This is a genomic window from Mycolicibacterium austroafricanum, assembly GCF_000612725.1.
GTDB lineage: Bacteria > Actinomycetota > Actinomycetes > Mycobacteriales > Mycobacteriaceae > Mycobacterium > Mycobacterium austroafricanum.
On the sequence record NZ_HG964461.1, the window covers coordinates 1 to 55,913 of the forward strand.

At 69.2% G+C, this 55,913-nt stretch carries 58 protein-coding genes (1 of these 58 running past the window's edge); 32 read left to right on the top strand and 26 right to left on the bottom strand.

Translation table 11 applies throughout. The annotated features are described in order from the left end of the window. Positions 1 to 223: 223 nt before the first annotated feature. Both BN976_RS29775 and BN976_RS29780 read right to left on the bottom strand, forming a co-directional pair. Positions 224 to 577, bottom strand: a complete 354-nt coding sequence (locus tag BN976_RS29775) for a hypothetical protein (protein WP_011782880.1) — start codon at positions 575 to 577, stop codon at positions 224 to 226. Then, entirely contained in the window at positions 559 to 2,028 is a 1,470-nt protein-coding gene (locus BN976_RS29780) for a hypothetical protein (protein WP_011782881.1), read from the bottom strand. Before BN976_RS29780 ends, BN976_RS29775 begins: the two co-directional genes overlap by 19 nt. Before the next feature lie 93 nt (positions 2,029 to 2,121). Between BN976_RS29780 and BN976_RS29785 the strand changes: the two genes are divergently transcribed. Further along, the gene (locus BN976_RS29785; RefSeq protein WP_011782882.1) at positions 2,122 to 3,783 is read left to right on the top strand and encodes a helix-turn-helix domain-containing protein; all 1,662 of its coding nucleotides are present in this window, start codon (positions 2,122 to 2,124) and stop codon (positions 3,781 to 3,783) included. A 36-nt stretch (positions 3,784 to 3,819) separates the two neighbouring features. Here the strand turns inward: BN976_RS29785 and hrpA are convergent, their stop codons facing one another. Further along, the gene (gene hrpA / locus BN976_RS29790; RefSeq protein WP_011782883.1) at positions 3,820 to 7,752 is read right to left on the bottom strand and encodes an ATP-dependent RNA helicase HrpA; all 3,933 of its coding nucleotides are present in this window, start codon (positions 7,750 to 7,752) and stop codon (positions 3,820 to 3,822) included. 25 nt (positions 7,753 to 7,777) lie between these two features. Then, complete coding sequence (locus BN976_RS29795; protein ID WP_235622176.1) at positions 7,778 to 8,077, bottom strand: hypothetical protein; 300 nt, start codon at positions 8,075 to 8,077, stop codon at positions 7,778 to 7,780. Positions 8,078 to 8,293: 216 nt separating this feature from the next. Here BN976_RS29795 and BN976_RS29800 point away from each other — a divergent pair, with 216 nt between their 5' ends. Next, positions 8,294 to 8,944, top strand: a complete 651-nt coding sequence (locus BN976_RS29800) for an MspA family porin (RefSeq protein WP_011782885.1) — start codon at positions 8,294 to 8,296, stop codon at positions 8,942 to 8,944. A gap of 15 nt (positions 8,945 to 8,959) precedes the next feature. Further along, the gene (locus tag BN976_RS32265; protein WP_011782886.1) at positions 8,960 to 9,529 is read left to right on the top strand and encodes a hypothetical protein; all 570 of its coding nucleotides are present in this window, start codon (positions 8,960 to 8,962) and stop codon (positions 9,527 to 9,529) included. 6 nt (positions 9,530 to 9,535) lie between these two features. Here the strand turns inward: BN976_RS32265 and BN976_RS29810 are convergent, their stop codons facing one another. Further along, on the bottom strand, positions 9,536 to 10,429 hold the full coding sequence (locus tag BN976_RS29810) for a mycobacterial-type methylenetetrahydrofolate reductase (protein WP_036377213.1): 894 nt from the start codon (positions 10,427 to 10,429) through the stop codon (positions 9,536 to 9,538). A gap of 195 nt (positions 10,430 to 10,624) precedes the next feature. Between BN976_RS29810 and BN976_RS29815 the strand changes: the two genes are divergently transcribed. The 3 genes from BN976_RS29815 to BN976_RS29825 are packed head-to-tail and all read left to right on the top strand — an operon-like array spanning position 10,625 to position 14,653. Next, positions 10,625 to 11,737 carry a hypothetical protein gene (locus BN976_RS29815; protein ID WP_235622177.1) on the top strand — a complete coding sequence of 371 codons (1,113 nt, stop codon included), beginning with the start codon at positions 10,625 to 10,627 and terminating at the stop codon, positions 11,735 to 11,737. Between the two features lie 9 nt (positions 11,738 to 11,746). Continuing rightward, on the top strand, positions 11,747 to 13,204 hold the full coding sequence (locus BN976_RS29820) for a protein adenylyltransferase SelO (RefSeq protein ID WP_036376949.1): 1,458 nt from the start codon (positions 11,747 to 11,749) through the stop codon (positions 13,202 to 13,204). Between the two features lie 24 nt (positions 13,205 to 13,228). Beyond that, positions 13,229 to 14,653, top strand: coding sequence for a WS/DGAT/MGAT family O-acyltransferase (locus tag BN976_RS29825; protein ID WP_036376951.1), 1,425 nt, complete (start codon positions 13,229 to 13,231; stop codon positions 14,651 to 14,653). Here BN976_RS29825 and BN976_RS29830 read toward each other — a convergent pair. After that, positions 14,650 to 16,380, bottom strand: coding sequence for an HNH endonuclease signature motif containing protein (locus BN976_RS29830; RefSeq protein ID WP_036377219.1), 1,731 nt, complete (start codon positions 16,378 to 16,380; stop codon positions 14,650 to 14,652). The two genes, BN976_RS29825 and BN976_RS29830, sit on opposite strands and share 4 nt — an antisense overlap. 80 nt (positions 16,381 to 16,460) lie before the next feature. On the opposite strand from BN976_RS29830, the gene BN976_RS29835 reads away from it, so the two are divergent. Continuing rightward, the gene (locus BN976_RS29835) at positions 16,461 to 17,858 is read left to right on the top strand and encodes an aspartate aminotransferase family protein (RefSeq protein ID WP_036377222.1); all 1,398 of its coding nucleotides are present in this window, start codon (positions 16,461 to 16,463) and stop codon (positions 17,856 to 17,858) included. A gap of 4 nt (positions 17,859 to 17,862) precedes the next feature. Here the strand turns inward: BN976_RS29835 and BN976_RS29840 are convergent, their stop codons facing one another. Continuing rightward, a complete protein-coding gene (locus tag BN976_RS29840) occupies positions 17,863 to 18,495 on the bottom strand; it encodes a P-II family nitrogen regulator (RefSeq protein WP_036376954.1) in 633 nt (210 codons plus the stop codon). A gap of 101 nt (positions 18,496 to 18,596) precedes the next feature. Between BN976_RS29840 and BN976_RS29845 the strand changes: the two genes are divergently transcribed. The 3 genes from BN976_RS29845 to BN976_RS29855 all read left to right on the top strand — a co-directional run bounded on the left by BN976_RS29845 (position 18,597) and on the right by BN976_RS29855 (position 20,950). Further along, the gene (locus BN976_RS29845) at positions 18,597 to 19,025 is read left to right on the top strand and encodes a hypothetical protein (RefSeq protein ID WP_199559033.1); all 429 of its coding nucleotides are present in this window, start codon (positions 18,597 to 18,599) and stop codon (positions 19,023 to 19,025) included. Between the two features lie 91 nt (positions 19,026 to 19,116). Continuing rightward, positions 19,117 to 19,887 (top strand): SDR family NAD(P)-dependent oxidoreductase, encoded by a 771-nt coding sequence (locus BN976_RS29850; protein ID WP_036376957.1) that lies wholly within the window; start codon positions 19,117 to 19,119, stop codon positions 19,885 to 19,887. A gap of 28 nt (positions 19,888 to 19,915) precedes the next feature. Next, positions 19,916 to 20,950: a CobW family GTP-binding protein gene (locus BN976_RS29855; RefSeq protein WP_036376961.1), complete on the top strand. Its 1,035-nt coding sequence runs from the start codon at positions 19,916 to 19,918 to the stop codon at positions 20,948 to 20,950. Between the two features lies 1 nt (position 20,951). Here BN976_RS29855 and BN976_RS29860 read toward each other — a convergent pair whose 3' ends face one another. Continuing rightward, on the bottom strand, positions 20,952 to 21,503 hold the full coding sequence (locus tag BN976_RS29860) for a DUF1697 domain-containing protein (RefSeq protein ID WP_011782896.1): 552 nt from the start codon (positions 21,501 to 21,503) through the stop codon (positions 20,952 to 20,954). 29 nt (positions 21,504 to 21,532) lie between these two features. Here BN976_RS29860 and BN976_RS29865 point away from each other — a divergent pair, with 29 nt between their 5' ends. The 5 genes from BN976_RS29865 (at position 21,533) to BN976_RS29885 (ending at position 25,378) form a co-directional block, all read left to right on the top strand. Then, the gene (locus tag BN976_RS29865; RefSeq protein WP_011782897.1) at positions 21,533 to 21,919 is read left to right on the top strand and encodes a DUF2237 family protein; all 387 of its coding nucleotides are present in this window, start codon (positions 21,533 to 21,535) and stop codon (positions 21,917 to 21,919) included. Positions 21,920 to 21,958: 39 nt separating this feature from the next. Continuing rightward, entirely contained in the window at positions 21,959 to 22,501 is a 543-nt protein-coding gene (locus BN976_RS29870; protein WP_051558659.1) for a DUF4333 domain-containing protein, read from the top strand. A 31-nt stretch (positions 22,502 to 22,532) separates the two neighbouring features. Further along, positions 22,533 to 23,180 (top strand): MOSC domain-containing protein, encoded by a 648-nt coding sequence (locus BN976_RS29875; RefSeq protein ID WP_036376964.1) that lies wholly within the window; start codon positions 22,533 to 22,535, stop codon positions 23,178 to 23,180. 87 nt (positions 23,181 to 23,267) lie between these two features. Next, positions 23,268 to 24,452: a mechanosensitive ion channel domain-containing protein gene (locus BN976_RS29880; RefSeq protein WP_036376967.1), complete on the top strand. Its 1,185-nt coding sequence runs from the start codon at positions 23,268 to 23,270 to the stop codon at positions 24,450 to 24,452. Positions 24,453 to 24,457: 5 nt separating this feature from the next. Next, a complete protein-coding gene (locus tag BN976_RS29885) occupies positions 24,458 to 25,378 on the top strand; it encodes an aminoglycoside phosphotransferase family protein (protein WP_036376970.1) in 921 nt (306 codons plus the stop codon). A 4-nt stretch (positions 25,379 to 25,382) separates the two neighbouring features. Here the strand turns inward: BN976_RS29885 and BN976_RS29890 are convergent, their stop codons facing one another. From BN976_RS29890 to BN976_RS29900, 3 genes are all read right to left on the bottom strand, one after another. Beyond that, on the bottom strand, positions 25,383 to 25,844 hold the full coding sequence (locus tag BN976_RS29890) for a hypothetical protein (RefSeq protein ID WP_235622178.1): 462 nt from the start codon (positions 25,842 to 25,844) through the stop codon (positions 25,383 to 25,385). A gap of 113 nt (positions 25,845 to 25,957) precedes the next feature. Next, the gene (locus BN976_RS29895; protein WP_011782903.1) at positions 25,958 to 26,674 is read right to left on the bottom strand and encodes an NUDIX hydrolase; all 717 of its coding nucleotides are present in this window, start codon (positions 26,672 to 26,674) and stop codon (positions 25,958 to 25,960) included. 65 nt (positions 26,675 to 26,739) lie between these two features. Next, positions 26,740 to 27,729, bottom strand: a complete 990-nt coding sequence (locus BN976_RS29900; RefSeq protein ID WP_011782904.1) for a hypothetical protein — start codon at positions 27,727 to 27,729, stop codon at positions 26,740 to 26,742. Between the two features lie 231 nt (positions 27,730 to 27,960). Here BN976_RS29900 and BN976_RS29905 point away from each other — a divergent pair, with 231 nt between their 5' ends. Then, entirely contained in the window at positions 27,961 to 28,971 is a 1,011-nt protein-coding gene (locus BN976_RS29905; protein WP_011782905.1) for an iron-containing redox enzyme family protein, read from the top strand. A gap of 22 nt (positions 28,972 to 28,993) precedes the next feature. Here the strand turns inward: BN976_RS29905 and BN976_RS29910 are convergent, their stop codons facing one another. Together BN976_RS29910 and BN976_RS29915 are read right to left on the bottom strand one after the other, a co-directional pair. Continuing rightward, on the bottom strand, positions 28,994 to 29,203 hold the full coding sequence (locus BN976_RS29910) for a CDGSH iron-sulfur domain-containing protein (RefSeq protein ID WP_011782906.1): 210 nt from the start codon (positions 29,201 to 29,203) through the stop codon (positions 28,994 to 28,996). Beyond that, positions 29,200 to 29,889, bottom strand: a complete 690-nt coding sequence (locus BN976_RS29915; RefSeq protein WP_036376974.1) for a HemK2/MTQ2 family protein methyltransferase — start codon at positions 29,887 to 29,889, stop codon at positions 29,200 to 29,202. The genes BN976_RS29910 and BN976_RS29915 overlap by 4 nt, the downstream gene beginning before the upstream one ends. A 69-nt stretch (positions 29,890 to 29,958) precedes the next feature. On the opposite strand from BN976_RS29915, the gene BN976_RS29920 reads away from it, so the two are divergent. Further along, positions 29,959 to 30,213, top strand: coding sequence for a metallothionein (locus BN976_RS29920; RefSeq protein ID WP_036376977.1), 255 nt, complete (start codon positions 29,959 to 29,961; stop codon positions 30,211 to 30,213). 4 nt (positions 30,214 to 30,217) lie between these two features. Here BN976_RS29920 and BN976_RS29925 read toward each other — a convergent pair whose 3' ends face one another. The 3 genes from BN976_RS29925 to BN976_RS29935 form a co-directional block, all read right to left on the bottom strand. Further along, on the bottom strand, positions 30,218 to 30,919 hold the full coding sequence (locus tag BN976_RS29925; RefSeq protein ID WP_036376980.1) for a cutinase family protein: 702 nt from the start codon (positions 30,917 to 30,919) through the stop codon (positions 30,218 to 30,220). Positions 30,920 to 31,002: 83 nt separating this feature from the next. Beyond that, positions 31,003 to 31,362, bottom strand: a complete 360-nt coding sequence (locus BN976_RS29930; RefSeq protein WP_011782910.1) for a hypothetical protein — start codon at positions 31,360 to 31,362, stop codon at positions 31,003 to 31,005. A 15-nt stretch (positions 31,363 to 31,377) separates the two neighbouring features. After that, positions 31,378 to 31,656, bottom strand: coding sequence for a hypothetical protein (locus tag BN976_RS29935; protein WP_036376985.1), 279 nt, complete (start codon positions 31,654 to 31,656; stop codon positions 31,378 to 31,380). 84 nt (positions 31,657 to 31,740) lie between these two features. On the opposite strand from BN976_RS29935, the gene BN976_RS29940 reads away from it, so the two are divergent. The 5 genes from BN976_RS29940 (at position 31,741) to BN976_RS29960 (ending at position 35,535) form a co-directional block, all read left to right on the top strand. Then, positions 31,741 to 32,298 (top strand): type 1 glutamine amidotransferase domain-containing protein, encoded by a 558-nt coding sequence (locus tag BN976_RS29940; RefSeq protein ID WP_011782912.1) that lies wholly within the window; start codon positions 31,741 to 31,743, stop codon positions 32,296 to 32,298. After that, positions 32,267 to 32,767 (top strand): DUF6328 family protein, encoded by a 501-nt coding sequence (locus tag BN976_RS29945; RefSeq protein ID WP_220096310.1) that lies wholly within the window; start codon positions 32,267 to 32,269, stop codon positions 32,765 to 32,767. Before BN976_RS29940 ends, BN976_RS29945 begins: the two co-directional genes overlap by 32 nt. A 79-nt stretch (positions 32,768 to 32,846) precedes the next feature. Next, positions 32,847 to 33,239, top strand: a complete 393-nt coding sequence (locus BN976_RS29950; protein WP_036376990.1) for a hypothetical protein — start codon at positions 32,847 to 32,849, stop codon at positions 33,237 to 33,239. Positions 33,240 to 33,283: 44 nt separating this feature from the next. Next, a complete protein-coding gene (locus BN976_RS29955) occupies positions 33,284 to 34,198 on the top strand; it encodes a ribonuclease Z (protein WP_036376993.1) in 915 nt (304 codons plus the stop codon). Positions 34,199 to 34,287: 89 nt separating this feature from the next. After that, a complete protein-coding gene (locus BN976_RS29960; protein WP_036376996.1) occupies positions 34,288 to 35,535 on the top strand; it encodes an MFS transporter in 1,248 nt (415 codons plus the stop codon). Here the strand turns inward: BN976_RS29960 and BN976_RS29965 are convergent. The 3 genes from BN976_RS29965 to BN976_RS29975 form a co-directional block, all read right to left on the bottom strand. After that, positions 35,532 to 36,665, bottom strand: a complete 1,134-nt coding sequence (locus BN976_RS29965) for a glycoside hydrolase 5 family protein (RefSeq protein ID WP_036377230.1) — start codon at positions 36,663 to 36,665, stop codon at positions 35,532 to 35,534. The genes BN976_RS29960 and BN976_RS29965 overlap by 4 nt on opposite strands. Positions 36,666 to 36,918: 253 nt before the next feature. Continuing rightward, the gene (locus BN976_RS29970) at positions 36,919 to 38,367 is read right to left on the bottom strand and encodes a phospholipase D-like domain-containing protein (RefSeq protein WP_036376999.1); all 1,449 of its coding nucleotides are present in this window, start codon (positions 38,365 to 38,367) and stop codon (positions 36,919 to 36,921) included. Next, entirely contained in the window at positions 38,364 to 39,665 is a 1,302-nt protein-coding gene (locus BN976_RS29975; RefSeq protein WP_036377002.1) for an aspartate aminotransferase family protein, read from the bottom strand. Before BN976_RS29975 ends, BN976_RS29970 begins: the two co-directional genes overlap by 4 nt. 108 nt (positions 39,666 to 39,773) lie before the next feature. On the opposite strand from BN976_RS29975, the gene BN976_RS29980 reads away from it, so the two are divergent. The 5 genes from BN976_RS29980 to BN976_RS30000 all read left to right on the top strand — a co-directional run bounded on the left by BN976_RS29980 (position 39,774) and on the right by BN976_RS30000 (position 44,733). Beyond that, positions 39,774 to 40,502 (top strand): cutinase family protein, encoded by a 729-nt coding sequence (locus BN976_RS29980; protein WP_036377233.1) that lies wholly within the window; start codon positions 39,774 to 39,776, stop codon positions 40,500 to 40,502. A gap of 153 nt (positions 40,503 to 40,655) precedes the next feature. Next, entirely contained in the window at positions 40,656 to 42,281 is a 1,626-nt protein-coding gene (locus BN976_RS29985; protein ID WP_036377005.1) for a PP2C family protein-serine/threonine phosphatase, read from the top strand. Further along, positions 42,278 to 43,342: a cobalamin B12-binding domain-containing protein gene (locus tag BN976_RS29990; protein WP_036377008.1), complete on the top strand. Its 1,065-nt coding sequence runs from the start codon at positions 42,278 to 42,280 to the stop codon at positions 43,340 to 43,342. Before BN976_RS29985 ends, BN976_RS29990 begins: the two co-directional genes overlap by 4 nt. Beyond that, the gene (locus BN976_RS29995) at positions 43,339 to 43,689 is read left to right on the top strand and encodes an STAS domain-containing protein (RefSeq protein ID WP_011782923.1); all 351 of its coding nucleotides are present in this window, start codon (positions 43,339 to 43,341) and stop codon (positions 43,687 to 43,689) included. Before BN976_RS29990 ends, BN976_RS29995 begins: the two co-directional genes overlap by 4 nt. 51 nt (positions 43,690 to 43,740) lie before the next feature. Continuing rightward, on the top strand, positions 43,741 to 44,733 hold the full coding sequence (locus BN976_RS30000) for an NAD-dependent epimerase/dehydratase family protein (protein ID WP_036377011.1): 993 nt from the start codon (positions 43,741 to 43,743) through the stop codon (positions 44,731 to 44,733). A gap of 26 nt (positions 44,734 to 44,759) precedes the next feature. Here the strand turns inward: BN976_RS30000 and BN976_RS30005 are convergent, their stop codons facing one another. Genes BN976_RS30005 through BN976_RS30020 form a run of 4 tightly spaced genes read right to left on the bottom strand, consistent with a single transcriptional unit; the run spans position 44,760 to position 47,788 of the window. Continuing rightward, the gene (locus BN976_RS30005) at positions 44,760 to 45,128 is read right to left on the bottom strand and encodes a hypothetical protein (RefSeq protein ID WP_011782925.1); all 369 of its coding nucleotides are present in this window, start codon (positions 45,126 to 45,128) and stop codon (positions 44,760 to 44,762) included. Positions 45,129 to 45,156: 28 nt separating this feature from the next. Continuing rightward, a complete protein-coding gene (locus BN976_RS30010; protein ID WP_011782926.1) occupies positions 45,157 to 45,588 on the bottom strand; it encodes an acyl-CoA thioesterase in 432 nt (143 codons plus the stop codon). Positions 45,589 to 45,599: 11 nt separating this feature from the next. Beyond that, positions 45,600 to 46,901, bottom strand: a complete 1,302-nt coding sequence (locus tag BN976_RS30015; protein ID WP_011782927.1) for a hydroxyacid-oxoacid transhydrogenase — start codon at positions 46,899 to 46,901, stop codon at positions 45,600 to 45,602. 44 nt (positions 46,902 to 46,945) lie between these two features. Next, on the bottom strand, positions 46,946 to 47,788 hold the full coding sequence (locus BN976_RS30020) for an SDR family oxidoreductase (protein WP_011782928.1): 843 nt from the start codon (positions 47,786 to 47,788) through the stop codon (positions 46,946 to 46,948). Between the two features lie 71 nt (positions 47,789 to 47,859). Here BN976_RS30020 and BN976_RS30025 point away from each other — a divergent pair, with 71 nt between their 5' ends. The 3 genes from BN976_RS30025 to BN976_RS30035 all read left to right on the top strand — a co-directional run bounded on the left by BN976_RS30025 (position 47,860) and on the right by BN976_RS30035 (position 50,935). After that, positions 47,860 to 49,092: a metallophosphoesterase gene (locus tag BN976_RS30025; RefSeq protein ID WP_011782929.1), complete on the top strand. Its 1,233-nt coding sequence runs from the start codon at positions 47,860 to 47,862 to the stop codon at positions 49,090 to 49,092. A 156-nt stretch (positions 49,093 to 49,248) separates the two neighbouring features. Further along, positions 49,249 to 50,076, top strand: a complete 828-nt coding sequence (locus BN976_RS30030) for an acyl-CoA thioesterase (RefSeq protein ID WP_036377017.1) — start codon at positions 49,249 to 49,251, stop codon at positions 50,074 to 50,076. A 94-nt stretch (positions 50,077 to 50,170) separates the two neighbouring features. Then, the gene (locus BN976_RS30035) at positions 50,171 to 50,935 is read left to right on the top strand and encodes a phosphotransferase (protein WP_036377020.1); all 765 of its coding nucleotides are present in this window, start codon (positions 50,171 to 50,173) and stop codon (positions 50,933 to 50,935) included. Positions 50,936 to 50,944: 9 nt separating this feature from the next. Here the strand turns inward: BN976_RS30035 and BN976_RS30040 are convergent, their stop codons facing one another. Both BN976_RS30040 and BN976_RS30045 read right to left on the bottom strand, forming a co-directional pair. Further along, positions 50,945 to 51,379, bottom strand: a complete 435-nt coding sequence (locus BN976_RS30040; RefSeq protein ID WP_011782932.1) for an SRPBCC family protein — start codon at positions 51,377 to 51,379, stop codon at positions 50,945 to 50,947. A gap of 13 nt (positions 51,380 to 51,392) precedes the next feature. Continuing rightward, on the bottom strand, positions 51,393 to 52,238 hold the full coding sequence (locus BN976_RS30045; RefSeq protein ID WP_011782933.1) for a lysophospholipid acyltransferase family protein: 846 nt from the start codon (positions 52,236 to 52,238) through the stop codon (positions 51,393 to 51,395). A gap of 52 nt (positions 52,239 to 52,290) precedes the next feature. Here BN976_RS30045 and BN976_RS30050 point away from each other — a divergent pair, with 52 nt between their 5' ends. Both BN976_RS30050 and BN976_RS34140 read left to right on the top strand, forming a co-directional pair. After that, positions 52,291 to 54,846 (top strand): DEAD/DEAH box helicase, encoded by a 2,556-nt coding sequence (locus tag BN976_RS30050; RefSeq protein ID WP_036377239.1) that lies wholly within the window; start codon positions 52,291 to 52,293, stop codon positions 54,844 to 54,846. A 136-nt stretch (positions 54,847 to 54,982) separates the two neighbouring features. Then, positions 54,983 to 55,126, top strand: coding sequence for a hypothetical protein (locus BN976_RS34140; protein WP_165804729.1), 144 nt, complete (start codon positions 54,983 to 54,985; stop codon positions 55,124 to 55,126). Positions 55,127 to 55,144: 18 nt separating this feature from the next. Here the strand turns inward: BN976_RS34140 and BN976_RS30055 are convergent, their stop codons facing one another. After that, on the bottom strand, positions 55,145 to 55,913 hold the 3' portion of the coding sequence (locus tag BN976_RS30055) for an LLM class F420-dependent oxidoreductase (RefSeq protein WP_036377023.1). Its footprint extends 56 nt past the window's final position; 769 of the gene's 825 nt are visible here — the last part of the coding sequence; its start codon lies off the right edge, out of view; its stop codon occupies positions 55,145 to 55,147.

The window sequence follows — 55,913 nt, forward strand, 5'->3', positions numbered from 1 at the left end:
GGTTAGTACCCCAAAACACCCACCCACCAGAGCAACGCTGCAGGTCAAGCGACTACCGACCGCGAGAATCAGCCGGGGTGTCCAAACTCAGGAGGGTGCGCTCTCCGATGAAGCTGCCGTCCGGGTTCGGGATCCAGAAGTCCGTGCGGGTGGCCTGCACGGCGCTGGTGGGGTCGTTGCGTCCCAACCACCCGGCGGCGCTACCCCTTCCGGCGCCGACGCGCTAACCACCGATTCCGTTGTCGATGCCGAGGTGGGTGATGAAATACCAAGGCATGCCGAACCACTGGACCATGGCCACGAGGACGATCGCGATCAGACCGACGAGCAATCCGATGCTGCGGGCCCGTGCGCTGACCGGCGCAACAGCGAGAACACCGAAGAGCAGCACGAATCCCCACTCCCCCCACATCAGAGCCCGTTTGGGCATCTCGGCCGCACTGTCGTAGTGGGTCAAGTGCGAGTCCGGGTAGCCGGCGAAGTACAGATCCGAACCGGCGGTGACGGCCAGCAGCAACGCGGCGATCGCGCACACCGCGCACACCACCCGCACGGTCGTCACATGCTGCGTTGCCACGAGCGATACACCACCCGGCCGACCGTCGCGGGATCGGGCTCAGGTGCGTTCATCGAGGCATCGAGTCCCGAATGATCTTCCAGGGCAAGAACTTCGCGAAGATGGAACGCCACGTCACCCTCGGCGTCACGATCGGGTTGCCTGAAGTACCACGTCTGCGCCACCCCCGGCTTCAGCCGCTCCGGACGATTGCCGCTGACCGCGATCTCGCGGATCCCCGGCCCGAACAACGGGCGCAGCACACCGCCGAACCAGTCACCGCGAATGCCGCCGCGCCGCACCGGAAACCAGATGTTGGCCCAGCGGGTCACGGCGAACGGCGACTGCGCCCCCAGAACGCCCGACGCACCCGAGCTATAGCTCGCCGGTCCGGGCTCGACATCGTCGACGGCCGACGCCTCCGACCGAGGTGGGCACCGCACCACCACGCCCCTGCGGGTGAGCCGGTCGAAGAGCTCGCCCCGCCGACTATCGGAGCGACTGAGGCCGGCGAAGATCGGCGGCCGGCCGACGAACAGGTCGGCCAACGCCATCGGCGTTCCGACTGTCACGAAATCTGTTACTCGCCAAGGGTTTCCCTGCGCCCTCAAGTCCTGCCACAAGCCGAACTGCTTGGCCTGGAAGTCATCGAGGAGACCGCGCGAGCCCGGGTCGACGGACAGCCGGTCGGCGGCCGCCTCCAGGCCGCCCAACGATCCGAGACCACTGGGCGTCGCATCCGGCGCGGCACGAAGTTCGTGCATCTCCTCCCACAGCGTGGTCAGCGCGTCGTAGGCGATGTAGCCGCCGATGCCATGGCCCAGCACCACAATCCGTGCGTAGCGGCCGTGGTGCAGTGTGTACAACAGATCGACCAGCCCGCCGCGGATCGCCCGCCGTGCGGCATGAGACTCGGGCGCCATCAGGTCGAAGTAGCGCGCGACGTTGACGAAACCGGTGGTCAGAAAGCTGCGGGTCAACGCCCGGGGCGCCATCCGGAACACCGCTAAGGCGACGCTGAGGACCACCACGCTGGTGACCAGCCCGATGATCCACCCGGCCATCCCCGTCTGCAGGAAGTAGCCGCCCACAACCAGCAGCACCAACAGCACGGCCAGCGGCACGAGCAGCACCAGCCACACGGCGCGCCAGATGCCGAACATCTGGTCGGGCACGTGGCCAGGCCGACGCAGGAACAATCGTGCCAATGCGGGCATGAGTCCCGCGTAGCGCGTGCTCGTCATCAGGAATGACCAGTCGTACTCGTAGAGTTCGACCCCCGCCGAGGGGGCGACGTAGCGGCGCGCCTCGTAGGAGTCGGTGATCTCGACGGGTCGGGGGTAGTACTCCCACCGGCCTTGGCGCGGGGGCAACACCGTCTTGGCGAAATCGTCGAAGATGTCCATCGGCCGCCGTTCGAGCAAACCGTGCACGAAAACCACGGCGGTAAGTGCGGCGTTGTCGGTGCTCAATCGTCCTCCTGGGACCGTGCGGCGAGCAGGTTAGCACTTTGCCTTAGACACACCTCAGGCAATGTCTGCGGCCACACACTTACTCTGGGCGTTATGTCTTCACGCACACTCTCGACCGCTCTTCCGTTTGAGCACTGGCTGAGCGCGCTGGCCGAGATCGGCGAGGCCGTGGGTGGCGACGAACCGGTCGCCGAGGTGCTCGACCGGGTGGCCCGAACCGCGTGCACGCTTCTCGGTTACGACTTCTGCGCAGTCTTCCTCCCCGATGAGCAGGGGCGGGCCCTGACGATCGAGGGCTCCTACGGTCTCTCCGCCGACTACATCGCGCAGGTCAACGCGAATCGCCCGATCCTGCTGGACGTCCGCGGCGACCACGAGGCGCCGACCAGCCTGGCCTACCGCACCGGAGACGTGGTCACGCTCGAGGACATCGAGTTGGTTCCGGATTTCACCTGGGGCGGCGTGGCTCAGGAGCAGGGTTACCGGGCGCTGATCTCGGCTCCCCTGCGCCGGCCCGGGACAGTGGTCGGCGCGCTGAACGGATACCGGACCGCGCCCCACCGGTTCGACCGCGCCGAAGTCAGCCTGGTGACCACCCTCGCAACCCAGGTCGCGATCGCGCTGGGTACCGCACAACTCCGCGCGAAGGAACAAGCCACGATCCGGGAGCTACGCCGCGCCGAGGAGGTGCACACGCTGCTGACGGCGACCGCGCTGCGGGGGGAAGGTGTGTCAGGTGTCGCCGCAGCGCTCTCGGAGCTACTGGGCCGCGGCGTGCTGATCGAGGACGTCTACGACGAGCCGCTCACGGACGCGAACTGGACCGCACCCGACCCGCGCGCCCAGGACCACGTCGTCGCCACGGTCACCCTGGACGGCTCACCCGTGGCTCGAATCCATGTGGCAGCTTCGGATTCCGAGCTCTCCCGGCTCGATGTGCGCGCCGTCGAACACGCGACGGTCGTCACCGCACTCGAGCTGTTGCGCGCACGCACCGCGGCCGAGGTCGAACAACGGATACGAGGGTCCCTGGTGGCCGACCTGCTCAGCTCCGACGACGCCGGGATACCGGCGTTGTTGGACCGCGCCCGCCGTCTCGGCTGGGACCTGTCCGGTGTCCAGAGCCTGATCGCGCTGCGTCCCGCCGACGAGCGCACGCTCGCGGCCGCGGACCGCTTCACCGCAGGCGTGACGCCGCACCCACTCGTGGCTCTGCATCGTGGCGACCTCGTGTTCGTCTGGCCGGCCGATACCGGCCCGGCCGTGCCTGTTGCGCACCGTCTACTCGAGTTCCTCAATGCCGCAACGATTCCCGAGGCCCCCACGGCTGCGGTGTCGCGTCAGGCCGCCGCACGGGAACTGCCCGGGATCTTCCGTACGGTCCGGGGCGCCCTCGACCTCGCCGGGGACCGCGACACCGCGACCGTCATCGATCTCGACGAACCCACCATCGACCACCTGCTGCTGCAACTCGACGACCCGGCCCGGCTCCGCGACTTCGCGTCCGCGGTGCTCGGTCCCGCCGTGGACTACGACCGCACACGCTCGACCGAGTTGCTGCACACCGTCCGTGTACTTCTCGAGCACGGTCTGGACCGGCGCGCCGCCGCGCAGGCGCTCCATCTGCATCCCAACACGGTCGCGCAGCGCGTCCGCCGACTCGAAGAACTCACCGGGCTGAGCCTGGCGCGACCCGCGGATCTGTTGCGGCTCACCGCTGCGCTCACCGTGTCCCGGATCGCCTCGCTGAGCTAGCCGCCGGAGATCCGCGCAGCGCCAACGCCTGCGCGCTCACCGACCCCCGCCCGGCCCGGCGACGCCGACGGCGTCGATGGCCCGGTAGATGCGTTGCTCGCTGACCGGCCTGGCGGTACCGAGCTGCTGCGCCCACAGGCTCACCCGCAGCTCCTCGATCATGCGGGCGATGTCCTGCACATCGGTCGCCGCCGCGCGACCCGGCGACAGCGCGCGGCGCAGATCGTCGTACTCGGCCTGGACCGCCGCGACGCGCTCCATCCGCTCCCGGTCGGCGGCGGGTGCGTGCGGCAGCCGCTCCAGCCGACGCCCGATGGCGGTCAAGTAGCGGGCCAGATCCCCCAGCCGGGCCGCGCCGGTCGCGGCGACGAATCCCGGCGGAACCAGACGAGCCAGCTGCCCGCGGATGTCGGCGATCGCGTCGGCCTGGGCAGGGGTGGGCTTCGACGGCAGCGCGACCTCGACCTCGTGCAGCGCGACGAGCACCTTCTCGACCCGACGCACCACGTCGGCGGTGGTCGCAACGATGTTGGCCGCCAGCCTTTTCCGAGCCGCGGCGAATTCTTCTCTCGTCCACGCCGGCGCGGGGACCAGCACCTGCACCGCCGCCGCAGCGCAGTCGTCGATCAGCGCCGCCAGGGATCCATCCGGGTTGGTGCCCAACACCAGGCGTGTGCGGGTATCCAGGGACCGCTCAACGCCTTTGGTCACCGACGGCCCCGCGGTCAGCAACAGCCGCCTACAGCCGGGGCCCATCGCCGCATCCTGTTCGGCCTTCGTCGCAAAGACCTTGATGTCGGCCGCCTTCCCCGCGTCCACCAACGCGGGATAGCCGCGGACCAGGTGCCCGGTGGCGCCTTTCCGTTCCACTACACGGGGCAGCTCGTCGAGCTCCGGCGGCCAGTCGCGCAGACCGGTGCGCTCCAGATCACCTGCGACGGTGGCCGCGACGGCCTGGCGGGACGGCGCGGCGAGCTGCTGCTGCAGCTCGCCGAGATCCTTGCCGCGGGACACGACGGTGCCGTCGGCGGCCTCCACCGCGAACGTGACCCGCAGGTGCGGCGGCAGCTTGTCCAAGTCGAACGCATCGATGGGCACCAGAATTCCTGTGCGACGCCGTAATTCACGCTGTATCGCGTCGAGTAACGGCCCGCTGTCGGGAGTGATGGACGCCAGCAGCGCCCGTGCGGTGTCCGGCGCGGGCACGAAGTTGCGGCGCAGGTCCTTGGGCAGCGACTTGATCAACGCGGTGAGCAGCTCCTCGCGCAGCGCGGGCACCTGCCAGGCGAATTCGTCGCCACCGAGGCGGGCCAGCACATCCACCGGAACGTGCACGGTCACACCGTCATCGGCCGAGCCGGGGTCGTATCGGTAGCTCAGCGGCAACGACAGGTCCCCGGCCTGCCAGGCGTCGGGCTGCTCCGCTCCGGCCTCGTTGCGCAGCAGATCGTCGCGGGTCATCGTGAGCAGCCCGGGTGTGCGGTGCCTCTGCTTGCGCCACCATCCGTCGAAGTGGCGGGCCGACACCACGTCCGCGGGCACCCTGGCGTCGTAGAAGGCGAAGACCTCGTCGTCGCCGACCAGCAGGTCCCGACGGCGGGCCCGGTCCTCCAGTTCGGCGAGTTCCTCACGCAGCCTTGCGTTGTCGCGGAAGAAGTGGTGTTTGGTCTGCCAGTCCCCCTCGACCAGCGCATGCCGGATGAACAGGTCCCGCGCGGCTTCCGGGTCCACCTGCGCGTATCCGACCCGGCGGCGCGCCACCAGCGGAAGGCCGTACAGGGTGACCCGCTCGTAGGCCATCACCGCGCCGCGCTCGGCATCCCAGTGCGGCTCGCTGTAGGTCCGCTGCACGAGGTGCCCCGCGACCCGCTCCACGGTCTCGGGCTCGATCCGCGCCGCGGTCCTGCCGAACAGCCTGCTGGTCTCCACCAGGTCGGCGACCACCACCCAGCGCGGCGGACGCTTGCTCAGCACCGAGCCCGGGGCGAGGACGAATTTGGCGTTGCGGGCACCCTGGTAGCTGCGGCCGTCGGTGTCCCGCATCCCGACGTGCGACAACAGTCCTGCCGCCAGTGCGGCGTGCACCGCGGCCGGATCAGCCGGCTCGTCCTGTTCCCGGATCCCGATATCGCGGCAGATGCCACGCAGTTGACCCACCAGGTCCTGCCACTCCCGGATCCGCAGGTAGTGCAGGAACTCGTCGCGGCACATCCGCCGAAAGGAGCTGCCGGAGCGTTCTTTTCGCTGCTCGGTCAGGTAGTGCCACAGATTCAGGTACGACGTGAAGTCCGAATGCTGGTCGGCGAAGCGGGCGTGCTTCTGCCGGGCCGCCTCCTCCTTGTCGGCGGGCCGCTCCCGCGGGTCCGGAATCGACAGTGCCGCAGCCAGCACCAGCATCTCGCGCACACAGCCCTCGGCGTCGGCCTGCAGGATCATCCGGCCCAGGCGTGGGTCGACGGGAATCTGCGCCAGCCTGCGTCCGATGTCGGTGAGATCGGCCTGCTGGTCGAACGCGCCGAGCTCCTGCAGCAGCGCGACGCCGTCGCGGATGCTGCGCGCATCGGGCGGGTCGAGGAACCCGAAACCTTCGATGTCGCCGAACCCCAACGCGGCCATCTGCAGGATCACCGCGGCCAGGTTGGTGCGCAGGATCTCCGGATCGGTGTATCGGGGCCGGGCCTCGAAGTCCTGCTCCGAATACAGCCGGATGCAGACGCCGGGCGCGGTGCGGCCCGACCGGCCGGCCCGCTGGGCGGCCGAGGCCTGCGAGATCGGTTCGATCGGCAGCCGCTGAACCTTGGTCCTGCGGCTGTACCGCGAAATGCGCGCCGTCCCGGGGTCGACGACGTACCGGATGCCCGGGACCGTCAGCGACGTCTCGGCCACGTTGGTGGCCAACACAATTCGGCGTGCCGTCCGGCCCGGGTGGAACACCTTCTGCTGTTCCGCGGTCGGCAGCCGGGCATAGAGCGGCAACACCTCGGTGTGGCCGGGGTCCACCACCGCCCGCAAAGCCTCCGCGGTGTCCCGGATCTCACGCTCACCGGACAGGAACACCAGCACGTCTCCGGGTGGCTCCGCCTCCAGTTCGGCCACCGCGTCGATGATGGCCTCGGTGGGATCGCGCAGCTCGGTGCGCACCACCTCGTGGTCGGGGTCGTCGGGATCCTCGCCGTCCTGACCGGGAACCGTGACTTCCAAAGGCCGGTACCTGATCTCGACCGGATACGTGCGTCCGCTCACCTCGACGATCGGCGCTCCGGCGAAGTGCGCCGCGAACCGCTCCGGCTCGATCGTGGCCGACGTCACGATCACCTTCAGGTCGGGTCGCCGCGGCAGCAGCTGCCGCAGGTAGCCGAGCAGGAAGTCGATGTTGAGGCTGCGCTCATGGGCCTCGTCGATGATCAACGTGTCGTAGCGCAGCAGCCGGCGGTCCCGCTGCACCTCGGCGAGCAGGATGCCGTCGGTCATCAGCTTGACCAGCGTCCGGTCGGAGGCCTGATCGGTGAACCGCACCGTGTAACCGACCGCCTCCCCCAGCGGGGTGCCCAGTTCCTCGGCGATACGCGCCGCGACGGTGCGGGCGGCCAGCCGGCGCGGCTGAGTGTGGCCGATGGTGCCGCGGATACCCCGCCCGAGCTCGAGGCAGATCTTGGGCAGCTGCGTGGTCTTGCCCGAGCCGGTCTCGCCCGCCACGATCACGACCTGGTTGGCGGCGATGGCCGCGGCGATCTCGTCGCGCCGCTCGGTGACCGGCAGGTCAGGATAGCTGATCTGCGGCACCGCGGCGAGGCGGGAAGCCACCAGCGCTTCCGCCGTGTCGAACTGCTTCGCAAGCTTGCCCAGCTGTTCTTCCGACGGGTCGCGCAGCTGGCGCAGGCGACGGCCGAGGCGGGCGGCGTCGCTGATCGTCAGATCGTCCAGCCGCGCACGCAGGGCGCGCACATCGGTGCGGGACGGTTCGGGCACTCCCGCAACGATAGGCGGGCGATCGTCACCCCGGCGCGCGGGTGCGGGCGAACAGCACCGCCGCGGCCAGCATGATCTCGGCGGCCGCCACGACGGTGGCCACGGCCATCGTGGTGCCCATGCCCGCACCGGGTGTGGCCGTATGGCCGTGGTGCCCCATCAGCGGAAGGTGCACGGCGATCATCGCGATGTTCATCACGGCGACCAGCACCCAGCTGCGCACGGTGTCGAACCGCCACAGCTCGTAGGCGCAGTACAGGCACGCGGCGGCCATCGCGAACGTCAACACGGACAATGACGCCCCGTGCAGCACAGCCGAAGTCACGGCCAGCACGGTCCCGCCCCCGCGGACGAGAGCGTTCATGCGCGACGGCGGGTTTCGGCGGTCATACCCAAGTAGACACCGCACGCGCGGAATTCTCATCGCGATCGGCTGGACCGACGGACGGAGAGCGCGCGGGCGATGCGTCTGCTTAGATTGCGCCGCGCGAGGTAATTGCCGCCTGCGTTAGCCGGCCGGCCCGACGACGGGGAGACGCACGTGCGGTGGCGTATTCGTGCAGGCACCGCGGCGGCAACGGCCGCGCTCGCTCTCGTGGCGGGAGTTCCTGTGGTACAGGCCGATCCGGTCCCGATGCGTCCACAGGTTTACGACAAGGTGTCCAGAGATGGCTGGCATCTGAACATTCGGATTGAGAATGAGGTCGTTAACTCGATACCCAATCTCGCCAACGCCCAGAACTCCCGCGAGGGCTTCGTCACGGCGTCGGCGACCGCGACCGCCGTCGGCGGCGCAAACCCCATCACCGACAGCATCTTCATTCTCGGGTACCAACTCGGCTGCCAGTCCGACGTGTCCGCGGGTCTGCAGTACGGCGGCACCGCCGGGCTCGGTCCGGTGGGCTCGCTCGGATTGGGTGGCGGGATATTGCCGAGCGCGGCGGTCGGCGTCAACGGCGGCGCCGCGGGCTTCGTCCAGACCGTGTTGCAGCCCGGAGTGATCGTGGACCTGCCTCTGTCGAACATGACGCTCGGCCCGAGCGGTCAGGCGATGCTCGACATCGACAACATCCACATCAAGGCCGACGCCTGCGGCGGAGACGTGACGATCCGGTCATACGCCTACTTGCGGGTCTCCACCGAGGCTGCACACACCCAGTTCGCCATCTACGGCGACCCGATCAAGATCTGAGAGGCGGGCGAATCGATGCACGGATTCAGCCGACACCTGGCGCTCGCGGCGTCCGTCGCCTCCGCGGCGCTGCCGTTGGCGGCCACTGCGAGCGCACAGCCGAGCAACCCCGTGATCCTGCCCGACACCCCCGGCTATGTCATCGGTGCTCCCGACGTCGAGCCCGGCAGCTTCTCCTACCCGTACAACGTCATCGCGGTGGGGCCGCCGCCGGCGACGGATTCGCGCGGCACGCGCATCAGCGCCTCCGTCGACACCGGCATGAAGTCGGCGGGACTGCCCGGCAGCAGCCTCGGCAATTCTCAGCAGGCCGCGGGCCCGCTGGTGACGTCGAACTCCCGCTACGGGATCTCGGCGGGTGCCGAACCGCCCCAACCGACCAACGCGGGCATCGACGTCCGGGCCGGGATAGCCGGCGAACTCGCCGGCGAGGATCCGGCCGGTACGCCGCATGATCCGGTGGCGGTCGAGTCGAGCCAACCCGAAGAACTGTCCACCCCGGGTGGCTATCCCGCCCCGATCCTGGAGACGCCGGGAACCATCCGCGAAGGGGTCGAAGGCCTGTACGGGCCCCGCCCACAGTAGGGGCCGTCAAGGTTTGTCGGGCGACCAGTAGGCCAGCATCTCGGCCAGCGTCTCGAACGCGGCGGTGTTCACCCCGTAGGTCGCCTCGAAGTGCACGCTGAGCGGGAAGCCGAGGTCGGCGACCCCGTCGATGACGCGCTTGTACAGATCCGTCATCAGCCGCCGCCGGCCCGCCGGATCGGTGTCGGACAGCGTCCTGACGAACTCCTGCTCCCGCGCCACGGCCTCATTGCCGGGATCCTGGATGAGCCAGTTGATCAACCCGACCCGGTTCTCCACCTTCGGGACGAACCCGAACGACAGCAGGATCTCGGGCCGGTGGTCGGTGGACGCGGCGAACTCCTTGAGGAATCCGACGATGGCGTCCGAGTAGAGCAGCTGGGTCATGCCGTAGGTGGCGCCCCGGTCGCACTTGAAGTTGAACCGGCCGTGCTCCGCCTCGCGTGTCGGGATCAGGATGACTCCGCGGTTCTCGACGACCTGGTCGAAGATCGACAGCGCGTCCGTCGGCGCCACGCCGGACCCCTCGCCGTCGCTGAGCGTGCGGGGCACACCGACGAACGCGATCCCCTCGAAGCCGCTGTCGCGGAGCTCGGTCAACCGGCCGCGCAGCGTGGCCTCGTCCATGAAGGCGGTGACCTGGGTGCACAGGCCCTTGATGCCCGGCAGCTCGGGCCTGATCATGTTCCAGAAGTCGAGGACGTCGAGTTTGGGTTTCATCTCGATGGGACGGTCGCCGTCCTCCTCGATCATCCCCGGGATCATCACGTGGCGGATCCGGCCCGCCAGCCCGGCCTCGGCCGAACACCGCAACACCTTCTCGGCGTCCTCCATTGCCTGCTCACGCCCGCGCTCCACGTTCGGCGGCACGAGCTCCAGGGCGATGGTGTTCAGGCTCACGGCGTTGCTCCACATCTGACGACGGCTTTCCCCGGCGGCCCGCCGACCTCATCGTCGTGGCCTCGCATCCCCCGGCAGGCCGGGAAAAATCACCATACCTGGGGCGGCACGGGCGACCTCAGTGAGCTTTCATGGGGTAGACCGCCTATGAAGATGCTGCAGAGAAACCACAGACACCGAACCCGTCCCGCCCTGGTGGCGACCCTCGTCCTGATCGCCGGGCTGCTGGCCGCCTGTTCCGGGCTGGAGACCTCGCCCGGGACGACGTCGGCGACCCCGACCAGCTCACGGTCCCCGTTCGAGCCGACGACCACGCCGCCGCCCCTACCCACGGGGCCCCTGCTCGCGTTCCGCGCGTCCGACCAGCTCGGAATCGTCGACGGCACGACCGTGGCGGCGTCGGCACCCGGCACGTTCGAGCCGTCCAACGACCTGATCGTCACCGAGGACGAGAAGTTCGTGTTCTCCCGGACCACGGACAACCATCTGGTCACGCTGGAGGTCGCGACCGGTAAGGCGACGACCCGACCGGTGACGGTGGGTCCCGCGCTGGGCACCGCGGGAGGGTCCACGATCCTGTGGTGGGAGCAGCCGAACCGGCTGATGCGCCTGAACCTGGCCGACCCGCAAGCCCAGCCGGAACTGCACCAGATCGTCGATCTGCCTCCTGTCGCGGGCGTGCGGCCGGGCGAACCGCGGCTGCTGGTGGCCCGCGGCGGTACCGCCGTCGTGGCGCGGGTGGAGGCCCCGCCGTCGCCGTTCGGGGGCCCGGACACGCTGTACGCGGTCCGCGGCCCGGGCCCTCCGACGTCGTTGGGCCAGGCCGACGCGAACAGTCCGGTCTCGGTGGCCCGGCTCAGCCCCGACGGGGCCTCGCTGGCGTATGCGCTGTACCGCAGTACGGACAGCGCCTGCGGCACCGCGGCGATCGTGACGTCGGATGCCGACGGAACGCAGCAGACCTTCGACGTGGCCGGTCCCGACGTCAACGCCGGCTCGCGGGTCACCAAGCTGTGGTGGCCTCAGACGGGTGCGCCGAAGCTGAGCCTGACCACCTGGCAGTGCGGTGAACCGCAGACCTATCCCCCGGTGGTGTGGCAGGTGGCGGGCGATCAGATCGCGCAGACCACCCCGCCGACGTCGGCGCTGCAGACCGCGGAGGTCGCGGCGGGCCAGCAGGCGCTGATCCTGCCACGCAGCGACGCACCCGGCGATCCGGTCGGCACGCTGGTGCTCGAGGAGAGTGCGCGCCGTGTCTCCATCGCGTCGGACGTCGACGCGATCGCCGTGATCCGGCCGGCTCCGTAGGCTGGGTGAGTGACCCTCGCACTGCAGGGCCGATTCGTCGGCGAGCTCCCGGAGCTGGCCGTGCCGTGGAAGGCCGAGGCGGCGCCCCAGCCGCAGCTGCTCGTGGTCAACGAGCCGCTCGCCGCCGAGCTCGGTGTCGATGCGGACTGGTTGCGCGGCCCGGACGGGCTGGGCTTGTTGACCGGCACGGTCGTGCCCTCGGATGCCACCCCCGCGGCGCAGGCCTATGCAGGCCATCAGTTCGGCGGGTACCAGCCGCGGCTCGGTGACGGTCGCGCGCTGCTGATGGGCGAGCTCGTCGACAGCACCGGCCGGCTACGCGACCTGCATCTCAAAGGTTCGGGGCGGACACCGTTCGCCAGGGGCGGCGACGGACTGGCCGCGGTCGGCCCCATGCTGCGGGAGTACGTGATCAGCGAGGCGATGCACGCCCTCGGCATCCCGACCACGCGGGCGCTGGCGGTGGTGGCCACCGGTCGCCCGGTGTACCGGGACACCGTGCTGCCCGGCGCCGTGCTCGCGCGGGTCGCGTCGAGTCATCTGCGGGTCGGCACGTTTCAGTACGCCGCCGCGGTGTCGGCGCGCGAGGGCAACGTGAACCTGTTGCGCAGGCTCGCCGATCACGCGATCGCACGGCATCATCCCGCGGCCGCCGTAGCCGAGAACAGCTACCTGGCGCTGCTCGACGCCGTCAGCGCTGCGCAGGCCAAGCTGGTCGCCCAGTGGATGCTGGTGGGCTTCGTGCACGGCGTGATGAACACCGACAACATGACGATCTCGGGCGAGACGATCGACTACGGACCGTGCGCGTTCATGGAGGCCTTCGATCCCGCGACGGTGTTCAGCTCGATCGACAGCTCGGGCCGTTACGCCTACGGGAACCAGCCCGCGATCACGTTGTGGAACCTGGCGCGGTTCGCCGAGACGCTGCTTCCGCTGATCCACGAGAACTCCGGCGCGGCGATCGCGTTGGCCGAGGCTTCCCTGGACTCCTTCGCCGGGCTGTACGAGACGGCGTGGACGGACGGGATGCGCGCGAAGCTCGGGGTGCCGGGTGCGCCGGCCGAGTCGGTGACGCCCCTGATCGAGCAGTTGCTGCCCCAGATGCAGCAGAGCCAGATCGACTACACGTTGTTCTACCGGCTGCTGGCCGGTGCGGCCCGCGGTGACGCCGAGCCGGTGCGCGGCGAGTTCATCGATCTCGCCGCCTTCGACGAATGGCTGGGCCGCTGGCGTGCCCTGGAACCGAACCCCGCCGTGATGGATCGGGTCAATCCCGTCTACATCCCGCGTAACCATCTCGTCGAGGACGCGCTCACCGCGGCCACCGGCGGTGACCTGGGACCGCTGCAGCAACTGCTCGCGGCGGTCACCGCCCCCTTCGAGGAGCGGCCGGGATGGGAGCGCTTCGCCGAACCGGGAGAGAAGGAGTTCAGCGCCTCGTTCCAAACTTTCTGTGGAACGTGACGGCGCGGGCGTAGCGTGCCACGCGTGAGCTCGAACACTGTCCGCCTTGGACTGCAGGATCTGATGTTCATCTACGGCGAGACGTCGAGCTCGAAGATGCACGTCGCCGGGCTTCTGCCGTTCACCCCGCCCGCCGACGCGCCGCGCGACTATCTGCGACAGATGGTCGACGACGCACGCCGCCAGGCGGTGGTGCCCCCGTGGAACCGAAAGCTGGCCTACCCGCGGCTGCAGTTCAGCCCGCTGCACACCTGGGTGACAGACCCGGATTTCGACTTCGACTATCACGTCCGGCGGTCGGCGTTGGCCAGCCCGGGCGACGAGCGGGAGCTGGGCATCCTGGTGTCCAGGCTGCACAGCAACCATCTCGACCTGACCAGGCCGCCGTGGGAGCTGCACGTCATCGAGGGGCTTGAGGGCGGTCGCTTCGCGCTGTACATGAAGATCCACCACGCCCTCGTGGACGGCTACACCGCGATGCGGATGCTGGGCCGCAGCCTGTCGACCGATCCCCAGACGCGCGACGCCCGGATGTTCTTCAACGTGCCGATACCCAAGCGGAGCCGGCCTGCAGGGGCCGGCGCGCAGCCGTCCAATCCGGTCACCGCGACGCTGCGGGCGCTCGGTGCGGTCGGCTCGACGGTGTCCGACGGTGTCGGTTCCGCGGTCGATCTGGCGTCGGCGCTGGTCAACACGCAGATCAGGCGCGACGGCGATTTCGGGCGCATCTCCGGGTCGGCGTCGGCGCCGCACAGCATCCTCAATGCCCGGATCAGCCGCAACCGCCGGTTCGCCACCCAGCAGTACGAGTTCGACCGGCTGAAGAAGTTGAGCTCGCAGCACGGTGCGACGATCAACGACGTGGCGCTGGCGATCATCGGCGGCGGATTGCGCAAGTTCCTCGCCGACCTCGACGAGCTGCCGGACCGGTCTCTGATCGCGTTCCTGCCCGTCAATGTCCGGCCGAAGGGCGACGAGGGCGGCGGCAACGCGGTCGGTGCGATCCTCGCGCCGATGGGCACCGACATCGACGATCCGGTCGAACGCCTTGCGGTGATCACCGCCGCCACCCGGGCGTCGAAGGCTCAGCTGCAATCGATGTCCCCGGCGGCGATCATCGCCTACAGTGCGGCATTGCTCGCACCGGCCGGCGGGCAGATAGCCGGTGCGCTGACCGGCGTGAACCCGCCGTGGCCGCACACCTTCAACCTGTGCGTGTCGAACGTGCCCGGGCCGCGAGAACCGCTGTACTTCAACGGCTCTCGCCTGGAAGCGACCTTTCCGGTGTCCATCCCGATCCACGGCATGGCCTTGAACATCACGTTGCAGAGCTACGCCGACACGATGAATCTCGGATTCGTCGGCTGCCGCGACCGGCTGCCGCGCCTGCAGCGGCTCGCCGTCTACACCGGCGACGCCCTCGGGGAGCTGGAAGCCGCCTCGTCCTAGAAGGGTGGTGGGTCGTTCCCGTAGTCGGGTTCGTGCCCTGGCGGGTGGAATTGGTGGAGAGTGTTGCGGTAGAGGATGTCGCGTCCTCTGGCGATATCCGTTGATCGTGTGGTGCAGATCTTCTCGGATCGATTGCGTCGTCGTTGGGCTTCGATGTAGCGGGAGCGGTTGTGGGCGCGGGTGTTTCGCCGTTTCGGCATCATGGCCCCGCGCCGCGCGCTGAGGGTGGTTTGGGGTGGTTCGCCGGTCCAGAGGGTGGCGGTGGGTGCACACAGGGCGGGGAAGAGCAGTCGGCTGCCGGGGTAGGTGGTGTAGGTGTGGCCGGTGGGTGCGGTCCATTCGATGGTGCCGTCGGGGTATTGGCGGTCGCGCCAGCCGGTGGCGCCGAGCCAGAACGTTTTCAGAAGGTGATGAAAACGGCACAGGGTTTTGAGGTTGGACGGGTGGGTGGGTCCGACCGGGTAGGGCACGGTGTGGTCGATGTCGGCGAGGGTGGCGGGTGTGTCGCAGTGCGGGAAGCGGCACGTCAGGTCGCGGCAGCGAATGTACGCGGCCAGCGCCGGTGAGGGGGTGTAGCGCGGTTCGGGGGCTGAGTCGGGGCCGGGGTGGGTGATCTCGCGGATCGTGGCGCCCTCACACATGGCCTCCAGCAGCGCGGTGGGGGCCAGGCCGGCGCCGAACACGTAGGCCGACCGGCACTGCGCGGTGTGCGGCCGGACGTTCTGCTTTGCCGCAGGCGTCTGCTCGGTCCCGTCGCGGTCCTCGGAGGCAGCCGCGTCCTCGCGTTCGCCCTCACGGGCAGCCTCGTTCTCGTTCTTGGCCTTGCCAGTGGTGTCGGTGGCCGGTTCAGCCTCGTTGCGATCGCGGGTGTTCTGGTCGGCCTGGTCGGCAGCAGGAGTGTTGCCGGTGGTGGTGTCGGTGAGGACGTAGATGGTGGTGTCGCGGCCGGGTCGGGGCGCGGCGGTGGCTTCGCAGTCGTCGTTTCCGCAGTGGCAGGTCAGGGTGGTGATGCCGGCGAGTAGGGCGGTGTAGGCCTCGATGCGGCGGTCGTCGAGGGTGCGGGGGTCGTCGGGGCAGACGCTGTGGGCCATGTCGTCGATGCGGCGTTGGGCGGCTGCGGCGTCGCCGGCGAAGATGCGGGCCCAGATGGTGGTGAGTCCGGGGCTGTCGACGGGGATGCCGAATTCCAGGGTGCGGCACACCTGCGAGTTCTTGGTGGAGCGGACGCCGTCGGGGTCGTGGCGGTCGACGAGGGCGTCGATGGCCAGTTCGGTTCTGGCGGCCGACAGCTGGCCCCAGGTGGTGATCTGGGCGGCGAGTTCGGCGTCGACGGCGGCCATCAGGGCGGGGTCGGTGATCAGGGCGGTGCGCCAGACGATGGTGCGGGCCAGCAGGTCGCTGATCAGGCCGGCGAGGAACAGGGCGAACACGTTGGGCAGCCGATCCCGCAGCGCGACGCCGCGGTGGGTTTGGCTTGAGGCCAGCCCTGCGGTGATGTTCTGGGCGGCGGCCAGTTCGGCGAGCACGGCGGCTTCGGGGTCGACCCACCAGTCCTCCCGATCCTGGGCGGGGAGCTGGGTGCGGCGGGTGAAGATCTCGGCCATCACGGCCAGTTTGCGGGCGCAGGCGGCGTTCTCGGCGCGGGCGCCGGCGCGGGCGGCGTCGATCAGCTCGGCCGCCGACAGCCCAGCGAGCCGGGCGGGCTCCGGCACCGACTCATCGAACACATGTTCGAGCATAGATCGGGCCGGTGACAAATCCGGGGCAGAAGTTCTCGCTTCTCGGTTCGGCGCTCTACCGTTTCCCTGTGTCCTACGAAACGCTTGAAGAAACCGGCCTGCTTCCCAACGGCCTGACCGTCGAGGCAGCGCGCGCCGAGGCGGCCCGCGCCTACGAACTGGACCGTGCCCACGTGTTCCATTCCTGGTCGGCGCAGGCCGAGATCTCGCCGATGACGCTCGTGGCCGCCGACGGCTGCCACGTCTGGGACGGCCAGGGCAACAAGCTGCTCGACTTCTCCTCGATGCTGGTGAACACCAACATCGGCCACCAGCACCCGAAAGTGGTTGCCGCCATTGCCCAGCAGGCCGCCAAGCTGTGCACGGTGGCGCCCCAGCATGCCAACGCCGCCCGCTCGGAGGCCGCCCGGCTCATCGCCGAGCGCACCCCCGGCGAGTTGAACAGGATCTTCTTCACCAACGGCGGCGCCGACGCCGTCGAGCACGCGGTGCGGATGGCCCGCCTGCACACCGGTCGCTCCAAGGTGCTCTCCCGGTACCGCTCGTACCACGGCGGCACCGACACCGCCATCAATCTCACCGGGGATCCGCGGCGCTGGCCCAACGACCACGGCACCGCGGGCATCGTGCACTTCTTCGGCCCGTTCCTCTACCGCTCGCAGTTCCACGCCGGCACCGAGGCCGAGGAATCCGAACGCGCGCTGGCCCATCTGCACGACACCATCCGGATGGAAGGTCCGAACACCATCGCGGCGATCATCCTGGAGTCCATCCCGGGCACCGCCGGGATCATGGTGCCTCCACCGGGCTACATGGCCGGGGTGCGCGCACTGTGTGACGAGTACGGCATCGTGTTCATCGCCGACGAGGTGATGGCCGGGTTCGGGCGCAGCGGGAAGTGGTTCTCCATCAACCACTTCGACGTCGTCCCGGACCTGCTGACCTTCGCCAAGGGCGTCAACTCCGGTTATGTGCCCCTCGGCGGCGTGGCGATCAGCCCGGCGATCGCCGAAACCTTCGCCCACCGCGCCTATCCGGGCGGACTGACCTATTCGGGGCATCCGCTGGCGACCGCCGCCGCGGTCGCGACCATCAACACGATGGCCGAGGACGGCATCGTGGAGAACGCCGCCCGCGTGGGGGCCGAGGTCATCGGTCCGGGCCTGCGCGAGCTCGCCGCCCGGCACCGCAGCGTCGGCGAGGTGCGTGGCGCCGGGGTGTTCTGGGCCGTCGAACTGGTCGCCGACCAGACCACCCGCGAACCCCTGGCGCCATACGGAAGCTCCAGCGCGGCAATGAATTCCGTGATCGCCGAATGCAAGAAGCTGGGCCTGCTGCCGTTCGCGAACTACAACCGCATCCACGTCGTGCCGCCCTGCACCATCACCGACGAGCAGGCCCGCGAAGGCCTGGCGATCCTCGACAAGGCCCTCGACGTCGCCGACGCGGCGACCGAGAACGCCTAGTGCGTCAGTCGAGTTCGCCGCTGATACCGCGCTCCAGCGCGACGCGTGCGCCGTCGGGAAGCACCACCAGGCCGTCGAGTTCGCGCCGCGCGAGCCGGTAGGCCCGTTGCCGTTCCTGCGGGGTGGCCGCCGAGTCCGCGGCCACCCGCAGCAGCCGCTGCGCCCGCGCGAGACGCTCCTGTTCAGCCGGGGTGAAGTCGGCGCGCCTGCGCCGTAACGCCTCCGCCTCGGCGATGTCGAAAGCGGTGACGTACTCCTGCACCGCATTCAGATAGTCGCGGGTGGCGTCTCGGTCGTCGACGAGATCGGCGATGCCTCCGGGCCGCAGGAAGTCGGCACGCAACTTCGCCCGGTGGAAGCGTTCGGTGAGCGGATCGCGCAAGTCGGTCATCAGCGGGCAGTCCAGCAGCTTCGCCACGTCAAGCTCATACTCCAGCCAACGGGTGTCGGTACGGTCGTGCTCCTCGATGGCGCGGCCGATCGCCCTGCGCTGCGCGGCTGCGGGATCGGCGGCCTGCGGAAGTTCCGCAGTCTGGCGGGCGCGCAGAGCAGTCACACCCCTGAACGCCGCGTAGGCCGCCCCGATCAACGGCACCAGCACGAGCATCAGCTCGAGCAGCCGGATGACCAATCCCATTGAGCCAGCATGCCACCACCCCGGCAGCGCAGTGATCAGCCCGTTCGCTGCAAGCCGAAATTGGGTGTTTCGATTCGCTGCCATCAGGCAACAGTTCTGTTATGCGACTCAAGACCTCAACACCGCGAATCATCGGCTCTTTCTTCTTCGCGGGCGCTGCGGCGACAGCGATCGCAACCGCGCCCCTGACCTTTGCCCAGCCGGCGCCGCCACCCTGCTTCAACCCTGACGGCACGCCGTGCGCCGTCAACGGCACCGCAGGACCCGGTGGCGCCGCAGGCGCCATCCCCGGCGGTCCGGCCGGTGAGGCCGGCCCCGGCGGCGCCTCAGGCGTCATTCCCGGCGGTCCAGGCGGCGCCGCAGGCCCTGAAGGCGCGACCGGCGCCATCCCCGGTGGCCCGGCAGGCACTGCCGGTCCCGGTGGCGCCAGCGGCAGCCTGAATCCGGGCGGCATCGGCGGTTCCGCAGGACCCGACGGCGCCAGCGGCTGCATCCCGGGCATCGGCTGCGCCACGATTCCCGCACCGTGATCTGACAACCGACGAAACACCGACCCCCGAGAAGGCCGGGCCCGGCAGGGCCCGGCCTTCTCGCGCTGTGTGCCCGCCGTACGGTCAAGACATGACTTCACGGGTGCCGGTGAATCTGTTGGACGGCCGCGCCGTGATCGTCACGGGCGCGGGCCGCGGGGTGGGCCGGGGCATCGCGTCGGCGCTGACGGAGCGCGGGGCCGCGGTCCTCGCCGTCGACCGGGACGAGCAACTGCTGTCGGAGACCGCCGACCGGCTCGGGGACACGGTCCGGCCCCTGGTGGCAGACCTGCGCGAGCCGGGCTGCGCGAAGCGCATCGTCGCGGCAGCGGTCGACGCGTTCGGCACCGTGCACGGTCTGGTGAACAACGCCATCGCCACCAACGAACCGAAACCGTTCCAGGACATCACCCGCGAGGACTACGACCTGGTTTTCGACGTCGGTCCCCGCGCCACCTTCGAGCTGATGCAGGCGGTGTACCCGGTTTTCGTCGGCAACGGCGGCGGCAGCATCGTCAACCTCGGGTCGGGTTCGGGCACCATGGGGAAGCCGAAGTTCGGCGCCTACGCCGGCGCCAAGGAGGCGATCCGGGGGATTTCGAAAGCTGCTGCGATGGAATGGGCCCGAGACGATATCCGGGTGAACGTGGTGTGCCCGTTCGCCGAGTCCGACGGCATCCGGCTGTGGCGCGAGACGGCCCCCGAAGCCTACGAACGCAGCCTGCGCACCGTGCCGATGGGCCGGCTCGGCGACGTGGACACCGACATCGGTCCGGTGGTCTGCTTCCTGCTCAGTGACGAGGCGTCGTTCGTCACCGCCCAGACCGTCATGGTCGACGGCGGGACCACCGGTTTCCGCTGAGGCTGCCGACCCAGTAGCCTGCCGAGCTGTGCAGCCGATCCCCGTCATCGCTCTGACCGGCTATCTCGGCGCGGGTAAGACCACGCTTCTCAACCACGTTCTGCGCAGCCCGGACGCTCGGATCGGCGTGGTCATCAACGACTTTGGCGAACTCAACGTCGACGCGGGCCTGGTGACCGGCCAGGTCGACGAACCGGCGTCGATCGCCGGCGGCTGCATCTGCTGCCTGCCCGACGAAGGCGGCCTCGACAGTGCGCTGGCCCGTCTCGCCGACCCGAAGCTTCGGCTCGACGCGATCATCGTGGAGGCCAGCGGGCTGGCCGATCCGGTGGCGGTGTCCCGCATCATCCGGTTCAGCGGCGTCGACGGTGTGCGGCCCGGCGGCGTCGTCGACGTGCTCGACGCGGCGACCCACTTCGACACCGTCGACCGCGACGCCACCCCGCCCGCGCGTTACGGCGCGGCGACCCTGGTGGTGGTCAACAAGCTCGACCGGATCCCCGTCCGGGACCGCGCCGACGCACTGGTGCGCATCGAGAGCCGGGTCCGCGAGCTGAACCCGCACGCCCATGTCGTCGGCGCCACCGCAGGCCGGATCGACCCGGCCCTGCTCTACGACGTGGCCGGCGACGCAGAGACGCTGGGTCAGTTGACGTTCCGCGAGCTGTGGTCCGATGCCGAGGCCCAGGCGCACCCGCACGTCCATGACCATGACCACAGCCATGCGGATTCGGTGACGGTGACCGGTGAGGGCTGCGTGGATCCTGCCGCGGTGATCGACCTACTCGAGGCGCCACCGGACGGGGTGTACCGGATGAAGGGCACCGTCGCCGTGCGGTACCGCAGTTCGAGCCGTTGTTACAGCGTGAACGTCGTTGGGCCGTCGGTGCATATCGCGGTCGCGCCGCCGCGGGCCGTGGCCAACAGCCTGGTCGCGATCGGGATGGGTCTGGATGTCGAGGCGGTGCGGGAGCGGATGCGTTCGGCGCTGACCCCGGTCCATGGTGCAGCGTCCGCGCACGGACTCCGGCGGCTGCAGCGGTACCGCAAGCTCAGCATCTGAGTCACCGCATCTCGTCGAGCAGGGTCAACATCCGGGTCGTCGTCGCCCAGTTCCTGATCGTCATCAGCCGGTATTCCGGGGTGCCGACGATGCGGCTCATCCTGCTCCTGGCCTTCTCGGCGATGACCCGGGTGAAGTAGACGACGCCGGGTCCTGGCCACGCGTCGTCGACACCGTCGCGCAGTTGCACGACCTCCATCGCCCGCTCGACGGTCAGCGGGGCCTTGACGAAGATCACGTCGCGGTGGTGCTCGGTGTGCCGTTCCGCGAATTCGCCGGGGGCGTCCTCGACGACGCCGCGCAGCTGGCGGTGTGAGCGCACGACCACGACCGGCGGGCTCTCCAGAAGCCTCACGAGCAGGGCCTCGATGTCGGATTCGAGTGAGGCCCGCGCACCGTCGGATTCGAACGCGACGTTGCCGGACTGGATGTAGGTGCTCACGTTGCCGAAACCGGCGTCCTCGAGCACTGCACGCAGGTCGGGCATCGAGATCTTGTTGCGGCCGCCCACGTTGATGCCCCGCAGCAACGCCACATAGCGCGACGACCCCATGTCGGGCGACCCTACGCGATACTGAACCGATGGCGGATCTCAACGTTCTGGGCGCCCCGTTGGAACCTTGCGGCACCGAACCTTTGACCGGTTTCTACCGCGACGGCTGCTGCAGCACCGGCGACGAGGATCTCGGCCGTCACACCATCTGCGCGGTGGTGACGGTCGAGTTCCTGTCCCACCAGCGCTCGATCGGCAACGACCTGTCGACACCGATGCCCGCGTACCGGTTCCCGGGCCTGGTTCCCGGGGACCGCTGGTGCGTGACGGCGCTGAATTGGCTGCGGGCGCATGAGGACGGCTTCGCCTGCCCGGTGGTGCTCGCCTCGACGCATGAACGCACCCTCGAATCGGTGCCGTTGGAGGTGCTGCGCCGCTACGCCGTGGATGTGCCCGACGATCCTGCGGGTTTGTGAGCTTTACCGCAGTCCCGCACCTCCATATGATCTTGACCCATGGCCCTGACCTCGGTTCCTTCCCCGCGCACCGCGTCCTCTGTGCTGATGGCCTGCGGCGCTGCGCTGCTGGCGTCGGCGTGCCAGTTCTCGATCGGCGGCGGCCTCGATTACGACAAGCTCGAGAAGGCGATCACCGACGAGCTCAACACCAGCTATTCGTCGATCGACCAGACGGTCTCCAGCGTGGAGTGCCCCGAGCAGTCGCCGCGCCCCGGCAAGGGCGACACCTTCGAATGCACGGCAGACGTCGGCGGGCAGACGGTCCGGGTCGAGGCAACCGTCACCGACGACGACTACAACGTGAACTTCAAGACCAAGGACACGCTCTACGACTTGCCCAGCGCGGCAACCACACTGAGCGACGAGATATCGAAGACGCTCGAGTTCCCGGTCACGGTGGACTGCGGTGAAGGACTCAAGGCCGTCGAGGTCGGCGCGACGTTCGACTGCACCGCCGCCGACGAGTACGGCACCGAGCGCACCGTGCGGGTCACCGCCGAACCGATCGGCGAGAACGACAGCTGGGAAATTATCGAATGACCCGCGCGGCGGTAACTGGTTAGCTGTGCCCATGGCATCGGTGTTGACGGTGAACACGGCTACCTCGCCGCTCGATCTGGGTTCGCGGCGCTCGGGGATCGCCAAGCGGCCCAGCGCCGAACCGTTGACCGTCCGGGCCCCCGGTCCGCGGCGAGGCGGGCTGGGCAGCGGCGTCGTCGGCGACTCGGTCTGTGATCGCAAGCATCACGGCGGCGACGACCAGGCCGTGTACGCCTACGCCCGGGAGGACCTGGACCGTTGGGCCACCGACCTGGACCGTGACCTCACCAACGGCATGTTCGGGGAGAACCTCACCACGGCCGGGATCGACCTCACCGCGTGCCTGATCGGCGAACGCTGGACGGTCGGCGACAGTGGCCTGGTTCTCGAGGTCACCAGCCCGCGCACCCCGTGCCAGACGTTCGTCACCTGGCTCGGCATCCCCGGCTGGATCAAGACATTCACCGCCGCCGGGTTGCCGGGCGCCTACTTCCGGGTCATCGAGCCGGGCACGGTCGGCGCCGGAGACCACATCGAGGTGATCGACCGCCCCGACCACACGGTGACGGTCGGCACCGTGTTCCGCGCGCTCATGGGCGAGCGTGCGTTGCTGCCCACCCTGGCGGCCGCAGACGCACTGCCGGAGAAGATCAAGGAGCAGGTCGCCAAGGTCTGCTGACGCGTCGAGGTTTGGCCACACGGCGGACGCGGGAACGCAACTGGAGCCATACCCCCCGACGCCGATCACAGGAGTTCTGACCTGTTCATGGACGACGCGATCGAATTCACCTCCGCAACCCATCTCGCCGTCACCGCCGCCTGGGTGGCCGGCGCCATCGGAGTGGCCTACGTTGCCGGTCTGGCCGTGTCGTGGCTGCTGCAACGCCTGGGCCGGCGCAGCGCGGTGATGCACGACGTGGCCCACCTCACCCGTCTGCCGCTGCGCGCGACCCTGGTGGTCATCGCTGCCGGCGCGGCCGTCAGGCGCACCACCGACGAACAGGCGGTCTGGCGCGGATGGCTCGACCACACGCTGATACTTGCGCTCATCGCCACGCTGACATGGGTTCTGGTGAGCCTCGTGCGGGTGGTCGAACGGCAGGTGATCGCCCGCTTCGCCGGTGGTGACGAAGGGTTGACCGACGCCGACCGGCACCGCCGCAAGATCAAGACCCAGGTCACCGTCCTGCGACGGCTGGTGGTGGCCCTGGTCGTCGTGCTCGGCGCCGCCGCCGCGCTGATGACGTTCCCGTCGTTCAGCGACATCGGCAAGACGTTGTTCGCTTCGGCCGGGGTGCTGACGGTCGTCGCCGGCCTGGCCGCGCAGACGTCGCTGGGATCGGTGTTCGCAGGCATTCAGATCGCGTTCTCGGACGCCATCCGCGTCGGGGACATCGTGGTGCTCGAGGACGAGTGGGGGCGGATCGAAGAGATCACCCTGACCTACGTCGTCGTACACCTGTGGGACGAGCGGCGCCTGGTGCTGCCGTGCACCTACTTCACCGACACGCCGTTCCAGAACTGGACCAGGAATGCGACCGAACTGCTCGGCACCGCCGAACTCGACGTCGACTTCACGGTGCCCTTCGACGCCATGCGGGCCGAACTGGACCGCATGTTGCACGCCAACGACAAGTGGGACGGCCGAGTCGGCGTGCTGCAGGTCACCGACGCCGTGGAAGGTCTGGTCCGGGTGCGGATGCTGGTCAGCGCGCCCAACGCGGGCGCGCTGTTCGACCTGCGCTGCGACATCCGGGAAGGAATGGTCGCCTGGCTGCAGCGCACGAATCCCTGCGCGCTGCCCCGCAAACGCATTGAGCACCACAGCGATTCCCGCAGGCACGGGGAAGCCACGGAAGCCCCGGTCGGCCGGCCGCAGGCTGAGTCGGGGCTGTTCAGCGGCAGCGCTGCCGCCGAGCGCCGCGGCCGGGCGATGTCCGGGGCACGCTGACCGCGATGACACCTGAAGAGCTGGCCGCGCGGACCCGGCGGGCCGTCGAGGCCGCGGTGCGCGCGGGCCGCGACCTCGGGCTGAACGTCGACCACGGCGCCGTCCTTCACGACGTGTTCTCCGTCGTAGTACACCTGCAGCCCGAGCCGGTGGTGGCCCGCATCCCGGTGGTGCTGACGGGCAGCACGCAGCCCGACCGTCAGACGGCGCGCCAGCAGCGCGAACTCGACGTCGTCGCCTGGCTCGATGCCCAGGGGGTTCCGGTGGTCAGGCCGTCGCCGCTGGTGCCCCGGGTGCCGGTGCGCCGGGACGGGTTCTCGATGACCTTCTGGGAGTTGGCCGACGTCGCGGACGACCATCAGCCCTACCAGGGTGTGGAAATGTCCTACAGCGCCGAACTTCACCAGGCGCTGGCCGGATATCCTGGGAAGCTGCCGTTCCTGGCGCCGTTCAACGACGGCCTGCCCGACCTGCTCGCCCGACTGCAGACCGTCGAGGTGTTGACGCCGACCGAAATCGACCGTGCCCGTTCCGATTTCGACAAGTTGCAGCAGTTGCTGGCCGACCGGGCGGCGTTCGAGTCGGCCTTCCCGGGAATTCCGGTCCAGCCGCTCCAGGGAGATGGCCCGTCGCACAATGTGATTCGGACAACCTCGGGGATCCGGTTCGCCGACTTCGAGGACGTCACAAGCGGGCCGGTGGAATGGGACCTGGCCCTGCTCGGCCCGGATGCTGTCGCCGAGTACGACCACGCGGCACACGAGCGAGGCCTGCGGCGCACCGATCCGACGGTGCGGCGGCTGATGGATCACGCCCGGCGACTGCAGTTCGTCGGCTGCCTTACGCTCGTCCCGCAGTTGCCGGTGCTCGCGGACGGGTTGGCCGAAGTGCTGGCGGACTGGCGCAGCACTCCGGCGTTCGAGTGACGGGTCAGGTGGGAAGCCCGTAGTCCATCGGCGGCCCGTCGGGTCCCACGGCGGCCTGATCGGCGATCGCGGTGGCGACCGGGACGCCCTCGTGCACGATGCCCAGCACGACGACGTTGCGCTTCAGCGGAAACGACGTATAGGGCCCGACGGTCCCGGGCGGGCCGATCTGGGTGGTGTCGGCGGTGATCCGGAACGTGGTGGTCTGACCGTCCGGCGTGCTGGTCGTGAGCGAGTCCCGCGACGCCGCGATGACCTGCCCGACCCGCTGGATCTCGTGATGCGCCTGCGCCGCCGGAGAGGGTTGCTGCGGCGCGGACGCGGGATGGGGCTGCGCGACCGCCGACGTCCACAGCCACCCCGCTACCCCGGCAACGGCCATCAACGACACCGTGGTGAGGCGGTGTCCCAGGTGGGCGGGCCGCCGGGAGAGCCGGTGCCGTCCACTGCCGTGGGTCGTGGTCATGTCGGTCGCATCCGTGTCGGAGGTGGTTCGCTGTCAAGCGGTGGTCTACCCGGACGGCGCGCAAAGAAAACGGGGCCTCCCCCACCGCCGCGTGGAATGCGAGTACGGCGGATCTACTTCCAGGCGAAGACCGGTTGCTCGAGTTCGTCGACCGGATCGGACCGGCCTTCCAGGCCCAGCCAGCGCAACTGCAGCAGCACCGCACCGGTCGGCGCGTGAATGAGGTCGTTGCCCAGCGGCATCTGCACGACGGGACGGGGACTCTCGGGGATGGTGATGAAGCGGGGCGAATCCTCCCGCAGGAGCTGGTGCAGCCCGACCCGGTACACCGCGACCACTTCGTCAGGCGCGGGGCGCGGGTCGAGCCGGCCGCCGCCCCAGATCACCACGGGCGTGATGACGTAACCGGAGCGGGTCGGGTAGTCGTCGAGCAGGCCGAGCACCGACGTCTCGGTGAGCCGCACGCCAACCTCCTCGTCGAGCTCGCGCAGCGCGGCATCGACGACGGTTTCGCCGGGGTCCAACCGCCCGCCGGGCAGCGCCCACTGCGCCGAATGAGACGACAGCCGAGATGCCCTGCGGCAGAGGAAGAACGCTGCGCCTCCGGAGACGTCGACCATGCGCCCGTCCAGATCCTCCGGCATCGGCCTGCCGGCGATCCAGTCGTCGACGGGTGCCGGGTCCACCCGATCCTCGCCGGCGAGGGAGTCGACCAGCACCACGGCCACGGCGGCATGCCGCTTCGACGGGTCTGACACCGTCCGGCGGGCATGTCCGGCCAGCCGCTGCTGAAGCTGGTCACGCAACCGGTCGTCGTAGGTGATGGTCACCGTTCGAGATTAGACAGACGACGAACCTGCACGGGAATCCCCGTGCCGGTTCGTGACGGACTGTGTCAGTTGATGCCGACCACTTCCTGCGCGATGGCGGCCAGCCGGGTCTGCGCCGCCGAAACGACGCGCTGGCGGTTCTTGTGCGCCTCCTCGTAGGCCACGATCGTCCGGATGTCGGCCGGGTCGGTCAGGTCCTTGACGGCGTTGGCCGCGTCGTTGACGGTCAGCTCGTCGTAACCGCTGATCGGCAGTTCGTCCGGATCGAGGATGCCGGTGGCCCCGCGCGCTGCGTGGATCAGGTCGGCGGCATCCTCGGCGCCCTGCTCGCGGGTGATGCGCTCGGCGGTCTGGAGGGCGGAGTCACGCGCCCCGGAGAGCGCCTTCGCGGCGACATCGCCGGTGCGCGAGCCCCGCTCGATCAGGTCCGCGACTGCCGGCCGGACCGAGCGGATGGCCTCCGCGACTCGCTCGGCGCCCCGCGTCGACCAGGTGAACGGCAGGTTCGCGAACTTGACCGCCAGCCCGGCGGCGGCCTGCATCGGGGTCCGCCTCAGTGCGGCCGGCCCGCCGAGGGCGTCCTCGGCCAGCACGGTGGTGAGCCAGTCCACGGTTGCGGAGTGCGCGGTGATGAGACGGGTGGCCAACGCCTCGACGTCCTGGTCCTTGGCGGCGACCGCCAGCGCCTTGACGTAGCGGGACCGGTCAAGCAGCTGTCCCTCGAGCGCGAGATCGCCGAGGAGCGCCTCGTCGAACGGCTCGGCCTGTTCGGTCAGCGCCTTGACCGCCGCGGCGGCGCGGCCGAGGAACGGCCCGATCACGTCGGGGAACCCACCGAGTTCCCGGATCGTCTTCTCGATCGCCTCAGCACGGATCTTCGCGTTCTCGGCGTTCTGGCTCAGCTCGCGCCTGACAGCGTCGGTGCGGGCCTGCCCGACCCGGGTCTCGGCGACCTGGATCTCGGTGTGCGTGAGGTCCAGCACGGTGCGCAGTTGCGCGATCAGCGTGCCCTTGATGGATTCGGTTGACTCGATGGTCCTGGTAGGTGCAGCCATGTGCGCGTTCACCCCTTGTCTGAGATACGGAATGTCTGTGGATACGTCAGCGCGTGCGTGCGCTTGCCGGTCGGTTACCCGTCGGCGCGAACCCTCACCGCCATATGCCGGCGTTGTGAAAAAGGCGGCAAAACGTGTAGTCCAAGGGGTGAACGGGTACCCGCGCCGACCGGCCGAGATGGGGCACAGCCCGGTTTGGCGGCACTGCTCGTGGGTAAATACCGCCATGTGATGCCGACGCTGGTGCAACCCCGACTTCCCGAGCCCCGTGGCCCCATCTCGATGTCCGTGATGGAGCTCCTCGCCGAACGGGCCCCGCTTCGCCATTTCGTCAAAGTCGAGACCTCCCTTGCCGACGCCGACCCGGCCGGCCTCGATCTGCAGCTCGCCCTCTACGTCTGCTACGAGCTCCACTACCGCGGATTCGCCGATGTCGACGCCGCCTGGGAATGGAACGCCGGGCTGCTCTACCTGCGCGGCCGGCTCGAAGAGCTGTTCCTCGAAGACATCCGCAAGGGCGTCGGAACGATCGAGCCCGACGCAGGCGCACTCGAGGAGCTCGACAAGCTCTGCGTGGAGCCGGTGAACGGCGACGGGCCGTCATATCACCTGCGCGACAAGGGCACATGGGACGAGATGCGCGAGTACTTCGCGCACCGGTCGCTGTACCACCTCAAGGAGGGTGACCCGCACGCGTGGGCCATCCCGCGACTGACCGGGCAGGCGAAGGCCTCGTTCGTCGCTGTGGAGTTCGACGAGTTCGGCGCGGGCAAGGGCGCGCGGCTGCATCAACAGCTGTTCGCCGACCTGATGGCAGCCGCCGGGCTGGACACCTCGTACCTGGGCTACCTCGGCAACGTGCCTGCAGAGACGCTGGCGGTGGTGAACCTGATGTCGATGTTCGGCTTGCACCGTCGGCTGCGTGGTTGCGCGGTGGGGCATTTCGCGGCCACCGAGGTCACGTCCCCGCCGGGGTCCCGGCGCATGGTGCAGGCGTTGGAACGCCTCGGCGCACCGCAGGAGTGCCGCGGGTTCTACGCCGAGCACGTCGAGGCCGATGCGGTCCACGAGCAGGTGGTGCGCACCGACGTCGTCGGCGACCTGGTATCCCGCGAACCGGGACTCGACCGCGACGTGGTGTTCGGCATCCGGGCGTTCGACCTTGTGGAGAACCGGTTGGCCGATCACCTGATGTCGTGCTGGCGCGACGGACGCACGTCGCTGCGCCGCCCCCTGGACTGACCCGGTCTGACCTGGAACCGACTTACGCCGACTCGTCACCGGCGCGCGATCGGCGCCGGTGGCTGGTGTCGCACAGCGGGTAGGTCTTCGATCTGCGGCACGCGCAGATCGCGACCATGAAGCGGTCGGACTCCACCCGGCTTCCGTCCGGCATTTCGATGCAGACGGGACCCTCGACCATCACGGGTCCACCGGGAACGACTCGGACCACGCGCACCTGCTTGTCGGTCATGGCGCGTCGGCGCGGATCACCACGATCCGCTCCTGCCGGCTTCCGCGCGGCAGAAGACCGGCCCGCATGAGCCACGGCGCGCGCACCGACATCACCGGACCGAACGGGATAAGCTGCTGCGCAACCACTTCGGTACGCATTCCGTGTTCACGCAACATGCTCAGCGTGCGCTTGACGTTCGAGCATTCCGACTGCACGACGAGCATGGTCCCGCCTTCGTCGAGCAGCAGTGGCGCGGCCGCGCACATCGGATCGAGAACCAGTCGTCCGTCCGGTCCTGCGTCCCAGGCCCGCGAGGGTCCGGCTGCGGCAGGAATCGTCTCGCCGTCCGCGTCGGGGACCGGCACATACGGCGGGTTGGCCAGGACGACGTCGTAGGGTCCGAATTCGACTGCGCGCGCCCACGAGCCGCGGTGAACGTCCACATCGGCGCCTGCGGCCCGGGCGTCCTGCCGCGTCCGCTGCACCGCCTTCGGGCAGATGTCGAAGGCGGTCACCTCGGCCGCACCGGATGCCGCCGCGCCCAGCGCCACCACCCCGCTGCCGGTGCACAGGTCCGCGACCCGGGCCCCTGGCAGCACGCCGGCTGCGGTCGCGGCGTCGATGAGGAGCTGCGAATCCTCTTGCGGGGGATAGACCTCGACCGCGATGTCTGGGGCGTCGAGTTGGGTATATGCGCTCGTCACGGAGTCTTTAATGCCCACTTACCCGACGGCCAAACGTTTGCCGAACCGGTCGGTGGGAACCCGGCGGACATGAGTATCTGCGACACCTGTGGCAATGACTACGACAAAGCCTTTACCGTCACACGGCACGACGGCCACACCGCGACGTTCGACAGCGTCGAATGCGCGGCGGCGCAGCTCGCCCCGCAGTGCCTGCACTGCGGCTGCCGCATCCTCGGTCACGGCATCGAGACCGACGACGGCATCTTCTGCTGCGCGCACTGCGCACGTAAGGACACCAACGCCGACGTCAACGACCGCTATCCGGTGCCCGCCGGGGCGTGACGGGTCACAGCCTCCCGGCCGCGTAGCTCGCGCCCTGGCCGACCATCCCGTTCACCGGGTACAGCGCGTGCGCCAGGTTCGGGCCGCCGTTGGGCGCGCCGTCGCAGATGCTGTCTCCCGCAGCGCACAGCTCGACGGTCCGGTCCGCGTACAACGGTCCGACGGTGACGGCCGGAGCGCCGTACTTCTCCATGAACGATCCCGAGGGTGCGCCGAAAAGCACCACGGCCGCAACATGTTCGGCGACCGTGGGCGGCAGCGGAGTCGGTGCCACCGCGGCAGGCACGCTGTTGGGCACCGTGTCCGAGGTGGTGAAGCCGGACACCACTGCGCCCTGCGAGAAGCCACCGAGGACCAACCTGGTGTTCGGACAGTTGACGGACATGGCCTGGAGGCGGTTCGACGCGTCCCGGATGCCGTCGATGACGGTCCCGGCGAACGCCGCGCGGTCGGTGAAGTTGTTCGCCGCAGGGTAATTCACCGCGTAGACGCCGACGGTGCGCGGGGCGGCCTGAGCGCGCAGTGCGTCGACGAAGGCCTGCCCGACGCCACCGACCCCGGGTGGCTCGCTGGTCCCGCGGGCGAACACCACTTCCACGTCCGGGCACGGCTGCGCCGCCGCCGACGGGGCACCCAGACCCGCCACCGCGCTGCATGCTCCCAGCGCGACCGCGCCGGCGATTCCGGCAACCCGACTCATCTTCATGACCTCCTCCTTCCGGCCGCAGGCGGCACCGCGCTGCGCTGCAGGCTCAGTACCACCGCCGTTCGCCGACCAAATTGCCCGGGTCACGGCGTGATTCCCGCCGTGGCGTCCAGATGCTGTAACAGGTCGTGGGCCGCCAGCTCCACGGCCTTGTGCCGCCACTGCGAGGCACGGAAGACGCATGCGATCAGGCCCGTGCGGTGCACCCGACGGAAGTCCCCGTACCCGAAGGCATAACGCGCTTTGGTGCCGTCCACCGCTCCGTCGGTCAGACCCAGGTGCCAGCGCGAGTACTCATCCCAGTCATGGGATTCCAGATACGAGTTCTGCGCCGCAGCATCCGGCTGCACCTCACCCCAGTCACTGTCGAGCACATACTGTCTGGCATCGATCAGCCCGCGGGCGAACTCGACCGCTGCGGCGTTGAGATGGTACTTCGCCATGACCGTCGGACCGCGCTACGAGCCCCGATGCGGGGTCGGGCTCTGCGGAGACTCCCACTTGGCCCCCAGGGTGCGCGTGACCACGGTGTCAGCCGGCAATTCGACGTCGAACGTCCGGCCTTCGTCGGCCTCCAGCGTGATCAGCATCGGCCCGTCTGACGAGGCGCTCCGGGCATCGATGTGCACCACCTTGTACTCGCGGGCCTCGGCGTCGGGGGCGTCCGGAAGAGGCAGCGAGATGAGATCTCCTGGCGCGACCCTGTCGAGGCGATCGCTGTCGGGCTGAGCAGTCATGTGTCCGACCGTACGCGGATGTTCACGCGATTCGACCGCCTTCGAGCGGGTAATGCTGCGATCAGAGCGAAAGGAGTCCATGACATGCCGAACGAACTACAGGGCCGCAAGATCGCCTTCCTGGCCGCCGACGGTGTCGAGAAGGTCGAGCTGGAACAACCCCGCGCCGCGGTGCTCGACGCCGGCGGAGACGTCGACCTGCTGTCCGTGCAGACCGGTGAGATCGACGCGCGCAACCACGACCTCGAACCCGCGGGAACATTCACGGTCGACCGGGCCGTCGAGGACGCGCGCGTCGAGGAGTACGACGCGCTGGTGCTGCCGGGCGGAACCGTCAACGGCGACAAGCTGCGCCTCAGCGAGGCCGCGGTGGCGTTCGTCGGCGACTTCGTCCGATCGGGCAAGCCCGTCGCCGCGATCTGCCACGGGCCGTGGGCCCTTGTCGAGGCCGACGTCGTCAAAGACCGCACCCTGACGTCGTATCCGAGCTTGCGCACCGATTTGCGCAATGCCGGCGCCACCGTCGTCGACCAGCAGGTGTGTATCGACGGCAATCTGATCACCAGCCGGTCGCCGAAGGACCTCGACGCATTCTGTCAGGCAATCACCGATCAGTTCGCCGGCATTCCGGCACGCACCTGATGGTTTAGCAGGCGCCGTTTCGGTTACATCGGGCCGCAACTGGGCCTGCCTGCTGCAGGAACTGCGGGTGGTGCTCACGGGCGTTCAGCTGCTCACCGGATTTTTGCTGACCCTGCCTTTCCAGCAACGTTTTTCGGAGCTCGATGGTGGTTTGCGGTGGCTTTATCTGGCGACGGTCGGCTGCTCGATCTCGGCGACAGCCATGTTGACCGCCCCTGTCGCGCTGCATCGGCTGGTGTTCCGACGGCACATGCTGCAGTGGTTGGTCGCGCGATCGCACCATCTGACGCTGGTCGGCCTCGTGCTTCTCGGTGCCGCGGTGTCCGGCGTCGCCACGATGATCTTCGACGTGATGGCGGGGGGCAAGGCGGGCGCCGCCGCGGGGGCGGCCACTATGGCGGCCTGGCTGATGCTCTGGGTCGGACTGCCCCTGATGGCGCGGCGCGGCACCAGGGCCGACGTGATCTAGCGACATCGCCCTCCGTAAGGGAGGTAATCGGCGCATGATGAGTACACAACAGCCGGTGTCCGGGATAGGGGGAGTGCCGATGAATCCGATTTCGACGGCATTTCGAGGCCTCACGAAAGTGGCCGACGCCACCACTGCGGCAGCGGGTGCCGTGGGCGGCGCCGCGGTCAGCGGAGTGGTCGGTGGAGTGCAGGGAGCGGCGGGCGGGATCCGGTCCGGCCTGAGCAGCGGGAGCCGGTCTACGGCGGCGGCGGCGCTGACGCTCGGCGCCGTCGGCGCCGCGGGTCTCGTCGAGTGGCCGGTGCTGGTCACCGTGGGCGGCGCGGCGTTGGTGATGCATCAGCTCGGTCAGCGCGCACGTCAGCCGGCAGCGCCCCGGCAGAGCACGCCACCGCCGGCGAAGAAGACCGCCGCCAGGCCGGCAAAGACCGCCCGGAAGACGACGGCGTCGCGACGAACCACCGCCAAGTGAGTCCTCTCCGGGACGGCCGGTAACCCGGCCGTAGGGTGCGGTGTGTGTCCGGTCGGGAACTGATCGTGTTCGGCACCGCCAGCCAGGTGCCCACCAGACACCGCAACCACAACGGTTACCTGCTGCGCTGGGATGACGAGGGCTTTCTCTTCGACCCCGGCGAGGGCACCCAGCGGCAGATGCTGCTCGCCGGGGTCTCTCCGACCGCCGTCACCCGTATGTGCATCACCCATCTGCACGGCGACCACTGCCTCGGGGTGCCCGGGATCATCCAACGGCTCTCCCTGGACCGCGTCGTCCGCCCGGTCCAGGCGTACTACCCGGCGTCGGGCCGGGAGTACTTCGCCAGGTTGCGGCACGCCAGCGTCTTTCACGACGTGACCGATGTGCGCGAGATGCCGGTGGACGCCGAAGGCGCCATCGCCGTCGGGCCGTTCGGCACCCTGGAGGCGCGCCGGCTCGACCACCCCGTCGACGCCGTCGGGTACCGCGTCGTCGAACCGGACGGCGACCGGTTCGTCCCCGAGTTGCTCACGCAGTTCGGCGTCGCAGGCCCGGAGGTGGGAGAGCTGCAACGCGCGGGTTCGATCCGACGGGGCACACAGACGGTGCGGTTGTCCGATGTGACCCGGTCCAGACGCGGACAACGTTTCGCTTTCGTGATGGACACCAGGTTGTGTGACGGCGTGTACGCGCTCGCCGACGGCGCCGACCTGCTGGTGATCGAGGCGACGTTCCTCGACTCCGATGCCGATCTGGCGGCGCGCTACGGGCACCTGACCGCGCGGCAGGCTGCGCAGGTGGCGGCCGAGTGCGGGATACGCCGCCTCGTGCTCACCCACTTCTCCCAGCGCTACCCCGACATGCGCGGACATCACGACGAGGCCAGGGCGGCGTTCGACGGCGACCTCGTCCTGGCCGAGGACCTGACCCGGGTCAAGATGCCCCCGCGACGGTAGCCGCGGAGGCGGTCAAGCGATTCGGCCCGACAAACATTCATGTGCTATGCATATTCGGTGCCGCAGTCTCGATCAGCGCCGTTGTGCCGATGACGGCCGAAGCCACCGCCGCACGGCTGCCCGCGCGCAACGCGCTGGGGCTGATGTTCGATCCGGTGTTCGGCGCGCTGTTCTGGGGCAAGATCTTCGCCGTCGTGGCGGTGTGGACCCACGGCATCGTCGCCGCGATCGTGATGTACGACGCGACCCGCTCGGCGCTGATGGTCGGCATGGTCGGCGTCGTGCAGTTCGCACCGCAGCTGATCCTGAGCCCGACCAGCGGCAAGTGGGCCGACACCGGCAATCCGGCACGGCAGATCCTGCTCGGCCGGGTCCTCTGCGTCGCCGGTTCGGGATCGATCGCGGCGTGGATGTTCGTGCAGCCGGGGCTGACAGGTCTGGCCGCGGCCGTACCCGTCCTGCTGGGAACGACGCTGGTCGGCTTCGGCTTCGTCGTCGGCGGACCCGCGATGCAGTCCATCGTGCCGAACTTGATCCGTGCCGGTGAACTGCCGACGGCGATGGCGCTCAACAGCATCCCGATGACCATCGGCCGGATCATCGGCCCCGCCGCCGGTGCATACCTGGCCGCGCACATCGGGCCGGCCACGGCGTTCGCGGTGAGCACGGTGCTGCACCTGGTGTTCGCGTTCTTCCTCCTCGCCGTGCGGTTTCCCGCCCCACCGGAACGGCGGGCGGGCACCGACTACCGCGTACGGGTCGCCGTCCGGTATGTGCTGCGGGACCGTCCCCTGCTGTTGGCCCTCGTCGCGGTGACGACGGTCGGGATCGTCTCCGACCCGTCCATCACGTTGACCCCGTCGATGGCCGACGAGCTCGGCGGTGGCGCCTCGATGGTGGGAACGCTGTCCGCCGTGTTCGGGGTGGGGGCGGCGGTCGGGATGACCGCGCTTGCGCTGCTGCGTGGCCGGATCGGCTCGGCCGTCGTGTCGTCCATCGGAATGGCGGCGCTCGCCGCCGGAAGCGCGATCCTGGCCGTCGCGATGGAGCCGTGGGTGGCGTTGACCGGGTTCGCGGTGTCGGGCTTCGGCTTCGGCTGCGCGATGACCGGGCTCAGCACCGTCGTGCAGGAGCGCGCTCCCGAGGAGCTGCGCGGCCGCATCATGGCGCTGTGGCTGGTCGGGTTCCTGGGCTCCCGACCGATCGCCGCGGCCGTCCTCGGCGGCACCGCCGACGTTCTGAGCGTGTACGCCGCATTCGCCGTCGCCGCGGCGCTGAGCCTGGCCGTGACGCTGCTGTGCCGCCCGGCCAGGCTGGTCGGTCCGCTCCCCGACTAGGGTCCGCGCCTGCCGGTGAGCTCGCGGATGGTGTTGATCTCGCTGTCCCGGTACGGGCTGCCGTCGCCGTTGAGCAGGTCGTGGAACCACAGCCCGGGCGGACCGGTCACCGGACGGTCCCACGAATCCCACGGCAGGAATGTCTGCGTCTTGCCCGCGAAGAATCCCCACGTGTAGGCCCCGACGTTGCGGCGTCTGGTGATCGGCAGAATCGCCTCCACCGTGCTGTCCAGCGTGCGCGCCATGTACTCGGTGCACAGCATCGGCCGCCCGATGGGGGTGAGCTCGTCCAGCCGCGCCTCGAACCCCCTTCGATCGGCATAGCTGTGGAAGGTGATCACGTCGGAGAGGTCGAGCTGGATCCGGTTGATCTCGTTGCGGCGCGCCGGATCTCCCCACTCGCCGTCCCAGACGCCACTGGTCAGCGGCTGCACGGGGTCGACCGACCTGGCCCACTGAAAGACCTGCGGCAGCAACTCGGCCACCCGATCCACCTTGTCCCTGCGCTCGACGTCCTTGTAGGCGTCGGCGGGATTGTCGGGTTCGTTCCACAGGTCCCAGCCGAGCACCCGCTTGTCGTGACGGAACTGGCTCAGCACACCCACGACGTAGTCCTGCATGACCCGGCGGTGGCGCGGGTCGCTGAGGTGGTCGGCGCCCGGGCTCTGCACCCAGCCCGAGTTGTGCACGCCCGGGATCGGGTCGCGTTGCCTACCCAGTCGCGGGTGCGGATCCCAGCACGAGTCGAACAGCACGAACAGCGGTTTGATGCCGTGGTGGGCCGCGATGTCGACGAACCGGGCCAGTCGGCGCTGGAAGCCGACCCGGTCCTGCACCCAGAGCAGGTCGTGCAGGAACACCCGAACGGTGTTGAGCCCGATCAGCTTTGCCGTCCGCAGCTCGCTGTCGATGCGTCGCGGGTCGAAGGTGCCCGGCTGGAACATCTCGAGCTGGTTGATCGCGGTGGCCGGGATGAAGTTCGCGCCGACCAGCCAGCCCTGCGCCCGGTGCCACCGGTGCGCGCGATCCGGTGACCACCGGGTGAGTTCGGCGGACGCGCGGGGCACGGTCGACAACGCCATGCCCGCCGCCAGCACCGCGGGCAACTTGAGCGCGGCGCGTCGGTTCAGGAGAGGCTCGGGCGGCAAAGTGCATCCTTCTGGCTGAAGATCGGTGATCAACCGTCGGGCCGGCCGCGCGCACAGTGGAACCCCCCGAAGTCGGTGTGAGCGACGCGGCGCGGGACCGGCCCGCAAGAGACTGTGCCGGACAAATCGACGGTCGCCGGTGTATCGACGCCGGCCCACCCCCCGTTACAGCCGCAGCTCACATCCTAGACCCCGGATGTCAACGCACATATGCGATTTCGCTGAATGGATAGGGTCACTCGGTGAGCCGGCCGAAGAGTCGCTGAACCGTCCTGGTGATCGAACGCGGCACCCGGTCGGGGTCCATCAGGTCGTTCTCGGCCAGCGGGCCCGCCTCGTCCCGGACCGTGTCGGCGGTGAACTCCACCAGGGTCCGGCCCGGACCGCGCAGCGCCCGGACCGCCTTGAGGAAGGACCCGTGCTCACGCACGGCACTCGCCACCTCGGTGGCCGGGACACCGAGGTGCTCCCCCACCAGGCCGTCCCGGGTCGCGGTGATCACCCGGCGCACGGCGTCGTGATCCCGGTCGTCGGGGTCGGCCTCGATCGCGACGTCGCATTCGCTGTCGAATCCCATCGAGCGGTTGTTCAGGTTCGACGAACCGATGCGCAGCAGCCGGTCGTCGCTGACCAGGACCTTCGAGTGGACGTAGACCGGGGCTCCCCCGTCGGCCACCGGCCAGTACACGCCCAGCCGGTGGTGGTCGTCGGCAGCCCAGAGTATTTCGAGAAGGTCGTGCCGCGCACTGTCCATCGACTCGCGCTCCAGGCGGCTCTCGGAGCGGCGCGGCAACACGATGACGATCTCCGGTCCGTCGGGCTCCTGCAACCGGGACGCCAGCGCGCGCACCAGCGGCCGCGAGGCCAGGTACTGGTTCTCCAGGTAGATGGTGCGGCGGCCGGCCGCGATCGCGGCGCGGTTCAGTGCCTCCACCTCACGCACCTCGCTACCCGGCGCCAGCGCGGGCAGCGTTCTGGCGATACCCACGCCGACCTGCCGCAGGCTCGGTTCCAGGCCGGGTGGCCAGATCGGATCGGCATCCTCCACCGGGCCGAGGAGCTGTTTCGTCGCCGCCCGCCACCGGTTCCGCGCCTGGTCGCCCAGCGCGCGGGCCGCCGCACCGTCGACCGCGACGGCGACCTCGTGGCGGGGGCCGTAGGCGCGGCCCAGGGTACGGCGGATCGTGTTGTGCTGCAGATGTTCTGAGGTGTCCCAGCGATCGACGGTCAGGTCGATTCCCCCGCAGAAGGCCAGCACGTCGTCGACGACCACGATCTTCTGGTGGTGCACCGCACCGGTGGGGTGTGCGCCGTCGACCGCGAACCACAGCCGATCACTGCTCAGCCAGTTCAGCAACTTCACCGGTGTGACACCGTCCCAGATGGTCTGGAACGCCGGTATCAGGCCGAGGTTGGACTTGAGCAGGTAGATCTCGAGGTCCGGACGCAGGCGCAGGAGCCACCACAGGAACGCCCGCAACTGGTTGGGTCCGGCGAGGGTCTTGTCGCCCCGCTCGAACGTCATCCTGGTGTCGAAGTCCCAGCCGATCAACATCACCCGATGCCTGGCCCGGATCATCGCGGCCTTGACGTGGCGGAAGTAATCGGCACCGTCGACGATGCCGGCGAAGTGATCGGCCTGTTCGATCCGCCAGCACGTGTCCCCGGGGACGAGGAGCGTCAACGCTGCAGGACCGCCTTCAGCGACTCGTCCAGGATGTCCAGGCCGCTGTGCAGTTCCGCCTCGGTGATCGTCAGCGGTGGCGCGATGCGGAAGATCCCACCCATCCCGGGCAGCTGAACGATGTTCATGTGCAGCCCGCGGTCCAGGCACGCGGCGGTCACCTCGGCCCCCAGCGCGTCGGCGGGTTCCTTGGTGTGCTTGTCGACGACGAGCTCCAGCCCCTGCAGCAAGCCCCGGCCACGCACGTCACCCACCTGGTCGTACCGGTGCTTCAGGTCGGTCAGCCGCTCGCCGAGCTGCCGGCCCAGTCGTTCGGCCCGGTCGACGAGCCCGTCCCGTGCCACGACGTCGAGCACCGTGCACGCGACGGCGGCCGCGAGCGGGTCGGAGACATGGGTGGTGAAGAACAGGAATCCCCTGTCATGGCAGGTGGCTTCGATCTCCTCACCGGTGACGACGGCGGCCACCGGCAGGCCCGCGCCCAGCGTCTTCGACAGCGTCAGCAGATCCGGTGCGACGCCGTCCCTTTCGAACGCGTACATCAGGCCGGTGCGTGCGATGCCGGTCTGCGCCTCGTCGAGGATCAACAGCATGCCGCGCTCGGCGCAGAGTTCCTTGAGGCGGCGCAGGTATCCCGGTGGCAACTCGATGATCCCGCCCGACGACAGGATCGGCTCCACCAGGCAGGCGGCCAGACTGCCCGCGGACTGCGCGTCGACCATCGCGAACCCGTACTCGAGTTCGGCCAGCCAGTCGTGGCTGCCGTCGGCATGCCGGAACGGTGAGCGGTAGGCGTTCGGAGTGGGCAGGGTGAGGCTTCCCGGCATCGGCGGTCCATAGCCGCGGCGCCCGGCGCTGAACGTCACCGACGCCGCACCGGAGGTCATGCCGTGCCAGGACCGGTCGAACGACACGATCTCGTAGTTCCCGGTGTACAGCTTGGCCATCTTGATGGCCGCCTCGTTGGACTCGGCCCCGGTGGTCAGCAACAGCACCTTGCTCAGTGACGCGGGCAGCGTCGCCGTCAACGTCCTGGCGAGGTCGACCAGCGGCCGGCTGACCATTCCGCTGTAGAGGTGGTCGAGGGTGCCGACCGCGGTGGACACCGTGGCCACGATGTCCGGATGCGCATGGCCGAGCACGGCGCTCATCTGCCCGGAGGTGAAATCCAGGATCGGCGTGCCGGCGCTGTCGTAGACGTAGCTTCCGCAGGCGCGTTCGATGATGCGGGGGATGAACGACCCGCCGTACCGCACCAGGTGGTGCTCGGCGTCCCGCCAGAAGTCCTCTATGCTCACGGCTGAAACCCTACGTTTCGATTCCCGCGGATGGGGTACACCGTCGCCGTCTTGGGGGAGCAACGGTGCCCGACCCTGAAATTCGAACTCGATGATCAGGCGGTTGGAATGAACATATTCGGTCGTTTGTCGGCAGTCGCGGCTCCGGTCGTCGCGGTGACCGCGGGATTCCCGCTCGTCGCGGCTCCCGCCTATGCCGCACCCTGTCCGGACGTGGAGGTGGTGTTCGCCCGCGGCACGCTCGAGCCGCCGGGGATCGGCGCAACCGGTCAGGCGTTCGTGGATTCCCTTCGTAGCAGGGTGGGCGGCCGGACGGTCGATGTCTACGCCGTGAACTACCCTGCCTCCTTCGACTTCGCCACCGCCGCCGACGGTGTGATCGACGCCAGTAACCGTGTGGTGACGATGGCGGCCAACTGCCCCGACACCCAGATCGTGCTGGGCGGCTTCTCGCAGGGCGCGGCCGTCGCCGCCTACATCACCGAGGACGCGATCCCCGAGGGGTACACCCCGCCGCCCGGCATGACCGGGCCGATGCCACCGTCGGTGGCCGACAACGTGGCCGCGGTGGCGCTGTTCGGAAAGCCGTCGAGCGGCTTCCTGCAGATGATCTACACCGGCGCACCGCCGATCAACGTCGGCTCACGTTACGCGGCCAAGACGCTGGACCTGTGTATCCCCGAAGACCCGGTCTGCTCACCGACCGGACGTGACAACGCGGCCCACGGTGGTTACGCGCTCACCGGCATGACCGACCGGGCCGCCGAGTTCGCGGTCCGCAACATGCCGCGGCACGGATCAGAGCAGCCCGTCGACCTGGCCGCCGGACCGCGCTGACCAGAGGACACCCGCCGGCCCGCTGGAATTGACGCTGCTGCAAGGGAGATCGGCGCTTCGCTGTGCGTGTCGACATGCCGATTCTCGGTACCTACAGTCGACAGACGGCCAGCCGGGTTTCGGCCGGTGTGGCGAGGCTGTGAGGAGGCAACGATGGGTGCGGGTCCGCCCCTCGACGTCGACTCGGGCAACGACGCGGCATGGGCAGCGGTGCCCCATCCGGTGCTGGTGGTCGATCGCGACGGAATCGTCCGGACGTCGAGCGGTTCGGCCCGCTCGCTACTGCCCGGGCTCAGCCCGGGTGTTGCACTCAAGGACCTGGCGCCGTCCTGGCTGTCCGGAGCTCATCAGCACCTGACGGCCGCGTCGGGCAGTGTGCACGGACGCGACTTCGATGCACATCCCACCCCGCTGCCCGGCGGCGAGGTGGCCTGGTGGCTGGTCGAGGACTCTGACCGGTCGGCGCGCGACGCGCGCCGGGCGCTGACCGTGGAGCGGGAGCGCGCAGCGTTTCTCGACGAGGCGTCCGCGGTCCTGATGGCCTCACTGAACATCGACCGGTGCATGGAGGCGACGGTGCAGATGGCGGCCCGGCACCTGGCCGACGCCGCTGTTCTGGTGACCCCCGTTGCCGGCGGGCGAATCCCGGTGGTCTGTAGCGGAACCGACGGCACCGCGGAGCACCGGCGGGTCGATGCCGATCCGTCGGACGTGGCGGGGCTGAGCGAGGCGTTGCGCGGTTTCCCGCCCGTACCGTCGCGCTGGATCGATCCGGCGTCTGTACCGGGTTGGCTTGTGCCCGAGAGCTTTCCGGGGCCGGTGGGCTCCGTCGTCATAACGCCACTGCCCGGCCACGGAGTCGCCGCCGGCGCGCTGGTCCTGCTGCGACGCACCTCCCAGACCGCATTCAGCGAAGGCGAGGAGGTGTTCGCCCGGCTGTTCGCCGCGCGCGCAGGTGCGGCGCTGTCGGCGGCCCGGCTGTACGCCGAGCAGTCCGCGATCACCCGCACCCTGCTGCGGGATCTGCTGCCTCCGCAGCTGCACCGCCTCGACGGAATCGAGCTCGCCGGCGGCTACCGGGCCTCCGAGGATCACGAGGCCGTCGGAGGCGACTTCTACGACGTCCATCCCGCGGCCACACCCGACGACGAAACCCTGGTGGTCCTCGGCGACGTCTGCGGAAAGGGGCTGGAGGCCGCCGTGCTGACCGGCAAGATCCGCAACACCCTGATGGCGCTGTCCCCACTGGCCCAGGATCACGCGGGAGTGCTGCGACTGCTCAACGCCGCGCTGCTCTGCGTCGACGACTCCCGGTTCGCGACACTGGTGCTGGCGTCGGTGTCGCGGCGCGACGGGCAGGTGTTGCTTCGGCTCACCAGCGCCGGGCACCTCGCCCCGCTGATCGTGCGCAACGACGGCCGAGTCGAGGAAGCCGAGACCGCAGGCACCCTGGTCGGGGTGATGCCTCAGATCAGGGCGCGCACCGTCGAGACATCCCTGGCCCCCGGGGAGACCTGCCTGCTCTACACCGACGGCGTCACCGAGGCCCGCGGCGGCCCCCTCGGCACCGACATGTTCGGCGAGCAGCGACTCTCGGCGGCGCTCGCGGAGTGCGCCGGCCTGCCGGCCGAGGCCGTCGTCGAGCGCATCATGATGCTCACCACCGGTTGGCTCAACGAGCGCGCCCATGACGACATCGCCGTGGTGGCCATCACCGCCCCGCGGCGCACGCACCTGAGCGCCGTCGACGGCCGCACCGCCGGGAGGTACACCGCGTGAGCGTCGACGCGTCGCGCGCCCGGGAACGGCTCTGGGCGGCAGTACTCGAGGCGGACGAGTTCGCCGCGGCGACGACCGTGTTCGGCGCCGTGGACGGCGGGATGCCGCCGGAGGACGTGTTGCTCGACGTCATCGCCTCCGTACAGCGCCGGGTCGGCAGCGAGTGGGCCGCCAACCGCATCACCGTCGCCCAGGAACACGCCGCGACCGCGATCAACGACAGGGTGATCGCCGCCCTGGCCCATCACCCGGCGTGCTCGCGCGCCGACGGCGCGGGCCGGGTCACCGTGGCCTGCGTGGACGGCGAATGGCACGCGTTGCCGGCCCGTCTGCTCGCCGAGGTGCTCCGGCTGCGGGGTTGGCACGTCGACTTCCTCGGGGCGCAGGTCCCGACCCCGCACCTGATCGCCCATCTGCATCAGCACGGTCCGGAGGCGGTGGCGCTGTCCTGCATGATCCCCACCCGCCTGCCCACCGCGCACGCCGCGATCACCGCCTGCCAGGCCGCAGGCACCGCGGTGCTGGCCGGTGGGGCCGCCTTCGGTGCCGACGGCCGGTTCGCGCGACAGCTCGGAGCCGACGCGTGGGCGCCGGACGCCCGCGCGGCCGCCGAACTTCTGGGCCGAGGTCTGCGCCCGGCGCGGACGTCGCCAACCCATCAGCCCATCGACGACCTGCCGCATCTGGCGGACCAGGAATACACGATGGTGAAAAGCGCGGGCGCGCAACTGATCCAGACCACCCTGTGGGAGCTGGAACAGCGTTTCCCCGCGATGCGCGGCTACACCGAGATGCAGCGACAGCACACCATCGAGGACCTCGCCCACATCGTCGATTTCCTCACCACGGCGCTCTACGTCGACGACGACGACCTGTTCACCGGATTCATCACCTGGACCGCCGACATCCTGGCTGCCCGCGACGTGGCGGCGGCCTCGCTGATCCCGGCGCTGGAATCGCTCGCCGGTCAGCTGCCCGAATTCCCCCGAACCCAGCGTCTGCTCAAGGCGGCACACGCTGCTTTTCCCCCCACCCCAACCACTCCCTCACTGCCCGTATGAAACTCACACTCACCGTTCACATCACAGGCCGGTCGGCGCGCGTGCACGTCGCCGGAGACCTCGACTACGGCTCGACCGGCCTGCTCCTGGAGACCGTGTCCGAGCTGCTGGTCGATCCGTCCGGATGGCAGGACCTACATCTGGACTTCACAGACCTGGCCTTCTGCGACTCTGCCGGACTGTCCAGCCTGGTGGTCATCCACCGGCGCACCACTGCGGCGGGGATCCGTCTGCACCTCGACCACCGCCCGGCGCAGCTGGAACGGATTCTGCGCGTCACGGGTCTGCTTGAGTTCCTCACCACCCGCCCGGCGTCCCTTGACTCCGACGAGTCCGACATCGGCTGACACGCGGTCCCGTCCCGTTTTTGGGGCTGCGAAACCGGGAACCTCTTCGCCATGTCCCTGCGCGTCGCGGTAACCGGTCCGACCGGCGAAATCGGCATATCCACGATCTCGGCGCTCGAAGCGCACCCGGCCGTGGCCGAGATCATCGGCATGGCGCGACGGCCGTTCGACACCTCCGAACACGGGTGGACGAAGACGACTTACCGTCAGGGCGACATCCTCGACCGCGACGCGGTGGAGGCGCTGGTCGCCGACACCGACGTCGTCGTGCATCTGGCTTTCATCATCATGGGTTCCCGCGAGGAGAGCGCCCGCGGGAACCTGGAGGGCACCCGCAACGTCTTCGAGGCCGCGGTCGCCGGACCGCGGGTGCGCCGACTCGTCTACACCTCGTCGGTGGCCGCATACGGCTATCACTCCGACAATCCCGTCCCGATCACCGAGGACGTCCCGCCGCGCGGCTCACCCGAGCACTACTACTCCGAGCAGAAGGCGGCCTGCGAAGCGTTGCTGGCCGACGTCACCGCCGGGTCCGCGCTGGAGGTGTATGTGCTGCGTCCATGCATCGTCGCCGGCCCGAAAGCGACCGCGCTGGCCGATGCGATGCCGTGGAACCAACTGCCCGGGTCGGTGCGTCGCCTCGCGCACGCGCTGCCGCTTCTCAAGCCACCGTTCCCCGACCCCGGCACGCCGGTACAGCTGGTGCACCACGATGACGTCGCGTCGGCGATAGTGGCCGCCGTGACCACGACCTCGGCCCAGCCGGGCGCCTACAACATCGCCGGCGACGGGGTGCTGTCCATGTCGGCGGTGGGCGAAGCGCTCGGAGCGCGGCCGGTGAGGGTGCCCCACGGGGCGGCGACGGCCACCTCCGAGGTGATCGCGAGGCTGCCGTTCGTTCCGTCGATCCTGGAGTGGCTGCACGCCGGCAGGACCTCGGTCGTGATGGACACCACCAAGGCCAGGGATCAACTCGGTTGGCGTCCGAATTTCTCTGCCGCCGAAACCCTTTCAGCCCTGGCGAGCAGCATCGGCAACGACTGACGGACGCCGCGCGGTACGCCCGCGTGTCAGGCGGGCGGAGTGAGCACCGTGAACATGTCCGTGATGGAGCCTTCGTCGTTGATCAGCGCCGCGTCGAAACCCGACATGAGCTGAGCGCCGGTGCCCGGATCCACCAGGTGCCAGGCGAGATGACCGAACCCGGGTAGCGTCCGGACCGGAGTCGCGGCGACGAACTGGCTCTCTCCCAGATTCTCCTGTAGCGCCACACATTTCTGCTCAAGCGCGGCACGGCCGACCGTGACGCCCTCCGCGTCGACCCATCGCACATCCTCGGCGTAGGTGCGCTCGACGGCGGCACGTCGCTTGGCCCCGTCACGTTCGTTGAACACGCCGAGCAGGTTGGCCAGCATCAGGGTCTCGATGGGGTCTGACATCACTGCGCTCCTCGTCCTGGGATATCGGTCAGCCTACGACCAGAGACGTCAGCGCCGCTCGGATTGCCTCGGGTATCGGGACCGCGGTGCGCCTTTCGCGATCGACGAAAACGTGGACGAAGTAGCCGTGTGCGACCGCCTCATCGCTGGTGCCGGAGAAGATCCCGACACCGTAGGTCACCGACCGGTTCGTCAGCTTGTCGACCCGTAGACCGGCCCGCAGTTCGTCCGGATAGGCGACGGGTGCGAGATACGAGCATTTCGACTCCACCACAAGGCCGATCACCGGTGCGGTATGGATGTCCAGTCCACCTTCGCGGATCAGGAAGTGGTTGGCGACGGTGTCGAAATAGCTGTAGTAGGTGACGTTGTTGACGTGGCCGTACACATCGTTGTCCATCCACCGGGTGGTGATCGGCACGAAGTAGCCGTAGTCCTCAGGTCGGTGCTGCGCGGGCATCGCGGGGTCCTTCACCAATAGTTCAGCGCTCGCCGGAAAGTGTCGGCCAGCCATGCTTTGTCGACGTCGATGGGGGCGTTGTTCAGCAAGCGCTGTTGCGGCCACGCGCCGTCGGCGAGGGCGGCGGCGTCGGTCTCCGAATAGCCCACGCCGGCAAGCCCGTTGGGCATCCCCACCGCACGCATGATCCGGATGAGGTGTTCTGCCAACACCGTGCCCGCATCCTCGGGTCCGGCGTCGGCCGCGTCGGCGCCGAGTTGCCTGGCCGCCTCCAGATGGCGGACCGGGTCCGTGGGCGCGGTGAGCCGGAATGCGGCGGGCGCGTTGAGCACCACCGACATCCCGTGCGGGACCATCGGCTCGTCGCCCGGGTACTCCGGCGGGTGGAAGTCGTGGACCTGGCCGGCCACCGCGTACGCCATCGCGTGCGGAATGTGCACTCCGGCGTTGCCGAACGCGATGCCGGCCAGCGTCGCCGCCCACATCACCTGCTCTCGGGCCTCGCGGTCGGCCGCATCGGTGACGGCCCGCTCCAGGTAGCGTCCGAGCAACCGCAGCGCCTCGAGGCTGCCCAGATCGCTCCACGGGTTGGCGCCCTGGCTCATCGGACGCCGGCTGGGCCTGCCGGTCACGGCGCGGCGCCGGTAGGGCCGCGCGGTGTAGGACTCCAGCGCGTGAGACAGCACGTCGAGTCCGCTGCAGGCCACCACACTGGCGGGCAACGTGTCCGTACAGTCCGGGTCGACGAGGGCTTCGGTCGGGCGTAGCGCCGGAGAGGCGATGCCGGTCTTGGCGGCCATGGCCAGCAGGTCGAAGATCGCGATCCCGGTGACCTCGCTGCCGGTTCCGGATGTGGTCGGGCACGCGATGTGCGGCCGCAGCGGTCCCGGCACCGCGGCGCCGGCGCCCACAGGGGCGTTGACGTATTCGAGGAAGTCGGCAGGATGGCTGGCGTAGAGGTTTGCGGCCTTCGCGGTGTCGATGACCGAGCCGCCGCCGACCGACACGTAGCCGTCGGGATTGACGTCCGTTGCGAATGCCGCGGCCTGCTTGAAGGATTCGTCGGTGGGTTCGACCCGGGCGTCGGGGTAGGACACCACCTCGACTCCGGCCTCACGCAGCGACCGCTGCACCGTGTCGAAGATCTCCAGGGTGGCGACGGTGGGATCGGAGAACAGCGCGACCCGGTGGATCCCCAGCGCGGCGGCCCGGTCCCCCACCTCGGCCAGACAGCCCCGCCCGAAGGTGACCCGCGATGCGTCGACGGTGAACGCGGTGTCGCCGTCCAGACCGCTGTGATGGCAGCAACTCATGGTGCCGATTCTCCACGACTGCGGCGGTGCTGCTTTCCCACGAGTCAGCTGCTCGAAGCGGCGGCGAGCCGGGCCCTTTCGGTCATCGAGGCCACCACTCCGCCGTCGTTGAGGATGTCGGTGCCGGTGAGGTAACCGGCTTTGTCGCCGGCGCAGAAGGCCAGCAGTTCTGCCATCTCCTCCGGCTTGCCCCAGCGCGGGACCGCGGCGTCGGCGACCATCGCGCCCGCGCCTGCCTGCTCTTCCAGCCGGCCCATCTCGGTGTCGACGGACCCCGGCGAGACCGACACGATACGCAGACCGCGACCGTTGAACCGTTCGGCCTGCGAGCTGCTGTACCAGCGGACGAAGCTCTTGCTGATCGCGTATGAGATGCCCGACCGGGCTTCCTCGGGAGCGATCGCGCACGCCGCCAGCATCTCGGTCATGAACGCCTCGGTGTCCTGCAACGCCAGCGGGAACGCCGACGTCGGGATCAGCTCGGCCGGCAGCAGGTAGGCCGCCATCGATGCCACGTTGACGATCGCGGCGCCGTCGGTCGCCGCCCCGTAGAACGCCTCGTCGACGTTGAGCGTGCCCAGCGCGTTGGTCCGCATGACGTACTCGGCGTCACCCATGCTGGGGCTCACGCCCGCGGTGTGGATCACCGAGACAAGCGTGCCGAGTCTCGACACCGTCTCGAACAGCGCGTCGACGGCCCGGCGGTCCGTCACGTCGCAGTTGACCGCGGTGACGGCCACGCCGAGGTCTTTCAGCGCCGCCGCCGCGCCGTCGAGCCGGTCCTGCCGGACGTCGCACAGCACCACCGCACGGTCCTGACCGACCACCTTGGCCGTGGCCAGACCCATGCCGCCCGCACCGCCTGTGATTAACGAAACCGCAGTCATATGTAAACCTCCCTCAGACATTCAACACTGCGTGCGATCCGTGGGGAACGGTCCGTCGGTACTTTCGAGAGATGTCAGACAACCCGGCCGAAGCGGTCGAGGAGGCCGCGACCCCGCCGCGCCGATCCCGCGGCCGCTGGCGCCGCAGTGCGGTGGTGCTCGCCGTCATGCTGCTGCTGTTCGGTGTGCCGTGGTCGACGCTGGTGGTCGGCGGCGCGGCCTGGCCGACGGCCGTCGCGGTGGCCGGCACGCTCGTGTTCGTCGCGGCGTTCGCCGGGCTGCCCGTGGCGATGATGCTGGGACACGGCCCCGCACGGCGCGACTGGGCGGCCGTGCTGGGCGATGCGCTGCTCGGCGCGGCGTGGGTGTTGTTCGTGTGGTCAGTGCTGGGCCAGCTGTTCGAGGTGGTGCTGCTGGCCGCCGGGGTGGCCGATCCGACCCGTTCCCGGCTCGTCGCCGCCGTGGTCGTCACCGTGGCCGTAGGACTGCTGGCCTGGGGTTACGTCGAGGCGATGCGGGTGCCCCGGGTCAAGAACCTGGACGTGGCGATCCGGCGGCTCGGCCGCGGGCTGGACGGCCTGCGCGTCGCCGTCATCACCGACACGCACTACGGCCCGATCGACCGCGCCCGGTGGTCGGCGGGCGTGGTGGAGCGGGTCAACGAACTGGACGCCGACGTGGTGTGCCACGTCGGCGACATCGCCGACGGCACGGCCGACATCCGGGAGGCGCAGGCCTCGCCGCTGGCCCGGGTGCGCGCCAGGTCGGCACGCGTGTACGTGACCGGCAATCACGAGTACTTCAGCGAGGCGCAGGGCTGGCTCGACTACATGGAGCGAATCGGGTGGGATGTGCTGCACAACCGGCATGTCGTGGTGGAGCGGGGTGGCGACCGGATGGTCGTCGCCGGGATCGACGACGCCACCGCTTCGGGTTCCGGGGTGTCGGGGCACGGCGCGGACCTGGATTCCGCGCTGATCGGCGCCGACCGGTCGCTGCCGGTGTTGCTGCTGGCGCATCAGCCCAAGCAGGTCGTGCATGCCGTGCGCGGCGGGGTCGATCTGCAGATCTCCGGTCACACCCACGGCGGCCAGATCTGGCCGTTCAACTTCCTGGTGCGGCTGGAACAGCCCGTGGTGCACGGGCTCAGCACGCACGGCGACCGGACCCAGCTGTACACCAGCAGGGGCACCGGGTTCTGGGGGCCGCCGTTCCGGGTGTTCGCGCCCAGTGAGATCACCGTGCTGACGCTGCGCAGGTGTTCGTCGGACGACGATCAAGCGGCGAGGCACGAGCCGCGATGAGGAGCCCGACCATGAAATCCAGTCGGACGACGATCAAGCGGCGAGGCACGAGCCGCGATGAGGAGCCCGACCATGAAATCCAGTCGGACGACGATCAAGCGGCGAGGGACGAGCCGCGATGAGGAGCCCGACCATGGGGTTAGGCAAGATACCTGCGTGTCCTCTTCGCTGGGCGACGTGCTCGCCTCCATGCAGCTCGACCAGGCCGGCCCGGCGGCGTTCGTCGGCAGGCAGCTGCCCGCACCGGCCAACCACATTCTGGGCGGCCACATCTCCGCGCAGGCGCTGCTGGCGGCCAGCCTCACCGCACCCGGCCGCACCCCGCACAGCGTGCACACCTACTTCCTGCGACCCGGCGACTCCCGGCTCACGGTCACCTTCGACGTGGTGAATCTTCAAGAAGGGCGCACCTTCTCGGCGCGCCGGGTGACCGCCCGCCAGGGTGACGAGATCCTGCTGGAGGCCATGTCGTCGTTCAAGTCGAGCACCCCGAGCGCCCGACCGGTCACCTACCAGCCCCGGTGTCCCGAAGTGGCGCCACCCGAATCACTGCCCCGGGTGGCGCCGCACTTCGCGGAGTCCGACGAGGTCACCAAGGGCCAGTGGGCGAGCCTGCGCTGGTTCGAACGCCGCATCGTCGACGCCGCCGCCGACCCGCCCGCCCGGTCCCGGATCTGGTGGCGCCCCGACGGCGAGGTCCCCGACGACCCGGTGCTCACGGCGTCGCTGGTCGCCTACCTGTCGGCGGTGACGTTGACCGAGCCGGCCTACGCCGCACGCGGCGGCGTCACCGTGTCGGCGCAGCGCGACCATTCGGTGTGGTTCCACGCCGCGGCCGATCTGTCGGACTGGCTTCTCTACGAACAGTCCTCGCCCAGCAGCGCCGACACCCTCGCACTGGCCAGCGGGACGATGTTCAACCGGACCGGGGAGCTGGTGTGCACGGTGCGCCAGGAGATGTACTTCCCGGCTTCCCGGCATTGACGTGGCGGGTCAGCCATGGCATCGCGGACGGCTCAGTGAGGAGCAGGCCGCACGCCTCGCTCGCTGTCTTCCCGGTACGCGTCTTCGCGCCGATATGAGCTGGGACCTCGCCGGCACCGTCGTCCTCGACGTCGACTCCGAGCGCGGCAGGGTTGTGATCAAGGCCGGCGGATCAGGCAACCACCACGTAGGTCGCGAGATCACCGCCTTTGAAGCGTTCACCGAATGCCTGGCCAGCACCGGGCACGCCGCCGACCTGTTGCATTGCGACCGGACGGCGAACCTTCTCGTCGTGCGATATCTCGACGGATCGTTGGTGATGGGTTCTGTCGCAGAATCAGCACCCGAAACCTATCGGCAGGCGGGAAGGCTGGCCAAGATCTTTCACGGCCAGGCCCGACGCACGGACCCTGATTGGGATGCCGCAGCTGTGACGAAATCCTTGAACTGGCTTGACAAGCCTCATCGAATCGCGCCGCGCATCGCCGCGCGCCTTCGAGGCATCCTGACGGGGTATCAACCGCGCGAGGTGGTCGTGGTGCCCACTCACGGTGATTGGCAACCCCGGAACTGGCTGTTCGACGGCGACACCGTCAAGGTCATCGACTTCGGTCGTTTCGCTTGGCGACCCGCCGTCACAGATTTCTGTCGGCTCGCCGCCCAGCAGTGGCGGGACGACCCACGGCTGGAAGACGCGTTCTTCGCCGGATACGGCGGCGACCCGCGAAACCCAGAGCAATGGCGGATGGCAACCGTGCACGAAGCGATCGGCACCGCCGTCTGGGCATATCAGGTCGGCGACGAGAGGTTCGAGCGCCAGGGCCACCGGATGGTCGCAGAGGCCTTGGAGCTTTTCTGAGCGCGAAAGTCAGCTCTCGGCAAGCTCTTTGAGATTCTTGACGGTCTTGTCCATGATGCGGCCTACCTGGCGTGCGGCCACCCGGTCGGCGATCAGGCCCAGCAGTCCGCCGGGTGCTTCATAGGACAACCGGAACGTCACCTTGGTCCGGCCCTGGCCGTTCTCGCGCAGCCGGAACCGGCCGCGTAACCCCACGCCGGTGATGCCGATGAAAGCGAGATCCCGCGCCTCGTCGAACTCGGTGACTTCGACGACCCCGCCGATCGGGACCGAACCGACCTTCCAGTGCACGGTGTAGCGGGACCCGACGCCGACCGGACCCGCGGTGACGATCTCCCACCGCTCCAGGCTGGCCATGAACTCCGGGTAGCAGCCGGGATCGCTGACGTGCTTCCACACGATGTGCGGGTCGACGTCGACGATCACGCTTCGCTGCAGCCGCATCCGCCTGCCCCCCCTAACCGATCACCGGGAAGCGGCGCTCGGCGGCCAGCCGGTCGACCGCCGACTGGAGCGCGCCCTCGACCCTGTTGTGGACGGTGTCGTCGTCCCCGGCGGCAATCTCTTCGGGCGCGATCGGGTCCTGGACCTCGATGGTGATCTTGGTCGGCAGGGGCAGCCGCGGAACCATGTCGCTGACGGCGAGTCCCCACGGGGGAGCCAGGAGGATCGGGACGCTCTTGAGCCGGGCGATCTTGTCGACCATCAGCAGCCTGGCCAGCCACTGCCCGCGATCCAGGAACAGCGCCGCCTCCTGACCGCCGACGCTGGCGATCGGGACGATCGGGACACCCGCCTCGCGGGAAAGCTTCACGTATCCCTTACGCCCACCGAAGTCGACCTCGTGACGCTTCCACGACGGCCGGAAAACCTCGTAGTCGCCGCCTGGATAGACGAGCAACGCGCCACCGGACTTCAGCGCCAGCGTGGCGTTGTCGTGGTTGGCGGCGACGGTGCCGAACTTGCGCAGCGAACCCAGACCGGGCATGGACACCACCAGGTTGTGCGCGAGCTGATAGAACGGCCGCTCCACCCCGAAGTAGGAGCAGAACGCCAGCGTGAACACGAAGGTGTCGGGCGGCAGATTCCCGCCGCTGTGGTTACCGACCAGCAGCACCGGGCCGTCGGGCGGGATGCGGTCGAGCCCGCGGACGTCGGCACGAAAGTACAGCGACGCCAGCAGCCACAGCCCGGGCAGCTGCTCGCGGATGTAGTCGGCGTCGCGCTGATCGAGGTCGGCCTTGGGCACCCGCGCGCCGACTTCGCGTTTGGCCCATTCCAGGACATCGCCCAACCCCGCCATGGAAGGGCTATTGACTGCGGCGGTGTTCGGCAAACCTGGCAGGCTGGACCCGATGTCCGCGCTGATCGATGACCTGTCCGCACTGCGCGCCGCCGGCGCGGACTCCGACGAGCTGTTCGCGGGGTTCGCGTTGTGGGCGGAGTCCAACGGCACGCCGCTCTATCCCGCGCAGGAGGAGGCGCTGATCGAACTGGTCAGCGGCTCCAACGTCATCCTGGCCACACCGACCGGGTCGGGTAAGTCGCTGGTGGCCACCGGCGCGCAGTACTTCGCGCTTGCCGGCGCGGACGCGAGGAGCAGGAACAACCAGAGCCGGCGCAGCTATTACACCGCCCCGATCAAGGCGCTGGTCAGCGAGAAGTTCTTCGCGCTGTGCGAGGTGTTCGGGGCCGCCAATGTCGGCATGCTGACGGGCGACGCCGCCGTCAACGCCGACGCGCCGATCATCGCGTGCACCGCGGAGATCCTGGCGAACATCGCACTGAGGGAAGGGCGGGATGCCGACATCGGGCTGGCCGTGATGGACGAGTTCCACTTCTACGGCGACCCCGACCGCGGCTGGGCCTGGCAGGTGCCGCTGCTCGAGCTGCCCGACGCCCAGTTCCTACTGATGTCCGCGACCCTCGGGGACGTCACGTTCCTGCGGGAGGACCTGACCCGGCGCACCGGCCGGCCGACCGCGCTTGTCGCCAACGCCGAACGTCCGGTGCCGCTGTACTTCTCCTACGCGACCACGCCGATGCACGAGACGATCCAGGATCTCGTCGACACCGCGCAGTCGCCGATCTACGTCGTGCACTTCACCCAGGCGTCCGCGCTGGAGCGGGCGCAGGCGCTGATGAGCGTGAACGTCAGCACCAAGGAGGAGAAGGCGGCCATCGCCGACCATATCGGCGCGTTCCGTTTCTCCACGGCGTTCGGCTCGACGCTGTCGCGGCTGGTGCGGCACGGCATCGGGGTGCATCACGCCGGCATGCTGCCCAAGTATCGCCGGCTTGTCGAACAGCTCGCGCAGGCCGGTCTGCTGAAGGTCATCTGCGGCACCGACACTCTCGGCGTCGGCATCAACGTCCCGATCCGCACCGTGGTCTTCTCGGCGCTGTCGAAGTACGACGGCACCCGCACCCGGCTGCTCAATGCCCGCGAGTTCCACCAGATCGCGGGCCGCGCCGGGCGGGCCGGTTTCGACACCGCAGGCACCGTCGTGGTCCAGGCGCCCGACCACGAGGTGGAGAACCTCAAGCAGTTCGCCAAGGTCGCCGACGATCCGAAGAAGCGGCGGAAGTTGGTGCGGCGCAAGGTTCCCGAGGGCATGGTTCCGTGGAGCGAGGCGACGATGAAACGTCTGGTCGACGCTGTGCCGGAGCCATTGACAAGCAACATGAAGGTGTCGACGGCAATGATCCTCGACGTCGTCGACCGCCCCGGTGATCCGTTCGCGGCGATGCGCCGGCTGCTCACCGACAATCACGAGCCGCGCAAGCGGCAGCTGCGCCTGATCCGGGAAGCGGTCGGGATCGCGCGGTCGCTGATCCAGGCCGGCGTCGTGGAGCGGCTCGCCGAACCGGAACCCGACGGGAGGCGATACCAGCTGACCGTCGACCTGCCACCGGACTTCGCGTTGAACCAGCCGCTGTCGACGTTCGCGTTGGCAGCCATCGACCTGCTCGACTCCACCTCGGAAAGCTATGCACTGGACGTGCTTTCGGTCATCGAAGCCACACTGGAGGACCCACGCCAGATCCTGGCCGCGCAGCTGAACAAGGCCAGGGGCGAGGCGGTGGCGCAGATGAAGGCCGACGGCATCGAGTACGACGAGCGCATCGAACTGCTCGACGACGTCACCTACCCCAAGCCGCTGGCCGAGGTGCTGGAGCACGCCTTCGCGGTGTACCTGCAAAGCAACCCGTGGGCGGCCGACGGCAAGCTCTCGCCGAAGTCGGTCGCGCGCGAGATGTGGGAGCGCGCCTTCACGTTCCGCGAGTACGTCAGCGTCTACGGGCTGACCCGCTCGGAGGGCGCCGTGCTGCGCTACCTGTCCGATGCGTTCAAGGCGCTGCGTTCCGGCGTGCCTGCCGCCGCGCGCACCGAGGAGCTGACCGACATCGTCGAATGGCTCGGTGAGCTTGTGCGACAGGTGGATTCGAGCCTGCTCGACGAGTGGGAGCAACTGACCAGTCCGGACCAGCACGCTCGGCCTGCCCCAGAAATGCCAGCGGTTCCCGCGCGCCCGCGGCCGCTGACCGGCAACGAGCGGGCGTTCACGGCGATGATCCGGAATGCGCTGTTCCGCCGGGTGGAGTTGTTCGCCCGCGAACAGTGGGAGGAACTCGCGGCTCTCGACGGCCGGGCCGGGATGTCGGCGCAGGAGTGGCAGGACATCGGGGACGAGTACTTCGACGAACATGACGACGTGGGCACCGGCGCCGACGCGCGCGGCCCCGCATTGCTGATCTTCGATCGCAGGCGCGACGTGTGGCGGGTGCGGCAGATTCTCGATGATCCCGCCGGGGACCACGACTGGGGGTTCGAGGTCGAGGTCGATCTGGCGGCCTCCGACGAGGAAGGCACGGTTGTGATGCGGATGGTGGACGCCGGGCGCTTGTGATGGCTGTCTCTGTACGCGAAATCACAGGTCAGCGGGTTGATTTACGTAACCGTAACACGGACCATGGAAGGAGTCCGGCCGGTGGGCGATCCCCGATCGCGCCGGACCCCAAACACAAGAATCAGGAGTACCCGTCATGTCTTTCGCGCAGTACCGTGCCGCCCGCCAGGTCGCTCGTGATCGGCGGCGCCTGTACGCGCGGATCGCGGCGATGCCGCACTCGACGGTTCGCGACGAGTTAGTCGCGGTCGCGCAGCGCTACGAGCGCAGCGCGCACTGACGCAATCCTCGATTCGATTCAGTACCGCGCGACCTGCTCGGCGTAATCGTCGAGCAGGCGCAGCGATTCGTCCCGCGGTTTGGTCGGCAGCAGAAGGTTCAGCTGTCCGAACCCGAGATCTTCGGCCGCTTGCCAGTATTCGGGTTTGACCGGGGTGCCGAACATCGACAGCGGGACGTCGTGGCGGGCGCCCGCCCGGATCTGATCGACCCGCCGCCTGAGGGTGTCCACCGGCAGCGGGTTGGAGATCCAGCCGGCCTCGTGGCGGATGATCCGCTTGACGGTGGCATCGGAGTCGCCACCGATCAGAATCGGCGGATGCGGCTTCTGCACCGGCTTGGGCCGCAGATACGACGCGTCGAAATCCACATATTTGCCGTGATATTCGGCGGGTTCGGCGGTCCACAGCGCCTTGATGGCCTCGATGCGTTCGTCCAGCAGCGCGCCCCGCGTCTTCGGATCGGTGCCGTGATGGCGTAGCTCCTCCAGGTTCCAGCCGGCCCCCACACCGAAAACGAAGCGGCCGTTCGATATCAGGTCGATGCTCGCGGCCTCTTTCGCCGTGATGATCGGATCACGCTGGATCAGCAGCGCGATCCCGGTGACCAGCTCGATGCTGGTGGTGACGGCGGCGGCCGCGGCCAACGTCACGAAGGGGTCCAGCGTCCGGTAGTAGATCGACGGCAGTTCGCCGCCCAGCGGATACGCCGACTCCCGGCTCGCCGGGATGTGCGTGTGCTCGGCGACCGCCAGCGAGCCGAAGCCCCGGTCCTCGACCGCCCGTGCC

Bases quoted from the DNA above. Each gene is read 5' to 3' on its own strand.
- BN976_RS29785 (WP_011782882.1), top strand. From the start codon at position 2,122: ATGTCTTCACGCACACTCTCGACCGCTCTTCCGTTTGAGCACTGGCTG.
- BN976_RS32265 (WP_011782886.1), top strand. From the start codon at position 8,960: ATGCACGGATTCAGCCGACACCTGGCGCTCGCGGCGTCCGTCGCCTCC.
- BN976_RS29840 (WP_036376954.1), bottom strand. From the start codon at position 18,495: ATGGGATTGGTCATCCGGCTGCTCGAGCTGATGCTCGTGCTGGTGCCG.
- BN976_RS29845 (WP_199559033.1), top strand. From the start codon at position 18,597: ATGCGACTCAAGACCTCAACACCGCGAATCATCGGCTCTTTCTTCTTC.
- BN976_RS29850 (WP_036376957.1), top strand. From the start codon at position 19,117: ATGACTTCACGGGTGCCGGTGAATCTGTTGGACGGCCGCGCCGTGATC.
- BN976_RS29860 (WP_011782896.1), bottom strand. From the start codon at position 21,503: ATGGGGTCGTCGCGCTATGTGGCGTTGCTGCGGGGCATCAACGTGGGC.
- BN976_RS29865 (WP_011782897.1), top strand. From the start codon at position 21,533: ATGGCGGATCTCAACGTTCTGGGCGCCCCGTTGGAACCTTGCGGCACC.
- BN976_RS29870 (WP_051558659.1), top strand. From the start codon at position 21,959: ATGGCCCTGACCTCGGTTCCTTCCCCGCGCACCGCGTCCTCTGTGCTG.
- BN976_RS29875 (WP_036376964.1), top strand. From the start codon at position 22,533: ATGGCATCGGTGTTGACGGTGAACACGGCTACCTCGCCGCTCGATCTG.
- BN976_RS29880 (WP_036376967.1), top strand. From the start codon at position 23,268: ATGGACGACGCGATCGAATTCACCTCCGCAACCCATCTCGCCGTCACC.
- BN976_RS29885 (WP_036376970.1), top strand. From the start codon at position 24,458: ATGACACCTGAAGAGCTGGCCGCGCGGACCCGGCGGGCCGTCGAGGCC.
- BN976_RS29890 (WP_235622178.1), bottom strand. From the start codon at position 25,844: ATGACCACGACCCACGGCAGTGGACGGCACCGGCTCTCCCGGCGGCCC.
- BN976_RS29900 (WP_011782904.1), bottom strand. From the start codon at position 27,729: ATGGCTGCACCTACCAGGACCATCGAGTCAACCGAATCCATCAAGGGC.
- BN976_RS29905 (WP_011782905.1), top strand. From the start codon at position 27,961: ATGCCGACGCTGGTGCAACCCCGACTTCCCGAGCCCCGTGGCCCCATC.
- BN976_RS29910 (WP_011782906.1), bottom strand. From the start codon at position 29,203: ATGACCGACAAGCAGGTGCGCGTGGTCCGAGTCGTTCCCGGTGGACCC.
- BN976_RS29920 (WP_036376977.1), top strand. From the start codon at position 29,959: ATGAGTATCTGCGACACCTGTGGCAATGACTACGACAAAGCCTTTACC.
- BN976_RS29925 (WP_036376980.1), bottom strand. From the start codon at position 30,919: ATGAAGATGAGTCGGGTTGCCGGAATCGCCGGCGCGGTCGCGCTGGGA.
- BN976_RS29930 (WP_011782910.1), bottom strand. From the start codon at position 31,362: ATGGCGAAGTACCATCTCAACGCCGCAGCGGTCGAGTTCGCCCGCGGG.
- BN976_RS29935 (WP_036376985.1), bottom strand. From the start codon at position 31,656: ATGACTGCTCAGCCCGACAGCGATCGCCTCGACAGGGTCGCGCCAGGA.
- BN976_RS29940 (WP_011782912.1), top strand. From the start codon at position 31,741: ATGCCGAACGAACTACAGGGCCGCAAGATCGCCTTCCTGGCCGCCGAC.
- BN976_RS29950 (WP_036376990.1), top strand. From the start codon at position 32,847: ATGAATCCGATTTCGACGGCATTTCGAGGCCTCACGAAAGTGGCCGAC.
- BN976_RS29960 (WP_036376996.1), top strand. From the start codon at position 34,288: ATGACGGCCGAAGCCACCGCCGCACGGCTGCCCGCGCGCAACGCGCTG.
- BN976_RS29980 (WP_036377233.1), top strand. From the start codon at position 39,774: ATGAACATATTCGGTCGTTTGTCGGCAGTCGCGGCTCCGGTCGTCGCG.
- BN976_RS29985 (WP_036377005.1), top strand. From the start codon at position 40,656: ATGGGTGCGGGTCCGCCCCTCGACGTCGACTCGGGCAACGACGCGGCA.
- BN976_RS29995 (WP_011782923.1), top strand. From the start codon at position 43,339: ATGAAACTCACACTCACCGTTCACATCACAGGCCGGTCGGCGCGCGTG.
- BN976_RS30000 (WP_036377011.1), top strand. From the start codon at position 43,741: ATGTCCCTGCGCGTCGCGGTAACCGGTCCGACCGGCGAAATCGGCATA.
- BN976_RS30005 (WP_011782925.1), bottom strand. From the start codon at position 45,128: ATGTCAGACCCCATCGAGACCCTGATGCTGGCCAACCTGCTCGGCGTG.
- BN976_RS30010 (WP_011782926.1), bottom strand. From the start codon at position 45,588: ATGCCCGCGCAGCACCGACCTGAGGACTACGGCTACTTCGTGCCGATC.
- BN976_RS30015 (WP_011782927.1), bottom strand. From the start codon at position 46,901: ATGAGTTGCTGCCATCACAGCGGTCTGGACGGCGACACCGCGTTCACC.
- BN976_RS30020 (WP_011782928.1), bottom strand. From the start codon at position 47,788: ATGACTGCGGTTTCGTTAATCACAGGCGGTGCGGGCGGCATGGGTCTG.
- BN976_RS30025 (WP_011782929.1), top strand. From the start codon at position 47,860: ATGTCAGACAACCCGGCCGAAGCGGTCGAGGAGGCCGCGACCCCGCCG.
- BN976_RS30035 (WP_036377020.1), top strand. From the start codon at position 50,171: ATGAGCTGGGACCTCGCCGGCACCGTCGTCCTCGACGTCGACTCCGAG.
- BN976_RS30040 (WP_011782932.1), bottom strand. From the start codon at position 51,379: ATGCGGCTGCAGCGAAGCGTGATCGTCGACGTCGACCCGCACATCGTG.
- BN976_RS30045 (WP_011782933.1), bottom strand. From the start codon at position 52,238: ATGGCGGGGTTGGGCGATGTCCTGGAATGGGCCAAACGCGAAGTCGGC.
- BN976_RS30050 (WP_036377239.1), top strand. From the start codon at position 52,291: ATGTCCGCGCTGATCGATGACCTGTCCGCACTGCGCGCCGCCGGCGCG.
- BN976_RS34140 (WP_165804729.1), top strand. From the start codon at position 54,983: ATGTCTTTCGCGCAGTACCGTGCCGCCCGCCAGGTCGCTCGTGATCGG.